General features: G+C 62.5%; 50 protein-coding genes and 1 pseudogene. 37 read left to right on the top strand and 14 right to left on the bottom strand.

The features are described from left to right. Positions 1-222: 222 nt before the first annotated feature. The 5 genes from CSQ95_RS07190 to CSQ95_RS07210 all read right to left on the bottom strand — a co-directional run bounded on the left by CSQ95_RS07190 (position 223) and on the right by CSQ95_RS07210 (position 5,586). A complete protein-coding gene (locus tag CSQ95_RS07190; RefSeq protein ID WP_099409003.1) occupies positions 223-1,164 on the bottom strand; it encodes a sensor domain-containing diguanylate cyclase in 942 nt (313 codons plus the stop codon). 115 nt (positions 1,165-1,279) lie between these two features. After that, positions 1,280-2,422, bottom strand: a complete 1,143-nt coding sequence (locus CSQ95_RS07195) for a UbiH/UbiF/VisC/COQ6 family ubiquinone biosynthesis hydroxylase (protein WP_099409004.1) — start codon at positions 2,420-2,422, stop codon at positions 1,280-1,282. Between the two features lie 9 nt (positions 2,423-2,431). Then, a complete protein-coding gene (locus CSQ95_RS07200; protein ID WP_180278995.1) occupies positions 2,432-3,754 on the bottom strand; it encodes an aminopeptidase P N-terminal domain-containing protein in 1,323 nt (440 codons plus the stop codon). Continuing rightward, on the bottom strand, positions 3,754-4,473 hold the full coding sequence (murU, locus tag CSQ95_RS07205; protein WP_099409006.1) for an N-acetylmuramate alpha-1-phosphate uridylyltransferase MurU: 720 nt from the start codon (positions 4,471-4,473) through the stop codon (positions 3,754-3,756). Before murU ends, CSQ95_RS07200 begins: the two co-directional genes overlap by 1 nt. 45 nt (positions 4,474-4,518) lie before the next feature. Next, entirely contained in the window at positions 4,519-5,586 is a 1,068-nt protein-coding gene (locus CSQ95_RS07210; protein WP_070220587.1) for an aminoglycoside phosphotransferase family protein, read from the bottom strand. Positions 5,587-5,685: 99 nt separating this feature from the next. Here CSQ95_RS07210 and CSQ95_RS07215 point away from each other — a divergent pair, with 99 nt between their 5' ends. The 4 genes from CSQ95_RS07215 to rsmA all read left to right on the top strand — a co-directional run bounded on the left by CSQ95_RS07215 (position 5,686) and on the right by rsmA (position 11,367). Then, the gene (locus tag CSQ95_RS07215; RefSeq protein ID WP_099409007.1) at positions 5,686-7,923 is read left to right on the top strand and encodes an LPS-assembly protein LptD; all 2,238 of its coding nucleotides are present in this window, start codon (positions 5,686-5,688) and stop codon (positions 7,921-7,923) included. A gap of 103 nt (positions 7,924-8,026) precedes the next feature. Further along, a complete protein-coding gene (locus tag CSQ95_RS07220) occupies positions 8,027-9,421 on the top strand; it encodes a peptidylprolyl isomerase (protein ID WP_227742060.1) in 1,395 nt (464 codons plus the stop codon). A gap of 19 nt (positions 9,422-9,440) precedes the next feature. Next, positions 9,441-10,496 carry a 4-hydroxythreonine-4-phosphate dehydrogenase PdxA gene (gene pdxA / locus CSQ95_RS07225; RefSeq protein WP_099409008.1) on the top strand — a complete coding sequence of 352 codons (1,056 nt, stop codon included), beginning with the start codon at positions 9,441-9,443 and terminating at the stop codon, positions 10,494-10,496. Positions 10,497-10,587: 91 nt separating this feature from the next. Next, positions 10,588-11,367 carry a 16S rRNA (adenine(1518)-N(6)/adenine(1519)-N(6))-dimethyltransferase RsmA gene (rsmA, locus tag CSQ95_RS07230; RefSeq protein ID WP_034745667.1) on the top strand — a complete coding sequence of 260 codons (780 nt, stop codon included), beginning with the start codon at positions 10,588-10,590 and terminating at the stop codon, positions 11,365-11,367. 8 nt (positions 11,368-11,375) lie between these two features. Here the strand turns inward: rsmA and CSQ95_RS07235 are convergent, their stop codons facing one another. After that, a complete protein-coding gene (locus CSQ95_RS07235; protein WP_099409009.1) occupies positions 11,376-12,293 on the bottom strand; it encodes a LysR family transcriptional regulator in 918 nt (305 codons plus the stop codon). A gap of 227 nt (positions 12,294-12,520) precedes the next feature. On the opposite strand from CSQ95_RS07235, the gene CSQ95_RS07240 reads away from it, so the two are divergent. The 7 genes from CSQ95_RS07240 to CSQ95_RS07270 are packed head-to-tail and all read left to right on the top strand — an operon-like array spanning position 12,521 to position 19,456. Continuing rightward, positions 12,521-13,636 carry a porin gene (locus CSQ95_RS07240; RefSeq protein ID WP_227742059.1) on the top strand — a complete coding sequence of 372 codons (1,116 nt, stop codon included), beginning with the start codon at positions 12,521-12,523 and terminating at the stop codon, positions 13,634-13,636. 57 nt (positions 13,637-13,693) lie between these two features. Next, the gene (locus CSQ95_RS07245; RefSeq protein WP_230501729.1) at positions 13,694-14,716 is read left to right on the top strand and encodes an ABC transporter substrate-binding protein; all 1,023 of its coding nucleotides are present in this window, start codon (positions 13,694-13,696) and stop codon (positions 14,714-14,716) included. A gap of 21 nt (positions 14,717-14,737) precedes the next feature. Continuing rightward, entirely contained in the window at positions 14,738-15,577 is an 840-nt protein-coding gene (locus tag CSQ95_RS07250; RefSeq protein ID WP_070311744.1) for an ABC transporter permease, read from the top strand. Continuing rightward, positions 15,574-16,353, top strand: a complete 780-nt coding sequence (locus tag CSQ95_RS07255; protein ID WP_070290842.1) for an ABC transporter permease — start codon at positions 15,574-15,576, stop codon at positions 16,351-16,353. The genes CSQ95_RS07250 and CSQ95_RS07255 overlap by 4 nt, the downstream gene beginning before the upstream one ends. Positions 16,354-16,366: 13 nt before the next feature. Beyond that, positions 16,367-17,398 (top strand): ABC transporter ATP-binding protein, encoded by a 1,032-nt coding sequence (locus CSQ95_RS07260; protein WP_099409010.1) that lies wholly within the window; start codon positions 16,367-16,369, stop codon positions 17,396-17,398. Between the two features lie 32 nt (positions 17,399-17,430). Continuing rightward, positions 17,431-18,375, top strand: a complete 945-nt coding sequence (locus tag CSQ95_RS07265; RefSeq protein WP_257217976.1) for a nucleoside hydrolase — start codon at positions 17,431-17,433, stop codon at positions 18,373-18,375. Between the two features lie 25 nt (positions 18,376-18,400). Then, positions 18,401-19,456, top strand: a complete 1,056-nt coding sequence (locus CSQ95_RS07270) for an adenosine deaminase (protein WP_099409011.1) — start codon at positions 18,401-18,403, stop codon at positions 19,454-19,456. A gap of 1 nt (position 19,457) precedes the next feature. Here the strand turns inward: CSQ95_RS07270 and CSQ95_RS07275 are convergent, their stop codons facing one another. Further along, on the bottom strand, positions 19,458-20,840 hold the full coding sequence (locus tag CSQ95_RS07275) for a short-chain fatty acyl-CoA regulator family protein (protein ID WP_099409012.1): 1,383 nt from the start codon (positions 20,838-20,840) through the stop codon (positions 19,458-19,460). Positions 20,841-20,994: 154 nt separating this feature from the next. On the opposite strand from CSQ95_RS07275, the gene CSQ95_RS07280 reads away from it, so the two are divergent. The 5 genes and pseudogenes from CSQ95_RS07280 to mmsB form a co-directional block, all read left to right on the top strand. Then, on the top strand, positions 20,995-22,503 hold the full coding sequence (locus CSQ95_RS07280) for a CoA-acylating methylmalonate-semialdehyde dehydrogenase (RefSeq protein WP_070220552.1): 1,509 nt from the start codon (positions 20,995-20,997) through the stop codon (positions 22,501-22,503). Positions 22,504-22,512: 9 nt separating this feature from the next. Continuing rightward, a complete protein-coding gene (locus CSQ95_RS07285) occupies positions 22,513-23,673 on the top strand; it encodes an acyl-CoA dehydrogenase family protein (protein ID WP_099409013.1) in 1,161 nt (386 codons plus the stop codon). Next, on the top strand, positions 23,670-24,455 hold the full coding sequence (locus CSQ95_RS07290) for an enoyl-CoA hydratase (protein WP_099409014.1): 786 nt from the start codon (positions 23,670-23,672) through the stop codon (positions 24,453-24,455). Before CSQ95_RS07285 ends, CSQ95_RS07290 begins: the two co-directional genes overlap by 4 nt. Beyond that, positions 24,448-25,575 carry an enoyl-CoA hydratase/isomerase family protein gene (locus tag CSQ95_RS07295; protein ID WP_099409015.1) on the top strand — a complete coding sequence of 376 codons (1,128 nt, stop codon included), beginning with the start codon at positions 24,448-24,450 and terminating at the stop codon, positions 25,573-25,575. Before CSQ95_RS07290 ends, CSQ95_RS07295 begins: the two co-directional genes overlap by 8 nt. Before the next feature lie 14 nt (positions 25,576-25,589). Then, positions 25,590-26,498 (top strand): annotated as a pseudogene (gene mmsB / locus CSQ95_RS07300) (3-hydroxyisobutyrate dehydrogenase); the annotation flags it as partial. A 186-nt stretch (positions 26,499-26,684) separates the two neighbouring features. Here the strand turns inward: mmsB and CSQ95_RS07305 are convergent. Both CSQ95_RS07305 and CSQ95_RS07310 read right to left on the bottom strand, forming a co-directional pair. Beyond that, positions 26,685-27,266: a hypothetical protein gene (locus CSQ95_RS07305; RefSeq protein WP_099409017.1), complete on the bottom strand. Its 582-nt coding sequence runs from the start codon at positions 27,264-27,266 to the stop codon at positions 26,685-26,687. Positions 27,267-27,307: 41 nt separating this feature from the next. Beyond that, a complete protein-coding gene (locus CSQ95_RS07310) occupies positions 27,308-27,907 on the bottom strand; it encodes a hypothetical protein (RefSeq protein WP_070220540.1) in 600 nt (199 codons plus the stop codon). Positions 27,908-28,153: 246 nt separating this feature from the next. Between CSQ95_RS07310 and CSQ95_RS07315 the strand changes: the two genes are divergently transcribed. Together CSQ95_RS07315 and hrcA are read left to right on the top strand one after the other, a co-directional pair. After that, complete coding sequence (locus CSQ95_RS07315; protein ID WP_180278987.1) at positions 28,154-28,879, top strand: HAD family hydrolase; 726 nt, start codon at positions 28,154-28,156, stop codon at positions 28,877-28,879. Positions 28,880-28,996: 117 nt separating this feature from the next. Continuing rightward, on the top strand, positions 28,997-30,013 hold the full coding sequence (gene hrcA, locus CSQ95_RS07320) for a heat-inducible transcriptional repressor HrcA (protein ID WP_035822689.1): 1,017 nt from the start codon (positions 28,997-28,999) through the stop codon (positions 30,011-30,013). Between the two features lie 51 nt (positions 30,014-30,064). Here hrcA and fur read toward each other — a convergent pair whose 3' ends face one another. Then, a complete protein-coding gene (fur, locus tag CSQ95_RS07325; protein ID WP_034745717.1) occupies positions 30,065-30,496 on the bottom strand; it encodes a ferric iron uptake transcriptional regulator in 432 nt (143 codons plus the stop codon). A gap of 196 nt (positions 30,497-30,692) precedes the next feature. On the opposite strand from fur, the gene CSQ95_RS07330 reads away from it, so the two are divergent. The 3 genes from CSQ95_RS07330 to CSQ95_RS07340 are packed head-to-tail and all read left to right on the top strand — an operon-like array spanning position 30,693 to position 32,498. Next, positions 30,693-31,334, top strand: coding sequence for an outer membrane protein assembly factor BamE (locus CSQ95_RS07330; RefSeq protein WP_070220536.1), 642 nt, complete (start codon positions 30,693-30,695; stop codon positions 31,332-31,334). A 19-nt stretch (positions 31,335-31,353) separates the two neighbouring features. Continuing rightward, a complete protein-coding gene (dapB, locus tag CSQ95_RS07335) occupies positions 31,354-32,163 on the top strand; it encodes a 4-hydroxy-tetrahydrodipicolinate reductase (protein ID WP_099409019.1) in 810 nt (269 codons plus the stop codon). An 8-nt stretch (positions 32,164-32,171) separates the two neighbouring features. Next, positions 32,172-32,498 carry a barstar family protein gene (locus tag CSQ95_RS07340; RefSeq protein WP_099409020.1) on the top strand — a complete coding sequence of 109 codons (327 nt, stop codon included), beginning with the start codon at positions 32,172-32,174 and terminating at the stop codon, positions 32,496-32,498. 113 nt (positions 32,499-32,611) lie between these two features. On the opposite strand, the gene CSQ95_RS07345 is transcribed toward CSQ95_RS07340, so the two are convergent. Further along, positions 32,612-33,859 (bottom strand): CaiB/BaiF CoA-transferase family protein, encoded by a 1,248-nt coding sequence (locus CSQ95_RS07345; protein ID WP_099409021.1) that lies wholly within the window; start codon positions 33,857-33,859, stop codon positions 32,612-32,614. Beyond that, the gene (locus CSQ95_RS07350) at positions 33,859-35,040 is read right to left on the bottom strand and encodes an acyl-CoA dehydrogenase (RefSeq protein ID WP_070220528.1); all 1,182 of its coding nucleotides are present in this window, start codon (positions 35,038-35,040) and stop codon (positions 33,859-33,861) included. Before CSQ95_RS07350 ends, CSQ95_RS07345 begins: the two co-directional genes overlap by 1 nt. Positions 35,041-35,199: 159 nt before the next feature. On the opposite strand from CSQ95_RS07350, the gene CSQ95_RS07355 reads away from it, so the two are divergent. Beyond that, positions 35,200-36,096 carry a LysR substrate-binding domain-containing protein gene (locus CSQ95_RS07355; protein WP_180278988.1) on the top strand — a complete coding sequence of 299 codons (897 nt, stop codon included), beginning with the start codon at positions 35,200-35,202 and terminating at the stop codon, positions 36,094-36,096. Here the strand turns inward: CSQ95_RS07355 and CSQ95_RS07360 are convergent. Continuing rightward, a complete protein-coding gene (locus CSQ95_RS07360; RefSeq protein ID WP_070220761.1) occupies positions 36,093-36,458 on the bottom strand; it encodes a VOC family protein in 366 nt (121 codons plus the stop codon). The genes CSQ95_RS07355 and CSQ95_RS07360 overlap by 4 nt on opposite strands. Positions 36,459-36,549: 91 nt before the next feature. Further along, positions 36,550-37,338, bottom strand: a complete 789-nt coding sequence (locus CSQ95_RS07365) for a DUF6597 domain-containing transcriptional factor (RefSeq protein WP_257217977.1) — start codon at positions 37,336-37,338, stop codon at positions 36,550-36,552. 132 nt (positions 37,339-37,470) lie between these two features. Between CSQ95_RS07365 and leuS the strand changes: the two genes are divergently transcribed. From leuS to rfbD, 15 genes are all read left to right on the top strand, one after another. After that, entirely contained in the window at positions 37,471-40,110 is a 2,640-nt protein-coding gene (gene leuS / locus CSQ95_RS07370; protein WP_099409022.1) for a leucine--tRNA ligase, read from the top strand. Between the two features lie 2 nt (positions 40,111-40,112). Next, positions 40,113-40,703, top strand: coding sequence for an LPS assembly lipoprotein LptE (gene lptE / locus CSQ95_RS07375; protein WP_070220522.1), 591 nt, complete (start codon positions 40,113-40,115; stop codon positions 40,701-40,703). Between the two features lie 10 nt (positions 40,704-40,713). Then, complete coding sequence (gene holA, locus CSQ95_RS07380; RefSeq protein WP_058048018.1) at positions 40,714-41,730, top strand: DNA polymerase III subunit delta; 1,017 nt, start codon at positions 40,714-40,716, stop codon at positions 41,728-41,730. 23 nt (positions 41,731-41,753) lie between these two features. Next, complete coding sequence (locus tag CSQ95_RS07385) at positions 41,754-43,025, top strand: glutamate-5-semialdehyde dehydrogenase (RefSeq protein WP_099409180.1); 1,272 nt, start codon at positions 41,754-41,756, stop codon at positions 43,023-43,025. 70 nt (positions 43,026-43,095) lie between these two features. Beyond that, positions 43,096-43,533 carry a CopD family protein gene (locus tag CSQ95_RS07390; RefSeq protein WP_099409023.1) on the top strand — a complete coding sequence of 146 codons (438 nt, stop codon included), beginning with the start codon at positions 43,096-43,098 and terminating at the stop codon, positions 43,531-43,533. A 10-nt stretch (positions 43,534-43,543) separates the two neighbouring features. Further along, positions 43,544-44,158 (top strand): 2-hydroxychromene-2-carboxylate isomerase, encoded by a 615-nt coding sequence (locus tag CSQ95_RS07395; protein ID WP_099409024.1) that lies wholly within the window; start codon positions 43,544-43,546, stop codon positions 44,156-44,158. Positions 44,159-44,393: 235 nt separating this feature from the next. Further along, complete coding sequence (locus tag CSQ95_RS07400) at positions 44,394-45,596, top strand: class I SAM-dependent RNA methyltransferase (RefSeq protein WP_373631582.1); 1,203 nt, start codon at positions 44,394-44,396, stop codon at positions 45,594-45,596. Between the two features lie 189 nt (positions 45,597-45,785). Continuing rightward, positions 45,786-47,066 (top strand): multidrug effflux MFS transporter, encoded by a 1,281-nt coding sequence (locus CSQ95_RS07405; RefSeq protein ID WP_200880291.1) that lies wholly within the window; start codon positions 45,786-45,788, stop codon positions 47,064-47,066. A gap of 203 nt (positions 47,067-47,269) precedes the next feature. Further along, positions 47,270-49,423, top strand: coding sequence for an HDOD domain-containing protein (locus CSQ95_RS07410; RefSeq protein ID WP_257217978.1), 2,154 nt, complete (start codon positions 47,270-47,272; stop codon positions 49,421-49,423). A 5-nt stretch (positions 49,424-49,428) separates the two neighbouring features. Further along, positions 49,429-51,633 (top strand): EAL domain-containing protein, encoded by a 2,205-nt coding sequence (locus CSQ95_RS07415; RefSeq protein ID WP_099409026.1) that lies wholly within the window; start codon positions 49,429-49,431, stop codon positions 51,631-51,633. 2 nt (positions 51,634-51,635) lie between these two features. Then, on the top strand, positions 51,636-53,210 hold the full coding sequence (locus CSQ95_RS07420; protein ID WP_257217979.1) for an SEL1-like repeat protein: 1,575 nt from the start codon (positions 51,636-51,638) through the stop codon (positions 53,208-53,210). 269 nt (positions 53,211-53,479) lie between these two features. Then, positions 53,480-54,559 carry a dTDP-glucose 4,6-dehydratase gene (gene rfbB / locus CSQ95_RS07425; RefSeq protein ID WP_099409028.1) on the top strand — a complete coding sequence of 360 codons (1,080 nt, stop codon included), beginning with the start codon at positions 53,480-53,482 and terminating at the stop codon, positions 54,557-54,559. Next, on the top strand, positions 54,559-55,452 hold the full coding sequence (gene rfbA / locus CSQ95_RS07430; protein ID WP_070220506.1) for a glucose-1-phosphate thymidylyltransferase RfbA: 894 nt from the start codon (positions 54,559-54,561) through the stop codon (positions 55,450-55,452). The genes rfbB and rfbA overlap by 1 nt, the downstream gene beginning before the upstream one ends. A gap of 44 nt (positions 55,453-55,496) precedes the next feature. Next, positions 55,497-56,042, top strand: coding sequence for a dTDP-4-dehydrorhamnose 3,5-epimerase (rfbC, locus tag CSQ95_RS07435; RefSeq protein ID WP_070220504.1), 546 nt, complete (start codon positions 55,497-55,499; stop codon positions 56,040-56,042). A gap of 39 nt (positions 56,043-56,081) precedes the next feature. After that, a complete protein-coding gene (gene rfbD / locus CSQ95_RS07440) occupies positions 56,082-56,954 on the top strand; it encodes a dTDP-4-dehydrorhamnose reductase (RefSeq protein ID WP_099409029.1) in 873 nt (290 codons plus the stop codon). Positions 56,955-57,518: the final 564 nt, after the last annotated feature.

A 57,518-nucleotide genomic window follows, 5' to 3' on the forward strand; every position in this document is an offset into this window, starting at 1 on the left:
TAAGGGCGGATACGGCATCCAGTTACCCGGTCTTGATATGCCTACCAAGATTTTGACAGCGGTCGATACCGTTCGCAATACCACGAACGGCATGAGGGGAATAATACAAGGTCGGATTAGCGGGGCAAAGCCCCGCGTAATCCGACGTATTGGGGCCAACAATGTTGTCGGATTACGGCCTTCGGCCTCGGCGGCCCCGCCTAATCCGACCTACGCTTGTCTTCAGGCTGCGACGACTTTATTGCGTCCCTGGTGCTTGGCCGCGTACAGGGCCTTGTCGGCATCCGACATGGCCGCGTCGAGGCTGGCGCCGGCCGTCAGGGAGGCCACGCCGATGCTGATGGTCACCTGCAGTTCGCCGCCATCGGGCAAAGGCGTGATGGCGGCGGCCACGGCGGCGCGGATGCGTTCGGCCACCTTGTGCGCCTGCCGCAGGCTGGCGTCGGGGAACAGCAGGCCGAACTCCTCGCCGCCGAGACGGGCCGCCACGTCGGTGATGCGTCCCGTGTCGCGCAGCGCCTGCGCCACCGTGCGCAGCACGGCGTCGCCCACGGCATGGCCGTAGCGGTCGTTGATCTTCTTGAAATGGTCGAGGTCGGCCACGCCCACGGTCAGGGCGGCGCCGCTGCGTGCCGCGCGCGCCATCGCCTGCTCGGCTTGCGCTTCATAGGCGCGCCGGTTGGGCAGCGACGTCAGCGCATCGTGCAGCGCTTGCTGTTCCAGCTGCGCCAGCAGGCTGGCGTTCTTTGCCGCCAGTTCGCGCCGTTCGCGCACGTCGAGCAAGAAGGCGCCGAAATAGCGGATGCCGTCGACCACGCCCAGGTCCAGCGCCTTCATTTCGATGGGAATCATTTGCGCATCGCGGTGGCGGATGGCGAATTCGCGTATCTTGCCCAGCACGCTGGAGGTGCGCGAGCTGCGGATGTAATTGATCACGTGGTTGTCGTGCTGCGCGCCGACGGCGTCGGGCAGCAGGCCGTTCAGGGTCTGCCCCAGCAATTCCCCGCTGGCATAGCCCGACAGCGCCTGCATGGCGCCGTTGATATAGCGGATGCGGCACTGCTCGTCGATGATGATGACGGCGTCGAGGGCGTCTTCCAGCAGGCGGGAAAAGAGTACTTCGGGAAGAGCGGCAGGCGGTGCTGCGGGCAATGCATCTGTCATGGAACGGTCGCCAAAAACCAGGTGACAGCCATTGTCGCATCCGCGGGCCGTTTACTCCATGCCGGAGATGTTCCCTGTTTCTTTTTCGCCCGTGCCCTTTACTTATTGTTAAGGTTCAGCGGCGGCCGTACATCATCAGGGTGGCCAGGCTTTTGCGCGCGGGGCTGAAAACGTCTAACAAGCCCAGCGACAGGCCCAGCAAGCCTTGCGTGGGGGCGCTGCCCGTGAAGATGCGCGCCATGGTGTCGGTGACGCGCACGGTCAGGCCCCGGTCGGCCTGGCGCAGGCTGGCGTAGCGTTCCAGCCCGGCCGGGCTGCTGTCCTGCGCCAGCACGCGGGCCAGCACGGCAGCGTCGCGCAGGCCCAGGTTCAAGCCCTGTCCCGCCACCGGATGCAGGGTTTGCGCCGCATTGCCGATGGCGACCGTGCGCGCCGTGCCGCTCGCCTGCGCGTTCAGGCCCAACGGATAGGCCAGGCGCGCCGTCGTGTGCGTAAAGCTTCCCAGGCGGCTGCCGAAGGCGGCGCCCAGGCGGGCCAGGAAGGCAGCGTCGTCCAGGGCCAGCAATTGTTCGGCGCGCGTGGGCGGCACGCACCACACCAGCGCGTAGCCGTCGTCCTGCGGCAGCAGCGCCAGCGGACCTTCGTCGGTGAAGCGCTCGTAGGCGCGATGCGCGATGGGAGCGCTTGTACGCACATGGGCAATGATGGCGCTTTGGCCATAATCGCGGCTGACGGCGCGTTCCGGTTGCTGGCCGAACAGGCCGCCCTCGGCCTGCACCAGCAGGCTGGCGCGCAAGCTCGAGGCGGCGCCTTCCTGTTCCAGCTGCACGCTGACGCCATCGGCATCCTCCGCGCTGCCCGTCACCAGCGCCGGACGCAGGCTGGCCACGCCCAGGCGCTCGCACACGTCGGCCAGCGCGCTGACGACGGCGCCGTAACGGGCCACGTAGCCGAGCGCCTCGACGCCATGCTCGCTGCGGTCCATCAGGCTGCGCCCGAACTGGCCGCGGCGCGAGACGTGGATCTGGTGGATAGGCGTCGCCTCGACGGGCCAGGCGCCCGCTTCTTCGAGTATCTGGCGGCTGCCGTGCGACAGGGCGATGGTGCGCGGGTCGCGCCGGGCCTGTTCGATGGATTTGGCGTCGAGCAGGGCGATGCCGGCGGCGCGGCTGCCGCGCTGCACCAGCAGGGCGGCCAGGGCCATGCCGACGGGGCCTGCGCCGCAGATGGCGAAATCGAAAGTGGACGGTGTATGCATGCGGCGGGGTTAATCCTGTGACATCAGTTGTTCGATTTCAGCGACGCTCCTGGGCGCCGAGCTGAAGACTTCATGGCCTTGCGGCGTGACCAGCACATCGTCTTCAATGCGGATGCCCGTGTGCCAGAACTGCTCCGGCACGCCCGTACCCGGACGCACGTAGATGCCCGGTTCGACTGTCAGCACCATGCCCGGTGCCAAAGCGCGCCAAGGCTTGCCGGGCGCATCCGTGTCGCGGTAGGCGCCCACGTCGTGCACGTCCATGCCCAGCCAGTGGCTGGTGCCGTGCATGTAGAAGGGCATATAGGCCTTGTTGGCGATGACGTCCTGCACGCTGCCGCTTTTTTGCCGGTCCAGCAAACCCAGGTCCAGCATACCTTGCGCCAGCACCTGCACGGCCGCTTCGTGGATGGCGCTGTGCGGCAAGCCGGGGCGCACCATGTCCAGCGCCGCCTGTTGCGCCGCCAGCACTAGCTCGTACAGCGCCCGCTGCGGGCCGCTGAAACGGCCGTTGACGGGCCAGGTGCGCGTGATGTCCGAGGCATAGCCATCGAGTTCGCAGCCGGCGTCGATCAAGACCAGCTCGCCGTCTTTTAATACCGCGTCATTGGCGCTGTAGTGCAGGATGCAGGCGTTGCCGCCGCCCGCGACGATGGAGGAATAGGCGGGAAACTGCGCGCCGCTGCGCCGGAATTCGTACAGCAGCTCCGCTTCCAGCGCATATTCGTGCAGGCCGGGCCGCGCGGCGCGCATGGCGCGTACGTGCGCGGCGCTGGAAATGGCGGCGGCGCGGCGCATCAGCTGCTGTTCCTGCGTGTCTTTCAGCAGGCGCATGGCGTCGAGCATGCCATTGATGTCATGCGCCATGGCGGGCGCCGTGACGCCGCTGCGGGCCTTTTGCCGCACGTTGTGCCGCCAGAGCTTCACCTGCGCATCAAGGCTCCCGCCCAGCGCATAGTAGATGGCGGGAGAGTCGGCCAGCAGGCGCGTCATTTCGACGTCGAGTTCCTCGATGGGGAAGGCGGCGTCGAAGCCGAAGCTGATGCGCGCCGCCTCGGGGCCGTGGCGGAAACCGTCCCAGATTTCGCGCTCCGTATTCTTGGCGCGGCAAAACAGGATGGCGCGCGCCGGGGCTGTGGCGCTGGCGGCCACCAGCGCCAGTGCGCTGTCGGGTTCCGTAAAGCCGCTCAGGTAATAGAAATAGCTGTCGTGACGGTACGGATAATCGCAATCGCTGTTGCGCGGCACTTCGGGCGCCGTGGCAAGGATGGCGACGCTGCCCGGCAGCATCTGCGCCAGCAGCGCCGCGCGCCGTGCCGCGTAATTGGCCATCATGTTGCGCTGGCCTTGGCCGTGACGCCGTTGAGTACGTCGAGCTGTGCCGGCGTACCCACATTCGTCCACTCTCCGGTATAGACTTCGCCGCCTACGCGGCCCTGGTCCGCGTACTGGCGCAGCAAATCGCCCAGTCTGGCGTGGCTGCCGGGCGCGATGCCGTCGAACATTTCAGGACGGTACACGCCGATATTGGCGAAGGTCCACTTGGTCTCGTCCGTATTGTTGATCGCGAACAAGGTCAGGCCGAAATCGCCCTTGGGATGGAAGTCGGGATTGGGCACCAGGTAGGTCCAGGCGATGTCGCGCTGGTCGGCCGGATACGGCGTGCCCAGCACATCCTTGTCGGCCAGCACGTCGAGCACTTGCTTGAAATCGAAATACGGGCAATAGATGTCGCCGGAAATGGCGAGGAACGGTTCCTCGCCCAGCAAGTGGCGCGCCTGGGCGATGCCGCCCGCCGTTTCCAGCGGCGTGGTCTCGGGCGAGTACGCGATGCGCGCGCCATACGCGCTGCCGTCGCCCAGGGTTTCCTCGATCAGGTGGCCCAGGTGGGAATGGTTGATGACGATGTCCGTGATGCCGGCGCGCACCAGGTTCAGCACATGCCAGACGATCAGCGGACGGCCGCGCACTTTCAGCAGCGGTTTGGGACAGGTATCGGTAAGCGGACGCATCCGTTCACCGCGGCCTGCGGCAAAGATCATGGCTTTCATGGAATACTCGTTTTCTGATTTATTTTGTAAATTGCTCTGAAGTCATCAGAATGTATAGCCCACTTGTGGGGTCTTGTTTTCCAGGGCGTCCAATAAGCGCACCAGCGGCTTGAGTTCCGTGTAGCGGTTGGCCGTCTTGCGCACGTAGTCGAGCACGGTCGGCAGGTCGCCCATGTACAGATCCTTGCCGTCGCGGTAGTTCAGGCGCGCGAACAGGCCGAGGATTTTCAGGTGGCGCTGCAGGGCCGTGAATTCGAAATCGCGGTAGAAGGCATCGATGTCGGGATTCACCGGCAAGCCCAGCTGCTTGGCGCGCTGCCAGTAGCGGATCACCCAGTCGAGCACCAGTTCCTCGTCCCACTGGATATATGCGTCGCGCAGCAGCGAGGCGATATCGTAGGTGACGGGACCGAAGACGGCATCCTGGAAGTCGAGGATGCCGGGATTGGGGATCGAACCATCGTTGATGTGCATCAAATTGCGCGAATGGTAGTCGCGGTGCATGAATACTTGCTGCTGCGACAAGATATTCGCCGTGATGGCTTCGAAGACCTTGTCCAGCTGGGTTTGTTGCACATCCGTCAAGGTGGCGCCCAGGTGCTTGCCGATAAACCATTCCGGGAACAGATTCATTTCGCGCAGGATGAAGGCGCGGTCGAATTCGGGCAGCACGTCGGGGGCGCTGGCCAGCTGGATTTTCATCAAGGATTCCAGCGCTTCGGCGTACAGCACGCTGGCGTTGTCGTGGTTCAGGGCGTCCAGATACGTGGTCGTGCCCAGGTCGGACAGCAGCAGGAAGCCCTGTTCCAGGTCTTGCGCGATGATTTCGGGCACGGACACGCCGGCGCCTTTCAGCAAGCCGGCCACCTTGACAAAGGCGGGCACGTTTTCGCGCTCGGGCGGCGCATCCATGGCGATCAGTGTCTTTCCTGGCAATGTTGTGTTACCTGGCAGCACATCGAGACGGTAGTAGCGGCGGAAACTGGCATCGCTGGAAGCTGGGCGGGCGGATTCGGGCGCGACGAGGTTAAGCGAGGTCAACCAGGCTTTCAACAGGGTCAGGCGAGCGTCGGCGGAGACCGGCGCGGTGGAGGAATTGGGGGAGAATGACATTAAGCGGCCTGTGGAATCGGGTTGATGGTGCGTATTCCCATATAATAAGGGATTCAAATCAAAAAATCGCCTGTCAATGGTGCTTGCCCCTTCCAATTCATGAGCTGGTTTTCGGCCTCCCCCCCTTCGCAGCGCTGGGCTTTCGCCATCAGCGCGCTCGTCGCCGCCACGACGGTGCCTGTCCACGCCCAGAAAGCACCGCGTCCGGTTCATGTGGAAGATCCCGACGCGCCTACCGTCATGACGGCGAACAGCATGAACGGTCGACCGGAAAGAGAGATCAATCTCGACCAGAATGTCGTGATTGAGCGCGGAAAAACCACAAAAATGACGGCCGATACAGCTTGTTACAAACAAGTTGAAGATCAGTTCGACGCCGAGGGCCATATCAAGATGTGGCGTTTCGGCGATTACTACACGGGTGACGTCCTGAAGCTGAACATGGAGACCGGCAAGGGTTTCCTGCTCAACCCGACTTACCGCTTCGCAGTGGGCGGCGGCCAGGGCAAGGCCGAGCGCGTCGACTTCATCAATCCAGACGAAGCCAATGTTATCGAAGGCACCTACAGTACCTGCGAAGGGCCGAATCCGGACTGGTACCTGAAATCGAGCACCTTGAACCTCGATACGGGCCGCGACGTGGGCACCGGCAGCAAGACCATCATCTATTTCAAGGACGTGCCGATCCTGGGCACGCCGGGCATGTCGTTTTCGTTGTCGGGTGCGCGCCGCTCGGGCTGGCTGGCGCCCACGCCGGGCTTTGCCTCGAAGAACGGTTTCGAGCTGCTGATGCCGTATTACGTGAACATCGCGCCGAACCGCGACCTGACTCTGTATCCGCGCTACATCCAGCGGCGCGGCATCCAGCTCGGTGCGACGGGCCGCTACATGGGCGAGACGGATGCCGGCTTGTACAGCGGTGAAACGTCGTTTGAATTTTTGCCGAACGACAAGCAGACCAAGACCAACCGCTACATGATCAAGTCCAAGCATGAGCAGGCGCTGGCCAAGGGCTGGAGTTACAGCTGGGATCTGCGCGAGGCGTCGGACAATAATTACCCGAACGATTTTTCGAAAACCGTCGCCACCGCCACCGAGCGCCAGTTGCTGCGCGAATTGCGCACCGATTATCGTACCGAGGACTGGAGCCTGACGGCGCGCGTGCAGAATTACCAGGTGCTGCAGGATCCCGATCCCAACGTGGTCGTGCCACGCCCGTATGACCGTTTGCCGGCGGTGAACTTCCATGCTGGCAAATACGATGTCTGGGGCGGTTTCGACTGGACCTTTGACGCGGAAGCGACGCGCTTCGCGCATCCGACACAGGTGCAAGGCTCGCGTCTCGTGGCCGTGCCGCAGGTGAGTTTTCCCATCATGCGCCCTGGCTACTTCATCACGCCCAAGCTGATGCTGAATGCCAGCGCGTATCAGCTCGACAATGACGCCCGGACCAAGGCGCTGTTTAAAACGACCTCGTTTACGCGCGCCGTGCCGACCTTCTCGGTCGACAGCGGCCTGGTGTTTGAACGCGACACGAATCTGTTTGGCACCAAGGGCGGCACGCAAACCCTGGAGCCGCGCCTGTTCTACGTCTACACGCCGTACCGCGACCAGTCGCAGTTTCCGAACTTCGATACGGCCGATGGCACGTTCAACCTGACGCAGATATTCACGGAAAACCGTTTTGTCGGCAGCGACCGCATCGGCGACGCCAACCAGGTCACGGCCGCCGTCGTATCGCGCTTCCTGCAATCGGACGGCACGGAGCGCATGCGCCTGACCTTCGGCCAGCGTTTCTATTTTGCCGACCAGCGCGTGCAGCTCAATTCGACGACGCCCGTCAACCAGTCGCGTTCCGATATCCTGCTGGCCGCAACGGGCCGGGTGTCCGAGACTTGGGCCGTCGACAGCCTGGTGCAGTACAATCCCAGCGATCGCCAGTTGATGAGCTACAACTACACCTTCCAATATCAGCCTGCTGCCAAGAAAGTATTGAATTTCAGTAACCGTTTTCAACGTGGCGTGCTGCGTAATGCGGAAGTGTCGACGCAGTGGCCGTTGACGGACCGCCTGTATGGCGTGGGCCGCATCAGTTACTCCATCAAGGATCGCAGCATACTGGAAAGCCTGGTCGGCCTCGAATACAAGGGCGACTGCTGGGTGTTCCGCATGGGGGCGCAGCGTTTCGTGACGACGACCAAGACTGTCTCGACGCCGATCTTCTTCCAGCTGGAATTGACGGGCTTGTCGAGTGGGCTGGGCCTGGGTGCGAATGGCCTGGAAACTTTTACAAAAACTATCCCTGGTTACCAGACATTGAGCCAGCCACTCCGTTAAGATAGTCACCGTTGCCGCCGCCGGTGTCCCCGGCGCTGGCACAAACCGGTTTTTTTATTCACCTGAACTCATGAGCGCTCTACACATTATGCGTAATGCCAGTATGCACCAACTCAAAATTGCAACGGTTTTGTTGTGCGCCATTTCCGGCGCAACGACCAGTAGTGTCTGGGCGCAACAGGCTGCGCCAGCGCCTGCGGCCAAGCCCGCTGCCGCTGCCCCAGCGCCAGTCAAGGGCTTCACGCCCCCTGCGTCGAGCAGTGGCCAGACCATCGACTCCATCGCCGTTGTCGTCAATGACGATGTGATCACGCGCAATGAAGTGGCGGCCCGCATCAAGAGCGTGGAGCAGCGCATGAAAGCGCAGAATATCCCGCTTCCCGACCCTGCCGACCTGCGCCGCCAGTTGCTCGAACGCATGATTGTCGAGCGCGCGCAAATGCAGCTGGCCAAGGAAATGGGCGTGCGCGTGGATGACCTGACCCTGGACCGCGCGATTGGCCGTATTGCTGAACAGCAAAAGATGACGGTGCAAGAGCTGCGCAACCAGATGGAAAAGGAAGGCACGCCGTTTGCGACCTTCCGCGAAGAAATCCGCGATGAAATCATCATGCAGCGTTTGCGCGAGCACGAAGTCGACGCCAAGATCCAGATTTCCGATTCCGAAGTGGATAACTTCCTGGAAGCGGAAAAAGCGGCAGCCAGCGAACAGGTGGAGCTGAACCTGGCGCAAATTCTCGTGCGCATTCCGGAAAATTCCAGCCCCGAACAAATCGCCGCACGCCGCGCGCGCGCCGAAGAAGTCAGCCGCCAGCTGCGCACGGGCGCCGATTTCGCCAAGATGGCCGCCACCTATTCCGACGCCAGCGATGCGCTGAGCGGCGGCGATATCGGCTGGCGCCAGAGCGACCGCCTGCCGCCCCTGTTCACGGAACAGCTGCTGAAATTGAAGCCGGGCCAGATTACGCCTATCATCAAGAGCAACACGGGCTTCCATATCCTGAAACTGGTGGACCGCCGCAGCGCTGCCGAGGCACAAGCTGTCGCCGCCGTGCAGCAGACGCATGCCCGCCATATCCTGCTGAAAGTGACGCCAACCCTGTCGGCGGCCGAAGCCAAGCGTAAATTGCTGGAATTGAAAGAACGTCTCGACAACAAGGCCGCCAAGTTCGAAGACCTGGCCCGTTTGTTCTCGAACGACGGTTCCGCGGCCAAAGGCGGCGACCTGGGCTGGCTGTATCCGGGCGACACCGTGCCGGAATTTGAAACGGCGATGAATGCGCTGAAACCGGGCGAAGTGAGCCAGCCGATCGAATCGAGCTTTGGCTTCCATCTGATCGAAGTGCTGGAACGTAAGAGCGACGACGTCTCGAAAGAGAAGAAACGTGCTGCCGCACGCAATGCCTTGCGCGAACGCAAGCTGGAAGAAGCGACGGAAAACTGGGCGCGCGAAGTGCGCGACCGTGCTTACGTCGAATTCCGCGCGGACGACCAGTAATGCTGCTGATTCATTGCGCATGAGTAACTTGCCCCTTGCACGCCGTCCGGCCATCGCCATCACCTGTGGCGAACCGGCCGGTGTCGGCCCGGAAATCTCTATACGCGCGGCCTGGGCCATGCGCAATGAAGTCAACTGCATCCTGCTGGGCGACGCCGCCCTCCTGGCGCTGACGGCCAGCCTGATCGATCCGGAGATCCGCCTGGCGGCGCTGTCGCTGCAAGCCGTGCGCAACAGCGGCTTGCCCCAGTTCGGTCCCGGCCGCCTGGCCGTGATCGATATTCCCACTGTGAACAATGTCATTCCTGGCGTGCTGGACAAGGAAAACGGGCGTTCCGTGCTCGCTACCCTGGACGCGGCCGTGGAAGGTGTCCAGGCGGGCTGGTTTGGCGCCATGGTCACGGCCCCCTTGCAAAAGAGCACGATCAACGACGCGGGCGTGGCCTTTTCCGGGCATACGGAATACCTGGCAGAAAAAACCGGCACGCCGCAAGTGGTGATGATGCTGGCCGGCGAACCGGGCCACGGCCAGCCGACCCTGCGCGTGGCGCTGGCCACCACGCATTTGCCATTGAAGGACGTGTCCGCTGCCATCACGATGGACAGCCTGGCCGTCACCCTGGATATTCTCCAGCTTGATTTGCAACAGAAATTCGGCATCGCCGCGCCGCGCATCCTCGTCACCGGCCTGAACCCGCACGCGGGCGAGGGCGGGTATCTGGGACGCGAGGAAATCGATGTCATCACCCCGGCGATTGCCGCGGCGCAAGCGCGCGGCATCGATGCGCGCGGACCGTACCCGGCCGACACCTTGTTCCAGCAAAAATATCTGGCGGACGCCGACTGCGTGCTGGCCATGTACCACGACCAGGGTTTGCCGGTGCTGAAATACGCGACCTTCGGGCGCGGCATCAATATCACCCTGGGCTTGCCGCTGATCCGCACTTCGGTCGACCATGGCACGGCGCTGGACCTGGCCGCGCAAGGACTGGGCCTGGCCGATTGCCACAGCATGGAACAGGCCCTGCGAACGGCGCTCGACATGCTGCGCGCCAGCACCCCGACCAGAGCGTAGGTCGGGTTAGCCGCAAGGCGTAACCCGACGCTGCCTGCTCAACGATCCCGCCGGCCTGTGCCGGCTTTACCGCATTGATAGAAAACACATTATGAAACACGTTGCCCGCAAACGCTTTGGCCAGAACTTCCTGCATGACCGCTTCGTCCTCGACGACATCACGGCCGCCATCGGGCCGCAGCCGGACGATGCCATGGTCGAGATCGGCCCCGGCCTGGGCGCCATGACGGAGCAGCTGCTGCGCCATTTGAAACAGATGCATGTGGTGGAACTGGACCGCGATCTGATCGTGCGTCTGGAAAAAACGTTTAATCCGGCCAAGCTGACGATCCATTCGGGCGACGCGCTGAAATTCGATTTCGCGCAAATCCCCGTGCCAGCCGGTCAGAAGCTGCGCATCGTGGGCAACTTGCCATATAACATTTCCAGCCCCCTGCTGTTCCACCTGGCGGACTTCGCGCCGCTGGTGCAGGACCAGCATTTCATGCTGCAAAAGGAAGTGGTCGAACGCATGGTGGCCGAACCGGGCAGCAAGGCGTATGGCCGCCTGTCCGTGATGCTGCAATGGCGCTACAAGATGTCGCTGCTGTTCATCGTGCCGCCGACGGCCTTCGATCCGCCGCCGAAAGTGGAGTCGGCCATCGTGCGCATGATTCCCGTGGCCGAGCGCCTGGCCTGCGACCAGGCCACTTTGGAAGCGGTAGTCATGAAGGCCTTCTCGCAGCGCCGCAAGGTGATCCGCAACTGCCTAGCCGGCATGTTTACGGAAGAGCAGATCAAGGCGGCCGGCATCGACCCGACCCTGCGTCCGGAAACGGTGGGCCTGGAGCAATACGTGGCGCTGGCGAATCTGCTGAAGGCACCTGCTTGAGTTTTAACTTAAAACCACTGATCGACCTGCTGCAAATCCTGTCGCAGGGCTGAAAAGCAATCATCGACATGGTGGTTGCGGCTGATTTCATTGCGCCGCATCAAGGCGATCTTGCGCTTGCACGTGGGCTGGCGCAGGGGCGCCACATGCAGGTCCTCGTCGTTGAGGAACGTCGTGTACAGGCTGGGCATGATACCCACGGCGATGCCGGCGCGCACCACGCCGTACAGCGATTCGCTGTGGATCATCTGGTACAGGTTTGACGGGCTCAAGCCATGCTGGCGCAGGGCGCTCGAGGCGAACTCCCAGATGCTGCCCTTGGTAAACACGACGATCTCCTGGCCCGCAAGCTGTTCCCAGCGCACTTCCTTGAGCGGCGCCAGCGCATGGCGTCCCGCCGTCACCAAGACCAGCTCGTCTTCGAACAAGCCCACGCTTTCCAGCGAGACGGAACCGGGCACCTCGATGCCCACGCAAAAGTCCAGCTGGCCCGAATGCAGCGCATGCAGCAAGCCGTCGTTGGGCATGTCCGACAGGACGATTTCCACCTCATCGCCATGCTGCTCGCAGTAGCGCGCCACCACGACGGCCGTCATCGCCATGGCAGAGGGAATCGCGCCGATGCGGATGCGGTGCCGGCCGCTGCCGATGGCGCGCTGGATATCGGCAAAGGTATTGCTCGCCGTATTCAATAAATGCGTAGCGTAGTCGAGCGCCAGCTTGCCTTCGCGCGTCAATTCCAACTGGTGGGTTGTGCGGTTAAACAACTTTTTTCCCAATTGATTTTCCAGCAGCTTGATCGACGCGCTGAGGGCCGGCTGGGTCACGCACAATTCCTGTGCAGCCTTGCTGAAGCTGTTTACCCGGGCTAGGGTGGAAAACGCTTGTAAATGTCGTAAGGAAATTTTCTTGCTCAGTTCATGCATGGGCGTTGCTTATTAGAAAAAGTAATGGATTTATAAAAATAAACAAATTTTCTTATCCCGCAATTTACCATATTCTGGACTGGTCCTTACTTGTCTTGAAAGCAACAATATTCAGGAGAAGCGCCTGGAATGCGGTGCCGGCACGTGCGGCGGCGCGCCATGCAAGGGATGCATCAATAAAATAATTCCAAAAAAACTCAGGGTTTATTCTTTTTAGGGTGGCGGCGATGAACAAATGGATGACGGGAACGATGGTAGTGGGTGGCTTGCTGGCGGCGCAGGGCGCGGCGCAGGCGCAAAGCAGCGTGCAAGTGTATGGACTGCTGTCGGCCGGTATCGGCTATGTGTCGGATGAGGGCAAAGGCAGCCGCACGCATGCGCTGAGCGGCACGAATCAGAATCCCCGCATCGGTTTCCGCGGTCAGGAAGACCTGGGCGATGGCACCAAGGCTATCTTCGTGCTGGAAAACGGTTTTAACGTGATGACGGGCACGGCTTCGCAAAGCGGCCGTCTGTTCGGCCGCCAGTCGTATGTGGGTTTGTCCAGCAATGACAAGGGCACATTGACCCTCGGCCGCCAGTACGAAGCCGTCAAGGATCTGCTGGGTCCCGTGGTCATCGCCAGTAACGGCGTGCACATCGGCGACAACGACAATGGCTACAACAACCTGCGCGTGCAAAACGCCGTCAAGTATGTCAGCCCGAATATCAGCAACCTGTCGTTCACGGGCTTGTATGGTTTCAGCGAGAACCCGGAAGATTCGAACCGCAACCGCGTCTACAGCATGGGTGCCGGCTACAAGGTCGATGCCTTCAGCTGGGCCGTCGCCTACACCAAGATGGATCGCCCGAACAGCCCCGATGCGCCGAATGGCGCCATCGGCAATGATTATGCCAGTTCCCTGTTGATCTTCAACAAGAGCGCCGTCAAGGGCGCCGGCGTGGACAGCCAGGCCATCGCCGGCACGGGAGGCTTTTATAATGTGGGCAAGACCAAGTTTGGCGCCTTGTACACCAATGTGCGCTACCACTACCTGGATCAAAGCAATCTGACCCTGCAGAACGTGGACTTGAACGTGAACCACAAGCTGACGGAAGCGTTGAACCTGGGCGCGTCGTATTTCTATACGACTGGTAAATATGACGTGATCAACAAGACGCCGAAATGGCATCAGGTTAACTTCCAGGCCGATTACTTCCTGTCCAAGCGCACCGATGTCGCCATCACCTGGAGCTACCAGAAAGCGGCCGGCGATGCGACGTTCGCCCGCGTGTTCGGCTTCGGCGCCTCGGGCGGCAAGACGCAAAGCGTGCTGATCGTTGGCATGCGACATTATTTCTGATTCTGATTCATCTTTACAGGCGCTGTTCCGCAGCGCCGCCCCCTGAAAGGAAGCATCTTGAAAAAGCACCTCATGTTGGCGTTGAGCCTAGGCTTGCTGGCCAACGCCGCCCACGCGGAAAAACGCGAGCTGGTCATTTCGGCCTATCCGATTGCCCAGCCCTTGTTCATGAAGTATGTGTACGAGCCGTTCAAGGCCAAATGCGGGTGCGATATCAAGGTGGAAACGGGGAATAACGCGGACCGCATCGCCAAGCTGGTGGTGCACGCCAAGAACCCGGTGATCGACCTGGTGCTGCTGTCCGATTCCGGCATGCTGGAAGCGGCGCAGAAGGGCGTGATCCAGCCCATGGATTATTCCAAACTGAGCAATTACAAAGCCCTGTATGACGTGGCGAAAAACCCCATCGGCGGCAACTTCGCCGTCGGCTACACGCTGTACTCGGTCGGCCTGGTGTACCGCAGCGACAAGGTTGCCCCGCTGACGTCCTGGAAGGACCTGTGGCGCCCCGAACTGAAGGGCCGCGTGGCCTTCCCCGACGTGAGCACCACGCAGGGTCCCTTGATGCTGCGCATGGCCGACGCGGCCTGGGGCGGCAAGACGGACGACTACGCCACGGGCTTTGCGAAGATCGTCGGCATGAAGGGCAACGTCGTCACGTTCTCGAAAAACAGCGCGCAGCTGGCCGCCCTGTTTGCGCAGGATGAAATCTGGGCCGCGCCCGTGGCGCGCTTTACCTGGTCGCAAATGCTCAAGACGGGCCTGCCCCTGAAGTGGAGCATCCCGGCCGAAGGCCAGGCGGCCGGCATGAACGTGATGGGCATCGTTGCCGGGTCGAAGAATGCGGACCTGGCCTACCAGCTGATGGATTTCTGGCTGTCCAAGGAAGTGCAGACGCAGCTGGCGACCAATCTGGTCGACTCGCCCGTCAACAAGGACGTGCGCCTGTCGGTGGCGGCCGCGCAATTCAATACCTATGGCGCCGATCAAATCAGCTCGCTGAAGTTCGTCAAGCCGGAAACCATCATCAAACAGCGCAGCAACTGGATGACGCAGTGGAACAAGGCCATGAGCAAATAGTGGTGACGAGGAGAAAACACCATGTTTGCTGATCCAAAAAAGCGCCTGGGACTGCTGCTGGTCCTGCCCGCGCTGATCTTTATCGTCGTCTGCTTCCTGCTGCCCGTGCTGGCCTTGCTGATCGACGCCTTCCGCGTCGGCGACGGCATGCAGTGGGGTGTTGAGCGCTTCGTTGCATTCTTCTCGCAGGAATTCAACCGCACCATCTTCTGGCGCACCCTGCGCATCGCCGCGCTGGTGACGCTCGCTTCCATTATCCTCGGCTATCCGGCCGCGCAAGCCGTGGCGCGCGTGTCGCCGAAGTGGCGCGGTCTGGTGGTCGGCATGATGATTCTGCCGCTGATGGTCTCGCCGATCGCGCGTACCTATGCGTGGATCGTGCTGCTGGGCCGTAACGGCGCCCTCAACGCGGCGCTCGTCAACATGGGTTTCACGGACGAGCCGCTGCGTTTGCTGTTCAGCGAATTCGCCGTCTTTGTCGGCCTGCTGCAATTGCTGCTGCCATTGATGCTGATGTCGCTGGCGGGCGCGCTGGAAAACCTGCCGCGCGACGTGGAACCGGCCGCGGCGACTTTGGGCGCGAATCCATGGCAAGTATTCTGCAAGGTCACCCTGCCGCTGACGCAGGAAGGCCTGGTGGTCGGCGGCACGCTGGTGTTTACGGGCTGCGTGACGGCCTACGTGACGCCGGCCCTCTTGGGCGGCACCAAGGTGCTGATGCTGGAAACGCTGCTGTACCAGAAGGTCAGCGTGGAGAGCGATTTCGGTGCCGCGAATGTGATCGCCGTCATCCTCGTCTGCATGACCCTGCTGGTGAATGCCGGCCTTAAACGTATTTCCTCGAGCCGGAGCTCCGTATGAAAGAAAGCTTATTCTCGCGCGCCGTCCTGTGGCTGGTGTTTTTGTTCCTGCTGGGCCCCTTCGCCATCGTCGTGCTGGCGGGCTTTTCCGGCGGCGAAACCCTGGCGTTCCCGCCCGAATCGTATTCGCTGCGCTGGATCCTCGAAGTGTGGGCTGCGCCCGAGTTCCGCCGCGCCTTCCAGACCAGCCTGGAAATCGGCCTGATCGCCACCGTCATCGCGCTGTTGCTGGGCATCCCCGTCGCGTATGCGTTTTCGCGCATGCCGCCGCCCGGTATCGGCGCCATCCGGCAAATCCTGACATCGCCGCTGATCATTCCCGCCATCCTGGTCGGTTTGGGCTTGCTGCACCACCTGGTGCTGACGATCAATGCGCCCGTGTACGTGGGCCTCTTGATCGGCCATATCGCGCTGCTGATTCCGTACTCGGTGCGCGTCGTGTACGCCAGCCTGGTGAATTTGCGCGTCGATATCGAGGACGCGGCCATCACCCTGGGCGCGTCGCGCCTGCGCGCGTTCTTCATGATCGTGCTGCCGAATATCCGCAACGCCGTGATCGCCGCCTTCTTCCTCGCCTTCGTCACCTCGTTCAACCAGGTGCCCGTCTCGCTGTTCCTCACGGGCCCCGGCATCAGCACCTTGCCGATCGAGATGCTGGGCCATATGGAAAACAGTTTCGATCCGTCGATCGCTGCCCTGTCGACCTTGCTGGTCTTGTTCACCATGGCCTTCGTGATGGTGACCGAGAAGGTGCTGGGCATTTCTAAATACATGTAAGAGGCAACACACGATGAGTTATCTGGAACTGCACAAGCTGAACCTCGGCTACGCCAAGAACACGACGTCCGTGAAAGACCTGGACTTGCACGTCGAGCAGGGCGAGCTGATTTCCCTGCTGGGCCCCAGCGGCTGCGGCAAGACCACCACCATGCGCGCCATTGCCGGCCTGATGCCGCTGCAGTCGGGCCGCATCGTGCTCGACGGCCGCGAAATCGGCAAGCTGGCGCCGAATAAACGCAATATCGGCATGGTCTTCCAGTCGTATGCGCTGTTCCCGCACCTGAACGTGTACGACAACATCGCTTTCGGCCTGCGCCTGCGCAAGGTGGCGCCGGCGCTGCTGAAAACGAAAGTGGAAGCCGTGATCGCCGCCGTGGGACTGACGGGGTTCGAGACGCGTTTGCCGGCGCAGATGTCGGGCGGCCAGCAGCAGCGCGTGGCGCTGGCGCGCGCCATCGTCGTCGAACCGGCCCTGCTGCTGCTCGATGAACCGCTGTCGAACCTGGACGCCAAGCTGCGCGTGCAGATGCGCGCCGAGCTGCGCCGCATCCAGCGCGAACTGGGCATCACCATGCTGTACGTGACGCATGACCAGGAAGAAGCGCTGGCCCTGTCCGACCGCATCGTCGTCATGAACGGCGGGCGCATCGAGCAGCTGGCCGCGCCGGAAGCCGTCTTCAATACGCCGTCCACGCGTTTTGTGGCCAACTTCATGGGCTTCGAGAACCTGTTCGACTACCGCGACGGCGCGCTGCACCACGCCGGTGCCAGCCTGCCGTACACGTCCCCCGTCGCTGCCGGCACCACGGTGCTGGGCTGGCGTCCGGACAAGGTGCGCGTCTGCGCCGCCGACGACGTAGCAGGCCAGTACCCTGGCACCGTGCTGGCGCGCGGCTTCCTGGGTGACACCGTTGAATACCTGCTGCAAACGCCGCTGGGCCAGGTCAAGGGTATTTGCGCGGCCGGCGGCGCCGCCTGGCGCGAAGGCACGGCCGTCTCGTTCGTACTGCCGTCCGACAGCGCCCTGTGTTTGGCTGCCTGATTGGCTGCCTGATTTTTTAACTGGAAACCATCATGACCCAACCCTTGAAAAAGATCTGGCTCGACACCGATCCCGGTTTCGACGACTGGCTGACGATGCTGCTCTTGGGCAGCAATCCCGACATCGAGTGGCTGGGCGTGAGCGTGGTGGCGGGCAATGCACCCGTCGCCATCACTTACGACAACGCCTTGCGCATCAAGGCCCATGACGGCTTGACGGTGCCGATCTACCGCGGCTGCGAAGAACCGCTGGCCGGCGTCATCGAGACGGCGCAGCGCATCCTCGGCGACAGCGGCATGCCGACCACGGGCGACATCCTGCCGCCCGGTGCGGCCAGTGACGCTGCAGGCCACGCCGTCGACGCGCTGATCGCCGCCGTGCGCAAGCATCCCGGCCAGATCACCATCATGGCGATCGCACCGATGACGAACCTGGCCACGGCCTTGTCCCGCGCGCCCGATATCGCGGGCAAGATCGTCGAAATCATCCTGATGGGCGGCTCGACCGACCAGGGCAACCATACGGCGGCGGCCGAATTCAATATCTATGCGGACCCGGAAGCGGCCGCCCAGGTGTTCAAATCCGGTATTCCGCTGCGTATGTTCGGCCTGAACCTGTGCCGCCAGCTCCTGGTGACGAATGCGGAAGTGGAGCGCCTGCGCGCCCTCGGCACGCCGCGCGCCCTGCGTCTGGCCGGCTACCTGGAAGCGTATGTGCGCATCCGCAGCAGCGACGGTTCCGTGCCCATGCCCATGTACGACCCGGTGGTGGCCCTGTATCTGGAAGCGCCGCAGCTGTTCCAGTTCCAGCCGGCTCACGTGGCCATCGAATTGACGGGCGAACTGACGCGCGGCATGACGGTGTGCGAATTCCGCGTGCCGCGCCGCGCCGCCATCAACACGCAAGTGGCGATGCTGGCCGATGGCCCCGCCGCCATCGAGCGCCTGATGCGCCGCCTGGCCGCCATTCTCGTCTGACCCACTTCACTACGAAACGAGCTTCATGTCTAATTCACCCCTGAGCATCGAACAGTTTTTACGCGCCATGCCGAAGGTGGAGCTGCATTGCCACCTGTTCGGCACGGTGCGGCAAGCCACTTTCCGCGCGCTGGCCGCCAAGACGGGCAATGTCGTCACCCCCGAGGAAATCGACGCGTTCTATACACGCGGCGACAAGCCCGTCGGCGTGCTGCGCGTGCTGCGCGCGCTCGACGCGCACCTGATCGTCTCGCCGACGGACCTGTATTGCCTCGCCTACGAATACCTGGAAGACGTGCATGGCCACGGGGTGCGCTACGCGGAGTTCTTCTGGAATCCGACCGGCACCGTGCGCGTGTCGGGCATCCGCTACGAGTCGGCGCAAGACGCCATCGTGGCCGCCATCCGCGACGCGCAAAGGGATTTTGGCGTGATCGGCCGTCTGATCCCCAGCATCGACCGTGAAGCGGCTCCCGCCGAAGCCGTGCAGATGGTGGAGTGGATGAAGGCGTACCGCGCGCCGGAAGTGATCGGCATCGGCATCGACTACCGCGAAAACGACCGTCCGCCCGAACTGTTCATCGAAGCCTATCGCGCCGCGCGCGCCGCCGGCTTCAAGTGCACGGCGCATGCGGGCGAATTCGGCATGCCGTGGATGAATGTGGCGACGGCGATAGACGAATTGCAGGTGGACCGGGTCGACCATGGCTACACGATCGTCGACAACCCCGAGCTGGCGCAGCGCTGCGTGGAACGGGGCCTGGTGTTTACGGTGGTGCCCACCAATTCGTATTATCTGCGCACACTGGCGCCCGAGCGCTGGGCGCTCGATCACCCGATCCGCGCCATGGCCAAGCTGGGCCTGAAACTGCATCCGAACACGGACGATCCGACCCTGCACCACGTGACGCCGACGGGCGCCTGGATGATGATGCGCGAATTCGGCTTCGGCCTCGACGACATGCGCGGCTTCATGTTGAATGGTCTGGACGCGGCCTGGATAGACGAGTCCACGCGGCGGGACTGGCGCGCGGAATTTGCGCGCGCATTCGACGCGTTGCGGGCAAGAGTCGTCGAGTAAATCAGGCCGATGCCGGTGGCGGGGCCAGCAGCGACGGAAACGCCCGCTGCGGGCAGCTCTGGCGCTCGCACACCTTGCAGCCCGTGCCGATGGGTGTGGCGCTGGAAGGGTCGTGCAAATCGAGTCCCTTCGAATAGATCAGCCGGTGCGCCTGCGAGATGTCGCAGCCCAGCGCCACGGCAAACGTCTTGCCCGGCGCGCGGAAGCCCGGTGACGCCGTGCTGACCTGGCGCGCGATCCATAAATAGGTGCAGCCGTCGGGCATGCTGGCCACTTGCGTCAGCACCTGGCCCGGATGGCTGAAGGCGTCGTACACGATCCACAGCGGGCAGGTGCCGCCCACCCGTGAAAAGTGAAAGTCCGTGGCCGACTGGCGCTTCGAGACATTGCCCGCGCGGTCGACGCGCACGAAGAAAAACGGCAGCCCCGCCGCCTGGGGGCGCTGCATGGTGCTCAGGCGGTGGCACACGGCCTCGAAGCCCACGCCGAACTGGTGCGCCAGGCGCTCGATATCGTAGGCGCGCGTTTCCGCCGCCTGTAAAAAACGCTGGTACGGCATCAAGAGGGCGCCGGCGAAATAATTGGAAAACGCCAGGCGCGCGCCCGTCTGCGCGGCCGCGCCCGAGAGTCCTGCCGCCAGCACCAGGGCGTCGATCAGGTCGCTGTGCTCGAGCAGGCTGATTTGCGCCGCCATCTGGAAAGCGCGCTGGCCGCCCGTCAGGGTGTCGGGCAGAAACAAGATATGGTGTTGCGCGTCGTAGCGGTGCTTGCGCACCATGCCCGCGTCGCCATCGGACAAGCGCACCTGGATGCCGTGGCGCTCCAGCAGCCGGCCTTGCAGCGCGTCGAGCGTGCGCAGGGAGGGATCGAGTTCGCCTGCCACCCGTTCGGCCGCCCGGTCCAGCTCATCGATATAGTTTTGCCGCCGGTTCAGGTATTCGCGCACTTCCTCGTCCGTGGAGGGCGCGGCCGAGCTGGCGCCGCGGCTGCCGTCGTCGAGGCGCGCGGCCAGCGTATCGGCCCGTTCCGCCATCACGCGGTAGCGCCGCTGCAAGAGCAAAATCGAGCGCGCCAGTTCCGGCATGTTTTCCACCAGCATTTTCAATTCCGCCATCGAGGTGGGCGGCGCGTCGGGCAATTCGCCGAACACGTCGCGCACGTCGGCCACCAGGCTGGCGCTGTCGTGTTCGGAAAAGATTTGCGGGTCAACGCCCAGCACCGTGCCGATGCGTAACAGAATCGGCACCGTCAGCGGGCGCTGGTTGCGCTCCATCTGGTTCAGGTAGCTGGGCGAGATGCCCAGGGCCTTGGCCAGCGCCACCTGCGTCATGCGCCGTTCCTCGCGCAGCCGCTGCAGGCGCACGCCCATGAAAACCTTTGCCATCGCGTTTCCTCTTCCCCGTTTGTGGAATCTGCAAATTTACAATCTTTGCAGATTAACAGATTCGTCTTTGCATTATCTCGCATTTTCACGCCTTGTTTGCAGGCTGGATTGTGCGAATAATGCAAACAGACCTATACCAACCAGGAGACTCCGAGTGACTACGCAAAACACAATTCCGACCGTTCCCCTCTTGATCAACGGCGAGTGGGTCGAATCCCGCACCACCGTCTGGCGCGATGTCGTGAACCCCGCCACGCAGGAAGTCCTGGCCAAGGTGCCGTTCGCCACGCCGGAGGAAGTCGACGCGGCCATCGCCTCGGCCCAGCGCGCCTTCAAAACCTGGCGCAAGACGCCGATCGGCGCCCGCGCGCGCATTTTCTTGAAATTGCAGCAGCTGATCCGCGAAAACATGGCCGACCTGGCCGCCACCCTGACGATGGAACAGGGCAAGACTTTGCTCGACGCGGAAGGCGACGTGTTCCGCGGCCTGGAAGTGGTGGAACATGCGGCTAATATCGGCACCCTGCAGATGGGCGAATACGCGCAAAACGTGGCCGGCGGCGTCGACACCTACAGCGTGATGCAGCCGCTGGGCGTGTGCGCAGGCATTACCCCGTTCAATTTCCCCGCCATGATCCCCCTGTGGATGTTCCCGATGGCGATTGCCTGCGGCAATACCTTCGTGCTGAAACCATCGGAGCAGGACCCGCTCGTGACGGAAAAACTCGTGCGCCTGGCCTTGCAGGCGGGTATTCCGGCCGGTGTGCTGAACGTCATCCACGGCGGCGAAGATGTGGTCAACGCCCTGTGCGACCATCCGGACATCAAGGCCATTTCCTTCGTCGGCTCGAGCAAGGTGGGCACGCATGTGTACCAGCGCGCCAGCCTGAACGGCAAGCGCGCGCAATGCATGATGGGTGCCAAGAACCACGCCGTCGTCTTGCCGGATGCAAATAAAGAACAAACCCTGAACCAGTTGCTGGGCGCCGGTTTCGGCGCGGCCGGCCAGCGCTGCATGGCGGCGTCCGTCGCCGTGCTGGTGGGCGAGGCGCGCGAGTGGCTGCCGGAACTGGCCGCCAAGGCGCAAACCCTGACGGTGGGCGCGGGCAAGGACAACCCGGACCTGGGTCCCGTCATCTCGTGCGCCGCGAAAGAGCGCGTGTTCGGCCTGATCGCCAAGGGCATCGAGCAGGGTGCCGTGCTGACTCTGGATGGCCGCGACGTGAAAGTTGATGGCTATCCGAACGGCAACTTCGTCGGCCCGACGATTTTGTCCGGCGTGAAACCTGGCATGGCCGTGTATGACCAGGAAATCTTTGGCCCCGTCCTGATCGTCGTCGAAGTCGATACCCTGGACGAAGCGATAGCCCTCGTCAACGCGAATCCGAACGGCAACGGCACGGCCCTGTTCACGCAGAGCGGCGCGGCCGCGCGCTATTTCCAGGAAGAAATCGACGTGGGCCAGGTCGGCATCAACGTGCCGATTCCCGTTCCCGTTCCCCTGTTCAGCTTTACGGGCTCGCGCGGCTCCAAGCTGGGCGACCTGGGCCCGTTCGGCAAGCAGGTCGTGCTGTTCTACACGCAGACGCAGACGATTACCCAGCGCTGGTTCACGGATGCGGCCTCGGTGGGCAAGGTCAACACCACCATCAGCCTCAAGTAAGGAGCTGCCATGGACTTTGAACTGAGCGACGAGCAGCGCGAGTTCCAGCAGGCGGCGCGTGCGTTTGCCGAAGGCGAACTGGCGCCGCACGCGGCGCATTGGGATGCGGAATCGATCTTCCCCGTGGACACCATCGCCAAGGCGGGCGAGATGGGCTTTTGCGGCCTGTACACGCCGCAGCGCTGGGGCGGCCTGGGCCTCTCCCGCCAGGATGCGGCCATCGTGTTTGAAGAGCTGGCCGGCGGCTGCACTTCGACCACGGCCTACATCACGATCCACAATATGGCCACCTGGATGCTGTCGCGCTGGGGCCAGGAAGCCCTGTGCGACGAGTGGGTGCCGGCCCTGGCCGCCGGCCAGAAGCTGGCCAGCTATTGCCTGACGGAACCGCAGTCAGGATCGGATGCGGCGTCCTTGCGCACGAAAGCCGTCAAGGAGGGCGACTTTTATGTGCTGGACGGTACGAAAGCGTTTATCTCGGGCGCGGGCCAGACGGACATGCTGATCGTCATGGCGCGCACGGGCGGCGAGGGCGCGGCCGGTATTTCCGCCTTTGCCGTGCCGGCGAATCTGCCCGGCATCGTGTATGGCAAGAAAGAAGAAAAGATGGGCTGGAACAGCCAACCCACGCGCATCATCAGCTTCGACCAGGTGAAAGTGCCTGTCGGTAACTTGCTGGGCGCGGAAGGTGAAGGCTTTGCCATTGCCATGAAGGGCATCGACGGCGGGCGCATCAATATCGCCGTGTGCTCGGTGGGCACGGCGCAGGCGGCCTTGACGCGGGCGCAAGCGTACATGAAGGAGCGCACGCAGTTCGGCCGCGAGCTGGCCCAGTTCCAGGCCTTGCAATTCAAGCTGGCCGACATGCTGACGGAACTGGTGGCGGCGCGCCAGATGGTGCGCCTGGCTGCCTGGAAGCTGGACCAGGAAAGCCCGGACGCCACGGCGTATTGCGCCATGGCAAAGCGTTTCGCCACGGACGTGGGTTTCAATGTGGCCAACGATGCGCTGCAATTGCATGGCGGCTACGGCTACATCCGCGAGTACCCGCTCGAGCGCCACGTGCGCGACACGCGCGTGCACCAGATCCTGGAAGGGACGAATGAAATCATGCGCCTGATCGTCGCGCGAGCGATTTTGAAAGACGGCGCCACGGAGACCTTACGATGAGCAAAGTGTATACAAATTTACTGCTGGAACGCCGTGGCCACACGGCCCTGGTGACTCTCGACAACCCGCCCGCCCACACGTGGACCCTGGCCAGCCTGAACGCTCTGAAAGAGCTGGTGGCCGACCTGAACGCCGATCCCGACGTGTACGCGCTCGTGATCACGGGCGGCGGCGCCAAGTTCTTCTCGGCCGGCGCCGACCTGAACGTGTTTGCCGACGGTAACAAGGACACGGCATTCGCCATGGCCGCCGCGTTTGGCGAGGCGTTCGAGGCATTGTCCGCGTTTCGCGGCGTCAGCATCGCCGCCATCAATGGCTATGCCATGGGCGGCGGTCTTGAATGCGCGCTCGCGTGCGACATCCGCATCGCCGAGGAACACGCGCAGATGGCCTTGCCGGAAGCCTCGGTCGGCCTGCTGCCATGCGCGGGCGGCACGCAGCACTTGCCGTGGCTGGTGGGCGAAGGCTGGGCCAAGCGCATGATTTTATGCGGCGAGAGAGTCGATGCGGCCAAGGCCCTGGCCATCGGCCTCGTCGAGGAAGTTGTTCCAACCGGCAAGGCTGCCGCCACGGCGTTGGCCCTGGCTGCCAAAGTGGCGCGCCAGAGCCCGAGCAGCGTGACGGCATGCAAGACCCTGATCCAGGGCGCGCGCAGCCATCCGCTCGTCGATTCCCTGCCCGATGAACGCACCCTGTTCCTGGGCCTGTTTGATACGCAAGACCAGAAAGAGGGCGTGCAAGCGTTCCTGGAAAAACGTCCGGCGGAGTGGAAGAATGGTTGAGACTTTGCTTGAAACCGTGAAAATCGAGGAGCGCGACTGTCCCGGCGGCATGAAGCTGGGCGTCATCACCCTCGATGCGCCCAAATCCCTGCACGCGCTGACCCTGGACATGATCCGCGCCATCGACGGCGCCCTCGTGCGCTGGGCCGCTGACGACGCCGTCGCCTGCGTGGTGCTGCACTCGTCGACCGACAAGGCCTTTTGCGCGGGCGGCGACGTGCGCAGCCTGCGTTCGGCCGTGGTGGAACAGCCCGGTGTCGTGCCGAATCCGCAGGCGCTGGCCTTCTTTGCCGAGGAATACCGGCTCGACCACCGCATCCATACCTATGTGAAACCGCTGCTGGTGTGGGGCGGCGGCATCGTCATGGGCGGCGGCCTGGGCCTGATGGCGGGCGCCAGCCACCGCGTCGTGACGGAAAGCACGCGCATCGCCATGCCGGAAATCACGATCGGCCTGTTCCCCGACGTGGGCGGCAGCTGGTTCCTGGGCCGCATGCCGGGGCGCAGCGGCCTGTTCCTGGGTTTGACGGGCGCGCCCTTGAACGCGGCCGACGCCCTGTTTGCGGGCCTGGGCGACTATTTCCTGCGCCAGGAAGAGCGGAACATGGTGCTCGACGCGCTGGCGCTGGCGCAATGGCAAGCCAGTCCGCAGGCGAACAGCGAGCAGTTGGACCGCCTGCTGCGCGGCTTCTCGGCTCCCGCATCCATGCTGCCCGTCTCCGAAGTGCGCGCCAACTTCGACGCCATCGCCGCGCTGACGCAAGCGCCCACCTTGGCCGAAGTGGTGGCCGCCATTGCCGCGTATGACGGCGATTCGGTCTGGCTGCAAAAGGCGGCCCACTCGCTGGACAAGGGCGCGCCCACTTCGGCCGCGCTGGTCTGGGCCATGCGTGTACGCACGCGCCACATGAGCCTGGCGCAAGTGTTTCAGCTAGAACTGATCGTTGCCGTGCAATGTTGCGCCCATGCAGACTTCAGCGAAGGCGTGCGCGCCTTGCTGATCGACAAGGACAACGCGCCGCAGTGGCAGCCGGCCAGCCTGGCCGAGGTCAGCGAGAAGTATCTCAATGAATATTTCACGGCGCCATGGGATAGCCATCCTTTGCGCGACCTGCATTAAAAGAACAACAGGAGACACATATGCAACATATCGCTTTCATCGGCCTGGGCAACATGGGCGCGCCGATGGCCCGCAACCTGGTGGCCGCCGGCTTCCACGTGTCCGTGTTCGACCTGGCGCCGGCGGCTGTGGCGTCGCTGGTCGAGGCGGGCGCCACGGCGGCCGCATCCGCAAGCGCAGCCGTGCAGACGGCGGACGCCGTCATCACCATGCTGCCAGCCAACAAGCACGTGCAGGAACTGTATCTGGCGGCAGGCGGCGTGCTCGATTCGGCCAAGCCCGGTGCCCTGTTCATCGACTGCAGCACCATCGCCGCCGACGTGGCGCGGCAAGTGGCGCAGGCGGCCAGCGAACGCGGTTTTGCCATGATCGATGCGCCCGTCTCGGGCGGCACGGCGGGCGCGGCGGCCGGCACCCTGACCTTCATCGTCGGCGGCAGCGAGGCGGCCTTGCAGCAGGCGCGTCCCCTGCTGGAAAAGATGGGCAAGAACATCTTCCATGCGGGCGAGGCGGGCGCGGGCCAGGTGGCGAAGATTTGCAACAACATGCTGCTGGGCATACTGATGGCGGGGACGGCCGAGGCGCTGAACCTGGGCGTGGCGCATGGCCTCGATCCGAAAGTCTTGTCCGACATCATGGCCAAGAGTTCGGGGCGCAACTGGACCCTGGAAGTGTACAACCCGTGGCCCGGCGTCATGGACGGCACGCCCGCGTCGCGCAATTACACGGGCGGCTTCGGCACGGCGCTGATGCTGAAGGACCTGGGCCTGGCGCAGCAGTCGGCCCTGTCGGCGAACGCGCCCACGCCCTTGGGCGGGCTGGTGCGCCAGCTGTACCAGATGCATGCGCAAGCCGGCTATGCGCAGCAGGATTTCTCCAGCATCGTGCAGATGCTGCAGCCGGGCTTGGATAAACCCGCCTGAGGAATTTTGGACAAAAAAAAGCCCGCTGGTGAAAGCGGGCTAAATCCAATTCTTGGAAGAGTTGGAGGAGACAGATGCATTATGCTGCATCGCCACATATAACTCCAATTTATCTTTCGAATATCAAATATATATTTTCGTGATATCTCTTCCTGGCAGCCGCGTCGCGGCTGCCAGCGCCACGTCTTAGCCTGGATTGCAGGCGATCTGCACGGTGGTCACGTTTGCTTCACCCATCACACCGACGCCCGTGTTGGGTGCCACGGTGCATTTCAAGCCGGTTGGCTGGGTAAATACGCTGATGCCATACTTGTCGCCATCGGCAACAGGCGACGCCAGGGTGAAGGTCGTGCTGCCTTTGGCCACCGTGGTTTGCGCATTGCCGTTGATCAGGATCAGGCCGTCGGCGGTCAGGCCAGTCACCGTGCCGCCTACCGTGTACGCGTTTCGCGCACAGGAAACCGATGCCTGGATACTGACGTAGTGACCGGCCGAGCCGGTTCCGCCACTGACGGTGCAAGTCATGTGGGCTGGCTGGGTCTGCACGGTGATGTTGTAGTCGGTGCCATAGTCGATGCGCTTGGCAAAGGTAAACGAGGTCTGGCCGGCTTTAATCGGGAGCGGATCGCCGCCATTGGCCAGGACCAGGCCTTCGGTGTTCAAGTTGCTGACGGTGCCACTGACATCATACGAGGCCTTGCCGCCGCAAGCAGCCAATCCCAGGGTCAACAGCAGCGCGGCGATAGGGCGCAGGCAGGATAACTTCATGTATTTCTCCAATCCAATATAGTGGTGACGAATCGCGTGGCTTACTGCGCCGTGCAGTTCAGTGCGGCGCCGGTCGTGGCGGCTGAGCCCATGGTGCCGACGACATCGCGGCCGTTGGCGCTGGCAGAACCCACGAAACTGCACGTCTGGCCCGTTGGATACGTCGCGATGGAAATATTGTAGGCAATGCCGTCATTGACATTCGGGAACGTATAGCTGGTGCTGCCTTTCAGCGGGCTGGTGGTGATATTGCCGATGGCCAGGGTCAAACCGTCGGCGGTCAGGCCCGTGATCGTGCCGCTCAGCGGGTAGGTATTGGTCACGCAAATCACCTGGGCCGTGGTCACGGTATAGCTCGATGCCTTGCCGGCGCCATTGGTAATCGTGCACACGGCGCCTTTTGGCTGTTGCGCGATGGTGATATCGTAGCGGTCATCGGTGCTGACCAGCTTGGTGAAAACAAAGGAAGTCTGGCCTGAGGTGACAGGCAGGCGTTCGCCGTCATTCAGCAGAATCAGGCCATCTTTTGCCAGATTGACGACTTGGCCGCTCAGATACAGATTGCCGCCGCTGCCGCCGCAGGCCGCCAATGTGACGGCGCAAGCCGCCGCCAGCATCGAGCGCAGGTACAAATTTTTCATACATTCTCCAAAACGAATTAGGTTGGGTAGCGCAACGCGGACGCTGGCGCCGCATTGGAATGGCGCCTATTTTAGTCTATCTGGCAAGCCGGATGATCTTGCCTTGTATCACCCTGTAACAATTTTTCGCCGGGAAGCGCCGGCCCGGCCCCATTTCATGGGGGCGCCGCCATGCCGGCGGCGGCGATCGGTGCGACAATAGCTGCGGGCTGCGCACAGTGACGCGGCATCTATATAGTGAGTTCCATGTCTCTTGCCCCTGTAAAACCTGCCGTGCCGCCCAAGGCCATCCTGTTCGACCTCGACGATACCTTGTGGCCCATCGCGCCCGTGATTGCCGCCGCCGAAACCCTGCTGCACGACTGGCTGGCCACGCATGCGCCCAAGGTGGCGCAGCAGTTTTCCATCGAGCTGTTGCGCCAGCACCGTCTGGCCATGCTCAATGAACAACCGCATTTCCATGGCAATTTGATCGAGCTGCGCCGCGCGGGCTTGCTGACCGCCTTCGAGGCCGCCGGCGAAGATCCCGCCCTGGTCGACGGCGCCATCGCGCAATTCCTGGCGGCGCGCCATCGCGTGCAGCCGTATGACGATGTCTTGCCCGGCCTGGCCTGGATGGGGCAGCGCATACTGGTCGGCTCGATCTCGAATGGCAATGCGGACCTTGAAATTATCGGCCTGGCGCAGCATTTTAAAGTGTCGATTGCCGCCAGCGATTTCGGCGTCGCCAAGCCTGACGCCAGCATCTTCCTGGCCGGTTGCGCCGCGCTGGGCGTGGCGCCGCATGAGGCCGTGTATGTCGGCGATGACTTGTATTTCGATGTCACGGGGGCGCAAGGGGCGGGCATGCGTGCCGTGTGGATGAACCGCAAGGGCAGCGATGCCCATCTGGCCGCCGGCGTGCAGCCCGACGCCATCTGCGCCAACTTTGATGAATTGCTGCTGTGGCTGCGGGGGCAACTGGAAGATTGATCGCCGCTGGCCAGGCGAACGTGCATAATAGGCGCTGTTGATGCACGTTCGGCCGCTTTCGTTGCCGCTTGCTTAATAATATGCTTGTTTAAAGAATATTTGCTTACCTAAGACACCATGCAACTCGATACACGTGCCCAAACACTGCTGAAAGCCCTGGTCGAGCGATATATCGCCGACGGCCTGCCGGTCGGTTCGCGCGCCTTGTCGAAAATTTCCGGCCTCGACCTGTCGCCGGCCACGATCCGCAACATCATGGCCGACCTGGAAGAGCTCGGTTATGTGTCCAGTCCGCATACCTCGGCCGGACGCATCCCCACGCCGCGTGGCTACCGCATCTTTGTCGACACCTTGCTGACCGTCCGGCACCTGGACGAGCACATGGTGGAGTCGCGCATGCGCCTGCAGACGCCGCAGCCGCAAAAAACCATCGCCAACGCGGCGCAGATGCTGTCGTCGCTGTCGCAGTTCGCCGGCGTCGTGCTCAGCCCGCGCCGCGAATCCGTGTTCCAGCAAATCGAATTCCTGCGCCTGTCCGAAAAACGCATCCTGCTCGTCATCGTCGCTCCCGGCGGCGACGTGCAGAACCGTTTATTGCTGACGGAGGCCGACTATACGCCGGCGCAACTGGTGCAATCGGCCAATTACATCAACCAGAATTATGGCGGCCTGTCGTTCGACGCCGTGCGCGTGCGCCTGCAAGGCGAGCTGCGCCAGTTGCGCGACGACATGGGCAGTTTGATGCAGGCGGCCGTGGAGGCGGGCAGCGAAGCGATGGCCGATCATAGCGATGACATGGTGATTTCCGGCGAGCGCAACCTGCTCAGCGTGAGCGATCTGTCATCGAATATGCATTCGCTGCGCCAGATGTTCGACATGTTCGAGCAAAAGACGGGCTTGATGCAGCTGCTCGACGTGTCGAGCAAGGCGACGGGCGTGCAGATTTTCATCGGCGGCGAATCGAATCTGGTGCCGATGGATGAGATGAGCGTGGTGACGGCGCCGTATGAAGTCAACGGCAAGATCGTGGGAACGTTGGGAGTGATCGGACCGACGCGCATGGCTTACGAGCGCGTCATCCCGATCGTCGATATCACCGCTAAATTACTGTCGAGCGCGCTCAGCCATCATTGATGCGGTTCAATGCTGCGCCGGCCGGCCCCTTGCGGGAACGGCCGGCGTGGGTCAGGCTGTTTTGTGCGGGCAAGCTGTCTTGGTGCAGTTGCCGTAGATGGCCAGAGCGTGTTCGGCGATCTTGAAGCCGCGCTCTTCGGCCACTTTTTGCTGGCGGATTTCGATTTCTTCGTCGAAGAATTCTTCGACCCGGCCGCAATCGAGGCACACCAGATGGTCGTGGTGGGAGCCTTCGTTGAGTTCGAAAATCGCCTTGCCGGTTTCAAAATGGTTGCGGTTAAGCAAGCCGGCTTGTTCGAATTGTGTGAGAACACGGTAGACAGTTGCCAAGCCGACATCCATATTGTCGGCCAGCAGAATCTTGTAGACGTCTTCCGCGGTCAGGTGGCGTACCGGGCTACTCTGGAAGATATCGAGTATCTTCAGCCGTGGCAGGGTGGCTTTCAGGCCGCTTGCCTTGAGATCACTAGGATTGTTACTCATGTTTGTTGCTCGTATGTGGGTCAGGTGCTTTATCATATAGCGTTTTGTCGGGGAGTGCCAAAATATGCATTTTTTTGGCGGGCCGGTCACTCCTGGCGTTTTGTTCATCCAATTGAGGTCATTTATGCGCGTAACCCCGGCTGTATTGCCATCTCTCTGGCACCGTATTTCATTTCGAGCACCAGTCGTGGCAGGCATGGTCTGTGTCGCGCTGGCCGTGTCCGGCTGCGCCAACCGTGGCATTCTTGGCGAAAAGCCGGCAGCTGCTCAAAAAGAAGGCAAGGAACTGGTTCCCGAACAGGGCGCACAAACGACCACCATTACGCCGCTGCAAAAATTCATGTGGTTTTTCTCGCCCTACCGTCCTGACATTCAACAAGGCAACTTTGTCTCCGAAGAGATGCTGGCCCAGTTGAAAGTAGGCATGACGCGTGACCAGGTGCGTTTCGTCCTCGGCACTTCGCTGCTGACCGATATCTTCCATGCCGACCGCTGGGATTATCCATTCCGCCTGGCGCGGGGCAGTGGTGAAACCACCAGCAGCCGCGTGGTCGTGTACTTCGGCAAGGATGGCAAGGTTGAACGTTTCGAAGGCGGCAACTTGCCGACGGAGAAAGAATATATCGACCGCATCGCCGGTCCGTCGCCATTTGCCAAGGTCGCCAAGGCCGACGTGCCTGCCGCCGTCGTGCCATCGCCCGTGGCGCCAAGCGCCGTGCCGGTACCGGCCGATGCCGCTCCTGCCATTCCTGTGAGCAAGCCTGACGTTGCACCAGCACCAGCAACGGCGCCTGCCGCCGAGCCAGCACCGACGCCTGCCGCCGAACCCACCAAATAAGTTGTTGTAAGAGAATAAAATGACTGAACTTAAAATCGCCATCGCTGGCGCCAGCGGCCGCATGGGCCATATCCTGATCGAAGCGGTCAGCAACGCGCCCGACGCCTTGCTGGCCGGCGCCCTCGACCGCGCAGGCTCGCCGTCCGTCGGCCAGGATGCCGCCGCCTTTCTCGGCAAGCCTGCCGGTGTGCTGATCGAGTCGGACCTTGCCACCGGCCTGGCCAATGCCGATTACCTGATCGACTTCACGCGCCCCGAAGGCACTTTGCAGCACCTGGCGTATTGCGCCGAGCATGGCATCAAGATGATCATCGGCACCACCGGTTTTGATGACGCGGGCAAGGCCGCCATTGCCGCCGCCGCCGAAAAGACGGCCATCATGTTCGCGCCGAACATGAGCGTGGGCGTGAATGTCACCATGAAGCTGCTGGAACTGGCCGCGAAAAGCCTGTCCGAAGGCTACGACATCGAAATCATCGAAGCGCATCACCGCTTCAAGGTCGATGCGCCGTCGGGCACGGCCCTGCAAATGGGTGAAGTGGTGGCCGGCGCCCTAGGCCGCGACCTGAAGGAATGCGCCGTGTACGGCCGCGAAGGCGTGACGGGCGAACGCGATCCGTCGACCATCGGCTTTGCCACCATCCGCGGCGGCGATATCGTCGGCGACCATACGGTGCTGTTTGCCGGCATCGGCGAGCGCATCGAGATCAGCCACAAATCGAGCAGCCGCGTCACCTACGCCCACGGCGCCCTGCGCGCCGCGCGTTTCCTGGCCGATAAGCCGACGGGCCTGTTCGACATGCAGGATGTGCTGTCGCTGAAGAACTGAGGAGTACCATGGCCACTGCCCTCCTGAATGGAAAAGACATCACCGATGAAGCGAGTTTTCACGCGCAATGCGTGCAAGCCTTCGGTTTCCCCGAGTTCTACGGCAACAGCATGGATGCCTGGGTCGATTGCCTCAGCTACCTGCGCGACGATGAAAACATGACGCAGTTCCGTTTGAAACCGAACGAAGTGCTGGACATCGTGGTGCAGGACGCTGACGCGATGAAGGCGCAAGTGCCTGATTTGCTGGAAGAAATCACGTTTTGCATCGCCGGCATCAATGAGCGCTATGACGATTACGGTGAAAAACCGGCATTGAAACTGGTACTCAAGTGAATGGAATCGTAGGTCGGATTAGGCCCTGCGGGCCGTAATCCGACAACATTGTTGGCTGTGCAAGTCGGACTGCGCGCAAGCGCTAATCCGACCTACGTCCAGACGACCAACATTTACACCACCTTGCGCTCACGCAAGCCGTCAATCTCCGCACCGTCCAATCCCAGCCACTGCTGCAATACCTCGTCCGTATGCTGCCCCAGCAAGGGCGGCGGCAAGCGGTATTGCACCGGCGAGCCGGACAGGCGCACGGGATTGGCCACCAGCGCCACCGTGCCCGCCGTCGGATGCGGCATCTCCACTTTCAAGCCACGCGCCACCACTTGCGGGTCGGCAAAGACCTGGTCGATGCGGTTGACGGGGCCGCACGGCACGGCTTGCGCCTCGAACGCGCTGATCCACTCTGCCGTCGTGCGCATGACCGTGGTCTGGCGCATCAACGGTATCAACACCGTCCGGTGCGCCACGCGCTGCGGGTTGGTGGCGAAGCGTTCGTCCTGCGCCCATTCCGGGTGGCCGGCGACGGCGCAAAAACGCGAAAACTGTCCATCGTTGCCGATCGCCAGAATCATGTCGCCATCGGCCGTGGGAAAGTCTTGATACGGAACAATGTTCGGATGCGCGTTGCCCATGCGCTGCGGCACCTTGCCCCCGCACAAGTAGTTGGCGGCCTGGTTGCCCAGCGCGGCCACTTGCACGTCGAGCAGGGCCAGGTCGATATGCTGGCCCAGGCCCGAGCGCTCGCGTTCGGCCAATGCGGCCTGCACGGCGATGGTGGCGTACAGGCCCGTCAGGATGTCCGTTTGCGCCACACCCACTTTTTGCGGTCCGGCGCCCGGCTGGCCATCGGGCACGCCCGTGATGCTCATCAAGCCGCCCATGCCCTGGATTAAGAAGTCATAGCCGGCGCGCGCCGCATACGGCCCATCCTGGCCGAAACCCGTGATGGAGCAGTACACGAGGCGCGGGTTGAGCGCCAACAAGCTCGCCGCATCGAGGCCGTATTGCTTCAAACCGTCCAGTTTGAAATTTTCCAGCAGCACGTCCGATTCGGCGGCCAGCTTGCGCACCAGGGCTTGCCCTTCAGGGGCAGCCAGGTCGATGCACAAGGAGCGCTTGTTGCGGTTGGCGCACTGGAAGTAGGCGGCCTCGGCCGTATCGCGGCCGTCCGCGTCCTTCAGATACGGCGGACCCCAGGAGCGCGTGTCGTCGCCGCGTCCCGGCTGCTCGACCTTGACGACGTCGGCGCCGAGGTCGGCCAGCATTTGCCCGGCCCAGGGGCCGGCCAGCACGCGCGACAGGTCGAGCACGCGCAAGCCGCTCAACGGCGCGGGCCGCAGGGTGGAAGCCAGGGCGTCCATCAGTTGCTGAAGGCGGCGATGCCGGTGATGGCGCGGCCGATGATCAGCGCGTGCACATCGTGCGTGCCTTCATAGGTGTTCACCACTTCCAGGTTGACCAGGTGGCGGATCACGCCGAACTCGTCGGAAATGCCGTTGCCGCCCATCATGTCGCGCGCCATACGGGCGATGTCCAGTGCCTTGCCGCAGCTGTTGCGTTTCATGATGGACGTGATTTCCACTGCCGGCGAGCCTTCATCCTTCATGCGGCCCAGGCGCAAGCAGCCTTGCAAGCCCATGGTGATTTCCGTCAGCATGTCGGCCAGTTTCTTTTGCACCAGCTGGTTCGCAGCCAATGGGCGGCCGAATTGCTGGCGGTCCATCGTGTACTGGCGCGCCTTCAGGTAGCAGTCTTCGGCCGCGCCCAGCGCGCCCCAGGCGATGCCGTAGCGGGCACTGTTCAGGCAAGTAAATGGACCTTTCAGGCCGCGCACGTCGGGGAAGGCGTTTTCTTCCGGGCAAAATACTTCATCCATGACGATTTCGCCGGTGATGCTGGTGCGCAAGCCCACCTTGCCGTGGATTTCCGGCGCCGACAGGCCTTTCCAGCCTTTTTCCAGCACGAAGCCGCGGATCGCGCCTTCATCGTCCTTGGCCCAGACGACGAACACGTCGGCGATCGGGCTGTTGGTGATCCACATCTTGGCGCCGGAGATACTGTAGCCGCCCGGTACCTTGCGCGCGCGCGTGACCATGCTGCCCGGGTCGGAACCATGGTTCGGTTCCGTCAGGCCGAAGCAGCCGATGAATTCGCCCGTCGCCAGTTTCGGCAGGTATTTCTGCTTGGTTTCTTCGTTGCCGAAGGCATTGATCGGCACCATCACCAGCGACGATTGCACGCTCATCATCGAGCGGTAGCCCGAATCGACGCGCTCGACTTCGCGCGCGGCCAGGCCGTAGCAGACGTAGTTCAGGCCGGCGCCGCCGTATTCTTCGGGTATCGTCGTGCCCAGCAAGCCCAGCTCGCCCATTTCGCGGAAGATGGCCGCGTCTGTGCGGCCATGGCGGAACGATTCAAGCACGCGCGGCACCAGGCTGCCCTGGCAATAGTCGCGGGCCGCTTCCAGCACGGCGCGTTCGTCGCCCGTCAGTTGTTCTTCCAGCAGCAGGGGGGAATTCCAGTCGAATACGGTTTTGCTCATCACAGGCCTCGCAGGTGAGCGCCGGTGATCGGCGCAAGATTGAATATGGCTCATGGTAGGTTTTTGCCTAGCCTTGCGCAAACGATTTTTTTGCACCCAGACATGCGTGATGCGCATATCTTGCGGCATACTGGAGCCTTTCACCGGCCCGATATCCCCATGTCACGCAAAATTCCCATGCTGCAAGCGCTAAATTGTTTCGAAGCGGCCGCGCGCCACCAGAGCTACACGCATGCGGCGCGCGAACTGTCGCTGACGCAAAGCGCCGTGTCGCGGCAGATATCCTCCCTGGAAAGCTTTCTTGGCGTGCAACTGTTCCAGCGCACGCGCCATGGCGTGCTGCTGACCAGCGCCGGTGCCGCATATGCGCGGCAGATCGCGGCCCGCCTCGATGGCCTGGAGCGCGACACGCTTGACACCATGGCGCGCCAGGGCGGCGGCGGGGCGCTGCAGCTCGCGTCCGTGCCCACGTTTGCCACGCGCTGGCTGATGCCGCGGCTGTCGTCGCTGGCCGGTTTGCACTCCGATATCGTCGTGCATATCGATGCCTATACAAAACCGTTCATGTTTGCCGATACGGAATACGATGGCGCCTTGTACGCGGGCACGCCCGAGCAGCTGGCGCGCTGGCCCGGCACGCGCGCCACCTTGCTCATGCACGAAGAAATCGTGCCCGTCGCCAGCCCGCGCCTGTTGGCGGCGCGCAGCGCCTGGCAGCCGCAGGATTTATTGGAGCTGACCTTGTTGCAGCAAAGTACGCGCCCGGGCGCCTGGCGCCAGTGGTTTGACGCGATGCAGGTCGATGGGGAACTGGCGCGCTACGGCGCCCGCTACGAGTTGTTTTCCATGCTGGCCATGGCGGCCGTGCAGGGGCAGGGCGTGGTCTTGCTGCCCCGTATGCTGGTCGAAGCGGAACTGGCGCGCGGCGAGCTGCGCATCGCATGCGAGCGCCCACTGCGCGGCCAGCGCGCGTATTACCTGATCACGCCTGAGGCGGCACATGAAAAACTGGCCTTGCAGCAGTTCCGCGTATGGCTGCAAGACGAGGCGGCCTAGACGACCTTGGCCGTATCGAAGTGGGGATTGTCGATCAGGCCGATCTGGTTGCCGAAGGGGTCGAGCAATTCCACCGTGCGGATGCCGTCGCCCACGTCCGTGATCGGATGGTGCAGGCTGCCACCCAGCGCCACGATGCGTTCGACTTCCTGCTCGATGCCATCCACGCCCCAGTACGTCACGCTGCCCTGCGTGCCAGGCTGGCCGTCCGGCAGCAGGCCCAGCTCGAAGCCGCCGATGGCAAAGCCGACATAGAACGGCTGGTCGAAATACGGTGCCGTGCCGAATACCTGGCTGTACCAGGCTTTGGCCTTGTCCAGGTCGGGGACGGGATAGGTGACGGTGCGCAAGCCCTTGATCATGTTCTGCTCCTGTTGATTGAAATAGTCGGTGAAATACCTGGCACCATCATGCCACCGGCACCTTCCGCGCGATTGGAAAAATGGAAGGTGCTCACGCGCGCCGGCCCGCCAACCACGCGTCGGGCGAGCTGCGGGCGAATTCCTGGAAGTCGTGGATCAGGTGCGACTGGTCGAAATAACCATATTGCAAGGCCACCTGCGCCCAGTCCTGCTGTCCCGCCACGCTTTGCATGGCCTGGCTGGCGGCGCGGAAACGGCAGATGCGGGCAAACAGCTTCGGGCTGATGCCCACTTGCTGGCGAAATTGCAGCGCCAGGTGCTGGCGCGACACGCCCAGCTGCTGCGCCAGTCCATCCACGCGCACCTGCCCCGATGCCGCCTCAATGGCCGCGATGGCATGTTCGGCCGCGCCGGCCTGGCGCCGTGGCGGCGCGGCGCGCAGGCGCAGCAGCAGATATTCTTGCAAAATAGAAACCCTTTGTGCATTGCTCAAGGGCTCGCACCATAGCGCGTCGCCGAGGCGCGCCGCCAGCTCGCGGCCCCACAGCTGCTGCAGTCCCGTGCGGCCATCGCTCAGTTCGCACAAGGGCAGCTGGAAGAAGCGTGCCGCCGCGCCCGGCTTGAAGCGGGCCGCCACCGTCTGCACCAGACCCTGGCTGACGACGGCAATCGGCGCCGTCATCATGCCGACGGCAAAGCTGGCGTCCTGCTGGTCCTGGCACAGAATATCGATGCAATTGTCGGGCAAGACCTGGTGCGTGAAGGGCGTGGCGCCCGTCTGCACGCGGCAGGTCCAGACGCAGTCCAGCCAGGGCCGCAGGGCGGGGAGGGGCAGATATTCCTGATAGACGATCATGGCCGGCTTTGATGCAAAGAACAAGATTGCGCATATATTACACAGCATAATTGTGCGCTTGCCAAAATTTGCCGGCCCGGGCCGCCAGCGCGCCGCGCTATCGGGCGGCGACAACCAGTATAATGCTCGGTTCATATCCACTATTGGCCGCACATCATGCAAGATAAATATAGTCCCGCCGACGTCGAACAAGCCGCCCAATCGCACTGGAAGGCGATCGACGCCTATAAAGCCGTCGAACACGACCCGCGTTTCCCAAAAGGCAAGTATTTTGCCTGCTCGATGCTGCCTTACCCTTCGGGCAAGCTGCACATGGGTCACGTGCGCAACTATACGATCAATGACGTGATGTACCGCTACCTGCGCATGAATGGCTACAACGTGCTCATGCCGATGGGCTGGGATGCGTTCGGCATGCCGGCGGAAAACGCGGCCATGGCCAACAACGTGCCGCCCGCGCAATGGACGTATTCGAACATCGCTCACATGAAGCAGCAGATGGAATCGATGGGCCTGGCCATCGACTGGTCGCGCGAAATGACCGCCTGCAAGCCCGAATACTATAAATGGAACCAGTGGATGTTCCTCAAGATGCTGGAAAAAGGCATCATCTACAAGAAGACGGGTACCGTGAACTGGGACCCGATCGACCAGACCGTGCTGGCCAACGAACAAGTGGTCGACGGCAAGGGCTGGCGTTCCGGCGCGCTGATCGAAAAACGCGAAATCCCCATGTACTACGCGCGCATCACCGATTACGCGGAAGAGCTGCTGGCCTATGTCGATGACAAGCTGCCGGGCTGGCCCGAGCGCGTGCGCACCATGCAGACCAACTGGATCGGCAAGTCGACGGGCGTGCGCTTCGCCTTCCCGCATGAGATCAAGGACGCGAACGGCGCCCTGATCGGCGACGGCAAGCTGTACGTCTTTACTACCCGTCCGGACACCGTCATGGGCGTGACCTTCTGCGCCGTGGCCGCCGAACACCCGCTGGCCATCCACGCCGCGCAAACGAATCCTGCTCTGGCCGCGTTCAACGCCGAATGCAAGCTCGGTTCCGTGATCGAGGCAGACATGGCAACGATGGAAAAGAAGGGCATGCCGACCGGCCTGTTCGTCACCCATCCGCTGACGGGCGCGCAAGTGGAAGTCTGGGTCGGCAACTACGTGCTGATCACCTACGGCGACGGCGCCGTGATGGGCGTGCCGGCGCACGACGAACGCGATTTCGGCTTTGCCAAGAAATACAATCTGCCGATCAAGCAAGTGATCGAAGTCAAGGGCCAGGAATTTTCGACGGACGCCTGGCAGGAATCGTATGGCAGCAAGGATGGCGTGTGCATCGCCTCCGGCAAATACGACGGCCTGCATTTCGCGTCCGCCGTCGATGCGGTGGCCGCCGACCTGGCGGAGCTGGGCCTGGGCGAAAAGAAAACCACGTTCCGCCTGCGCGACTGGGGCATTTCGCGCCAGCGCTACTGGGGCACGCCGATTCCGATGATCCATTGCGCCGATTGCGGCGTGGTGCCGGTGCCGGAAAAAGACCTGCCGGTGGTGCTGCCGGAAGACTGCGTGCCGGACGGCACGGGCAACCCGCTGAACAAATATGAAGCCTTCCTGCAGTGCGACTGCCCGCAGTGCGGCAAGCCGGCGCGCCGCGAGACGGACACCATGGATACCTTCGTCGATTCGTCGTGGTACTACATGCGCTATACCTCGCCAGGCTCGGACGACGCCATGGTCGATGCGCGCAACGATTACTGGATGCCGATGGATCAGTACATCGGCGGCATCGAACACGCCGTCATGCACTTGCTGTACGCGCGCTTCTGGACCAAGATCATGCGCGACTTCGGCCTGGTCAAGTTCGACGAGCCGTTCGTCAACCTGCTGACGCAAGGCATGGTGCTCAACGAAACGTACTTCCGCAAGGACGCCGCCGGCAAGACCACCTGGTTCAACCCGGACGACGTGCGCTTGTCGCTCGACGACAAGGGCCGTCCGCAGTCCGCCGTCCTGGTGGCCGACGGCCAGCCCGTGGAAATCGGCGGCACGGAAAAAATGTCGAAGTCGAAGAACAACGGCATCGACCCGCAAGCGCAGATCGAGCAGTACGGCGCCGACACGGCCCGTCTGTTCACCATGTTCGCCTCGCCGCCGGAACAGACCCTGGAATGGTCGGGCAGCGGTGTCGAAGGCGCGAACCGCTTCCTGCGCCGCGTGTGGAACTTCGGCTATGCCCAGTCGGCAACGATCCAGGCAGCACTGGCTGGCGGCGCCGCACCGGCCACGGGCGACGCGCAGAAAAACCTGCGCCGCGAATTGCACAAGCTGCTGCAGCAAGCCGATTACGACTTGAAGCGCATCCAGTACAACACCGTGGTGTCGGCCTGCATGAAGATGCTCAACACGCTGGAATCGGCCAAGCTGGACGATAGCGCGCAGTCGAAGGCGCTGATCGCCGAAGGCTTCTCGATCTTCCTGCGCCTGCTCAATCCCGTCGCGCCGCACATCACCCATGTGCTGTGGCAGGAACTCGGCTACGCTGGCGTGCACGGCGATCTGCTGAACGTGGCATGGCCGCAGGTCGACCCGCAAGCGCTGGAGCAGTCCGAGATCGAGATGATGATCCAGGTGAACGGCAAGCTGCGCGGCTCGATCACGGTGGCCAAGGATGCGGACAAGGCCAGCATCGAAGCGGCCGCGCTGGCGTGCGAAAGTGTGCAGAAGTACGTCGAGACCACGCCGAAGAAGATCATCGTCGTGCCAGGCAAGTTAATCAGCATCGTGGTGTAATCATGACGACTTCCTCTCAAGTATCGCTGTTGGGCCGCCGCGCCGTGCTGGCGTTGGGCCTGACCGTCCTGCTGTCGGCCTGCGGCTTTCACTTGCGCGGTTCGAACGGCAGTTTCATGCTGCCGTTCGCGACGATGTACATCGGCTTGCCCGACTCGTCGCCGCTGGCGATCGGCCTGAAGCGCTATATCCGCGCCATTGGCAGCACGGAGGTGGTCAATACCAGGGATGGCGCCGACGCCGTCCTTGAAGTGATCTCCGATCCGGAGATGAATCGTACCAAGACCATTTTGTCCCTGAACACCAGCGGCCGCGTACAAGAGTATCAGCTCGGCTATTCGATCAATTTCCGCGTGGTGGACAAAGCCGGCAACCAGTTGCTGGCGCCGACGACCATCAGCCTGGTGCGCCCCATCACCTTCGACGACAGGCAGGTACTGGCCAAGGAAACCGAGGAAGCGGCGCTGTACCGCGACATGCGCAACGACCTGGTGCAGCAGATCATGCGCCGCCTGGCCGCCATCAAGCCGGTCCTGCCGGCCATGTCGGTGGCGCCAGTGACGCCGGCCGCGCCGGCCGCCCCGCAGCAGTAACGGGGACGCCATGCAATTGCGGATAGATGCGCTCGATGGGCATGTGGCCAAGCCGCTGGCGCAGCTGTATGTGATCACCAGCGACGAACACTTGCTGGCGCTGGAAGCGGCCGACAAGATCCGCCGCGCGGCGCGCGCGCAGGGCTACTCCGAGCGCGACGTGCTGACGGTGGAGCGCAGCTTCAAGTGGGGTGAACTGCTGGCGGCGAACCAGGAGCTGTCGCTGTTCGGCGATAAAAAACTGATCGAACTGCGCATCCCCACGGGCAAGCCGGGCAAGGATGGCGGCGCGGCGCTGCAAAGCTACGCGAAAAACCTCAGTCCCGACAACCTGACCCTGATCACCTTGCCCAAGCTGGATTGGGCCACGCAAAAGGCGGCCTGGGTCGCCAGTCTGCAGCAGGCGGCCGTGTATATCGACATTCCGAATGTGGAACGGGCACAGTTGCCGGCGTGGATATCGCAGCGCCTGGCCGCGCAGGGGCAAAGCGCCGAGCGTGCCAGCATCGACTTCATCGCCGAACGGGTGGAAGGTAACTTGCTCGCGGCGCACCAGGAAATCCAGAAACTGGGCTTGCTGCATGCCGCGGGCAAGCTGACGTACGAACAAGTGCAGGACGCGGTGCTGAACGTGGCCCGCTACGATGTCTTCAAGCTGTCCGAAGCCATGCTGGCCGGCGATCCGGCGCGCCTGGTGCGCATGCTCGAAGGCTTGAAAGGCGAGGGCGAGGCGCTGCCGCTGGTCTTGTGGGCCGTCTCCGAGGAAATCCGCACGCTGTTAAAATTGAAGGCCGGCATGGCGCAAGGGCGTCCATTGGGCGCGCTGCTGAAGGAATACCGCATCTGGGGTCCGCGCGAGCGGATGATGGAACCGGCCCTGCGGCGCATTTCGCTGCCCGTGCTGGAAGCGGCGCTGCAGCAGGCGGCGCAGGTGGACAAGATGATCAAGGGTTTGCGCGCCAAGGGCTACGCGGGCGATGCCTGGGACGCCATGCTGCAACTGGGACTGAAGATCGCCCGAGGCTAGTTTTTTACTATATGGATACGAGCATGGACATCACAGAATATATGCAGGACGTGGGCACGCGCGCGCGCGCCGCTTCGCGCGCCATGGCGCGTGCCGACAGCGCCACGCGCAACCGCGCCTTGAGCCTGATCGCCGCCGCCATCGTGCGCGATGCCGATCTGCTGCGCGCGGCCAACCAGCGCGACCTCGATGCGGCGGCCGCCGCCGGCCTGGCGCCGGCCATGCTCGACCGCCTGACCCTGTCCGACGCCGCCATCGCCACTATGGTCGAAGGCTTGACGCAAATCGTGTCGCTGGCCGACCCGATCGGCGAAATCTCGAACATGAAATTCCGTCCGACGGGCATCCAGGTGGGCCAGATGCGCGTGCCGCTGGGCGTCATCGGCATCATCTATGAAGCGCGTCCGAACGTGACGGTGGACGCGGCCGGCCTGTGCATCAAGAGCGGCAACGCGACGATCTTGCGCGGCGGCTCGGAAGCGATTCACTGCAACCGCGCGCTGGCCAAGCTGGTGGCCGAGGGCTTGCTGGGTGCCGGCCTGCCTGCCGATGCCGTGCAAGTGATCGACACCACCGACCGCGCCGCCGTCGGCGCTTTGATCACCATGCCGCAGTACGTGGACGTCATCGTGCCGCGCGGCGGCAAGGGCCTGATCGCGCGCCTGATGGAAGAGGCCACCGTGCCGATGATCAAGCACCTCGACGGCATCTGCCACGTCTACATCGACGCCAAGGCCGATATCCGGAAGGCGATCGATATCGGCTTCAACGCGAAGTGCCACCGCTACGGCACCTGCAACACCATGGAAACCCTGCTGGTGGCGCGCACCATCGCACCGACCGTGCTGCCGCAGCTGGCCGAACTGTACCTGACCAAACAGGTGGAACTGCGCGCCGATCCGGAAAGCCATGCGATCCTGGCCGCCGCCGCTTATCCGCACCTGGCAGCGGCCACCGAGGAAGACTGGTCCACCGAATACCTGGCCGCCATCCTGTCGGTGAAGGTGGTGGACGGCATCGACGAAGCGATGGACCACATCAACCGGTATTCGTCGAAGCACACGGAGTCCATCATCACGGAAGACTACAGCGATGCGCTGCGCTTCCTGCGCGAAGTCGATTCCGCCTCGGTGATGGTGAACGCCTCGACGCGTTTCGCCGACGGCTTCGAATACGGCCTGGGCGCCGAGATCGGCATCTCGAACGATAAGCTGCACGCGCGCGGTCCGGTGGGCCTGGAAGGCCTGACCTCGCTCAAGTACGTGGTCTTCGGCCACGGCGAAGTACGCAAATAGTCTCATTCGCGGGTGGCCCACAAGGCGGCCCGTGCTCTTGTTTCTCTCCACCTCCGACACTGGGAACCCCATGCTCTTTCTCTGGACCAAAGCCTTCCACATCATCTTCGTCATTTCCTGGTTCGCCGGCCTGTTTTATTTGCCGCGCATCTTCGTGAACCTGGCGATGGAGACGGAAACGGTGGCCACCGAGCGCCTGCTGCTGATGGCGCGCAAGTTGTACCGCTTCATGTCCCTGCTGGCGCTGCCGGCGATGGTGCTGGGGCTGGCGTTGATGTGGATGCTGTATGGCGGGAGCCAAAGCGGCATGAAGATGCCGGGCTGGATGCACGCCAAACTGACCTTCGTGGTGCTGCTGCTCGGCTATCACCACGCCTGCGGTTCCATCCTGCGCAAGTTCGAAAAAGGCCTCAACAAGCGCAGCCATACCTGGTTCCGCTGGTTTAATGAAGTGCCGGTGGTGATGCTGCTGGCCGTCGTCGTGCTGGTCGTGGTCAAGCCTTTCTAAGGGAGTCGAAATGAGTGCAAGCCAGAGCAAAGTCGTGCAGTATTTTTTTGCGCCCCACTCGCCATGGACCTACCTGGGGCATGCGCGCCTGATGGCCATCGCCGCGAAGACGGGCGCACAGATCGACGTGCGTCCCTTTGACCTGGGCAAGGTCTTCAGCGTCTCGGGCGGCCTGCCGCTGGCCAAGCGCGCACCGCAGCGCCAGGCGTACCGCCTGGCGGAACTGGCGCGCTGGTCGGCCTTTTTGCAGGTGCCATTGACCCTGCAGCCGAAGTTCTTCCCCGTGTCGCCGGAAGCGTCGGCCAAGCTGATCATCGCCACGCGCCTGGCGCACGGCGTGGAAGTGTCGCTGAAGCTGGCGCACGCCATCATGCGCGGCCTGTGGGCTGAGGAGCGCAACATCGGCGACGAGGAAACCCTGGTGCAGATCGCGTTTGACGCCGGTTTCGACGGCCGCCAGTTGCTGAAAACGTCGGAGACGGCCAGTGTGCAGGCGGAATATGACGCCAATACGGAAGCGGCCACGGCCGCCAGCGTGTTCGGCTCGCCGTGGTACATCGTCGATGGCGAAGGGTTCTGGGGGCAGGACCGCCTCGATTTTGTCGAGCGCGCGCTGGAGAAGTAGTTTTTTAGAGAGCGGTAGGTCGGATTAGCGTGGCAAAGCCGCGCGTAATCCGACAGGCGCAGTGTGCGGCATGTCGGCTTATGTCGGCTTACGCCCTGGCGGGCTAAGCCGACCTACGCCAACCTGCGCCGACCTGCGCAAGATATTGGATGTAGGTCGGATTGGCGCTGCGCGCGTAATCCGACAAGTTTTGAAATTTTTAGTTAATTGTTTTTCAACGGATAAAAGGTACACCATGGCTTCATATTTTTGCCCATGCCCGCGCGGCATGGAAGCGGCGCTGGCCGAGGAACTGGGCGAGATCGCCCAGGATAGTGCGACCATGAAGGTGCACAACCAGGTGCCGGGCGGCGTCCATTGCTCCGGCGACCTGCTCGATTCCTACCGCATCAACCTGCATTCGCGCATCGCTTCGCGCGTGCTGATGCGCATGGCCCATTCCGGCTACAAGACGGAAAACGATATTTACGACCTGACCCTGGCGCAATCCTGGGAAGACTGGTTCGGCGTGCACCACACGATCCGTGTTGACGTCACGGCCGTGAAATCGCCGCTGCGCAGCCTGGAATTCACGACATTGAAAATCAAGGATGCGATCTGCGACCGCTTCCGCGACCAGTTCAACGAGCGTCCATCGGTCAACACCAAGACGCCGGACATGCGCATCGTCGGCTTCCTCGACGCGCATACCTTCACCGTCTATCTCGACACTTCGGGCGAAGCCTTGTTCAAGCGCGGCTGGCGCGAAGAGACGGGCGACGCGCCGCTGCGCGAAAATCTGGCCGCCGGCCTGCTGCGCGTGTCGGGCTGGAAGCCTGGCATGGTGTTGTTCGACCCGATGTGCGGTTCCGGCACCATCCTGGCCGAAGCGGCGCAGATGCTGCAAGGGATTCCGCCGGGCGCATCGCGCCAGTTCGCGTTTGAAAACTTCCACGACTTCGATCCGGCGCCGTGGAATGCCATGAAAAACGCCATCAAGGTCAATCCGCTGCCGGCCGAACCGACCATTTTCGGCAGCGACATTTCGGGCGACATGGTCGCCATGACGCGCCATAACCTGCGTTGCGCCGGCGTGCGCTTCGACGTGCCCCTGAAACAGATCGAGGCGCAGGAAGTCAAGCCGCCGAGCGACGTGCCGGGCATCATGCTGACCAACCCGCCGTACGGCGAGCGTATCGGCGTGCGCGGCGACAGCACCATCCCGGAAGATGAACTGTCGACGTCGTTCTATTCGGCCATGGGCACGACCCTGAAGCAGCGTTTCGCCGGCTGGACCGTGTTCCTGTTCACGGCCGACCTGGGCCTGCCCAAGCTGCTGCGTCTGAAGGAAGCGCGCAAGACGCCATTCTTCAACGGTGCGCTGGAATGCCGTTTGTTCCGCTTTGATATGGTGGCCGGCTACAATCGCCGCGAAGAAGCCAAGCCAAAAAATAACTGATCAAACCTGCTGCGCGTCGGGATAGGCGGCCTGTGATGCTCGCCGTACTAGTGTACGGCTGCGCTTCTCGGCCACCTCTCCCTTCCGCTCGCGACGGTTTTATCAGCTATTTTGGAGTCTGTAGACGTTTGTAGTAACGCAGTACCTTGCGCGGACCGCAACCGGTCCGCGCGCCACTTTGGATCCGCCATGTTTCCCACCCCTCCGGCCGATGTGCCGCCCGACCCGGTCACGCCCGTTCCGCCTCCAACACCGAGCCACATGGCGCCGCTGAGCCGCGGTGCGCTGGCGATGATGCTGGCGGGGCTGTCGATGCTGGGCCCCCTGTCGATCGACACCTATCTGCCCGCGTTTGGCGCGATCCAGGGTTCGCTGCAGGCGTCGCCGCTGGAAGTGCAGCAGTCGCTGACGTTCTACATGCTGGCCTTTGCCGGCATGGTGCTGTGGCATGGCGCGATCTCGGATACCTTCGGCAGGCGCAACGTCATTCTCGTGTCGCTGCTGATGTTTGCCATCGGTTCGCTCGGCTGCGCCTCGGCGCACACGGTGCACTACCTGTGGTTCTTCCGCATCATGCAGGGCGTCTCGGCCGGCGCCGGCGTGGTGATCAGCCGTGCCATCATCCGCGACCTGTATGCCGATGCGGCGGCGGCGCGGCTGCTGTCGCTGGTGACGATGATCTTTTCCATCGCGCCGGCCGTGGCGCCGATTCTGGGCGGCTGGATCGTCATCTGGTTCGACTGGCGCTCGATCTTCCTGTTCCTCGCCTTCTACACGGTGGTGCTGCTGGCGTTCTGCTACTGGCGCCTGCCCGAAACCCTGCCGATGGAAAAGCGCCAGCCCTTCAATCCCCGCTTCCTGGCGTCGAGCTATGGCCAGATCCTGCGCTCGCCGCTGTTCCACATCAAGGCCGGCATCGTCGCCCTCAATTTCGCGGGCCTGTTCCTGTTCATCACGGCCGCGCCGGAAATGCTGCCCAAGCAGCTGGGCCTGGGGCCATCGCAATTCGCCTGGCTGTTCATTCCCTGCGTGAGCGGCATCTTCATGGGCGCCGCGGCGGCCAACCGCATCGCCGGCAAGGTCACGTTCGCGCGCCAGATCGGCATCGGCTTTGCCTTCCTGCTGTGCGCCGCCAGCGTCAATGTCGTGTATCACCTGTTCCTGCCGCCATCCTTGCCCTGGTCGGTGCTGCCCCTGTTCTTCTATACCTTCGGCATGTCGCTGGTGGGCCCGGGCGCGACCCTGCTGGCGCTCGACCTGTTCCCGCACATCCGCGGCACGGTGGCCTCGTGCCAGTCGTTTGCCAGCACCCTGCTGGGTGCCGTGGTGGCCGGCGTGATCTCGCCGCTGCTGTCCGGTTCCGTGCTGTGGCTGGCGTCGGGCCAGCTGGCGTTTACGGGCCTGGCGCTGGCGCTGTGGCTGATATCGCGGCGCTTCCGCCACCGTTTGCTGGGTTCCTTCAAGGCATAAGTTTCCATGGCAGAACGCTGGATTTATTTCAACTTAATTTTCTATATTGCAAGTAATATCCGGCGCTTATGATAAGATGACTGCTTTTCCCGGCATCCTCTCAGGCGACATTTTTTGGGTTACAGGAGTGGAGGATTCCTCTGAACGTGGCCGCGCTTCGCTGCTGAGCGCTCTTCCTTTTCAAACCGGCAATGCCTGATACGATGCATCAATCTGATCAAGATATTCGCAATCGCCTGCTGATTGCCCGCCTGCCGGCCATGCCGCAGATCCTCCTCAAACTGATCGCCCACCTGCAGGCCGACGATGCCGGCATGCCGGAGCTGGCCGCGCTGATCGCCAAGGATGCGGGCATGACCAGCAAGATCCTCGGCGTGGCCAGCAGCTCGGCCTACCATCGGCAGAGCAAAGTCGTCAGCCTGGAACAGTCGCTCGTGTCGCTGGGCACGGACATGATCAAGACCCTGGTCATCAGCGAATCCGTCTTCCAGACCTTCAACAGCTTTCCCCATTCCGGCAGCACGGATTTGCGCGCCTTCTGGAAAAGTTCGCTGTCGGCCGCCGTCATGGCGCGCGCGCTGGCCAAGGCCATGGCCTATCCGCACGTCGAGGAAGCATATCTGGCGGGCTTGCTGCACAACGTGGGCCGCCTGGCCCTGCTGGCCACGGCGCCGAAGGAATACGCGTTCAATTTCACGGCGCGCGACGATGCCGCCCTGTGCGCGGTGGAGCAGCGTACCTTGCAGATCACGCATGCCGAAGCGGGCGCTTGGCTGATCGAGCGCTGGCATCTCGATTCCTTCCTGGCCGACAGCGTGCTGTATCACCATGAGCCGCTGGCGCGCCTGGAAGCGAGCCATCCCCTGATCCGCATCGTGCGCCTGGCGCACCTGCTGTGCTGCCATGCCGACGATGCGGAGTCGATCACGCAGGCGGCAAGCCTGTGCGCGCTGGACGTCGAGACACTGGACGAGCTGGCCGGCAGCGTCGCGCGCCAGGTGGAGCAGGCCGCGCAGCACCTGGGCATCGACCTGGCCGGCGCGGACGATATCGCCACGCCGCCCGCCTATGCGCCGCCAGCCGTCGATCCGGTGCAGCGGCGCCTGTCCGACGAAGTGCGCAATATGGTGCTGGTGTCCGAAGTGGGCCAGACCTTCGCCCGGCAGCAGGGCGAGAGCAGCCTGCTCGAAGCCATCACGCGCTCGGCGCGCATTCTGTTCGATTTCGACACCGCCGTCATCCTGCTGCAAAACCCCACCGGCCATGCGCTCGTCGGCGTGGCGGCGGGCGAACATCAGCAGCGCCTGGCCGGCTTCTCGATCCCGCTGGCCAAGGGCGGCCTCCTGGCCGCCTCGGCGCTGGAGTGCCAGCTGGCGTTCCTGAAACGCGACATGCCGGCGCTGGGCATCGTCGAGGAGCAGCTGTTCCGCATTCTCGGTACCGACAGCCTGGTCTGCGTGCCCTTGGCGTCGGGCCAGCGCAGCCTGGGCGTGCTCATTGGCGGCGTGGCGGCGTGGCAGATTCCCGCTTGCCAGAAGCGCGAGGGTTTCCTGCGCGCGTATGCCAACCAGGCCGCCACGGCGCTGGAAACGGCCATCAGCGCGCGCGGGCTGGCGCGGCTCCAGCTCGATCACGTGACCGAGGAATACCGCGCCGCGTCGCGCCGCGTCGTGCACGAAGTGAATAACCCGCTGTCCATCATCAAGAACTATCTGAGCGTACTCGATCACAAGCTCGAGAAGCAGGAACCGGTGTCGGGCGAAATGGCGATCCTGAACGAGGAAATCGACCGGGTCGGCCAGCTGATCGGCGGCCTGGCCGATCTGCAGCCGGCGGCGGCCAGCGGCGTGACCGATTGCGCGCGCGTGGTCGACGATGTGCTGCGCCTGTTCCGCGCCACCGACTTCCTGCCGCCGAAGATCGAGGTGGTCACGCGCATGCAGGACGCGCCATGCGAGGTGGAGGCCGATGCCGACATGCTCAAGCAAATCCTGCTCAACCTGCTAAAAAACGCCGTCGAAGCCCTGCCTGATGGCGGGCGCATCGAAGTGGCGAACCGTGGCCACGTGAACCGCGACCGCCGCCTGTACCTGGAGCTGTGCGTCAGCGATAATGGCGCAGGCCTGGCGCCGGACGTGCTGGCCAATCTGTTTTCCCCAGTGCGCAGCAGCAAGGCAGGCGCGCATCACGGCCTGGGCTTGTCCATCGTGCATGACCTGGTCACGCGCCTGCATGGCGTGATTGGCTGCCGCAGCAGCAAGTCCGGCACCTCGTTTGAAATTTTACTGCCCATTCCCTTGCCGGCAAGCGCTGCAGCCGCGCTGCCCTCGCCCGGCAATACCGCCATGTCTTCGTAACGTCCATGAACTCCTCCGCCATTCCGTTTGACCTGGAAAACAGCCCGCGCATTTTGCTGGTCGACGACGAGCCCCGCCTGCTCGCCTCTCTCCACGAATTGCTGAAGGACCGCGGCTACCAGCTGCACACGGCCACCTGCGGCAGCGAGGCGCTGGCGCAGTTGTCGAAACTGCGCTTCGACCTGATCTTGCTCGACTTGCGCCTGCCCGACATGAGCGGCCATGAAATCATGGACCACATCAACCGGCGCGGCATCGAGGGCGACGTGATCGTCATGAGCGGCGACGTCGGCATCGAGGCGGCCATCGGCGCCCTCAAACGCGGGGCCTACGATTATCTGCGCAAGCCCTACAGCCGCGAGGAGCTGCTCAAGACGGTGGAGAACGCGCTGCAAAAGAGCCAGCTGGCGCTGGAGAACGAGCGCATCGCGCTGCAGCTGGAAAACTCGGAAAAGATGTACCGCTACCTGGTCGATAGCTCACCCGACATCATCTATACGCTGAACCACGAAGGCCGCATCACTTTCATCAACGACCGGGTGCACCAGTTGCTGGGCTTTAGCCGCGAAGAGCTGATCGGCAGCCATTACTCGATTCTCGTACACGATGAAGACCAGGAGCGGGCGCGCTATGCCTTCAACGAGCGCCGCCTCGACGAGCGCGCCTCGCGCAATGTGGAACTGCGCCTGAAGTGCCATAGCGGCAGCGGCAGCGACCGGACCTTCAACAACACCCTGATGACGATTCCGCTCAACTCGATCGGCATGCACGGCCACGACCAGGAAGCGAAAAAGCAGGAGTACTTCGGCACCTACGGCGTGGCGCGCGACATCACCGACCGCAAGCGCGCCGAGGAAGTCATCTCTTACCAGGCCTATCACGACATCCTGACGGACCTGCCGAACCGCATGCTGTTCAAGGACCGCCTGGGGCTGGCCGTGATCCAGGCGCGGCGCAAGTTGACGGAACTGGCCGTGATGTTCATCGACCTCGATCGTTTCAAGCTGGTCAACGACACCCTGGGGCACGTGAAGGGCGACGAGCTGCTGCAGCAGGTGGCGTTGCGCCTGAAGGATTGCCTGCGCCGCGGCGATACCCTGGCGCGCCAGGGCGGTGATGAATTCACCATCGTGCTGCCGGAACTGCGCGACCGCCAGGATGCGCGCCTGATCGCCGACAAATTCCTCGAATGCCTGCACCAGCCGTTCGACCTCGATGGCAACCAGGTGCATATTTCAGCGTCCATCGGCATCGCCATCTATCCGGGCGACGGCGAGACCATCGACGAGCTGCTGCGCCACGCCGACATCGCCATGTACCAGGTCAAGGCGCTGGGCAAGAACGGCCACAGTTTCTATCACGAGTCCATGCTCGATGTGTCGCACCAGAAGATCGCGCTCGAACAGAGCCTGCGCAAGGCGCTGGAGCTGAATCAGCTGGAGATGTATTACCAGCCGCAGGTGGACGTGATGACGGGCCGCATCGTTGGCGCCGAAGGCCTGATGCGCTGGAACCACCCGCAGCGGGGTTTGCTGACGGCCGGCGAATTCCTGCCGTTCGCCGAGGAAAACGGCTTGATGCTGCCGATCTCGGACTGGATGCTGGGTGCCCTGTGCCGCGACCTGGTGCAGTGGAACGCGGCTGGCGGCGAAGCCATGCGCCTGTCGCTCAATTTGTCGCCGCAATACCTGGACCGGGGCGACTTTTTCGAGAAGATGCGCGGCGCGCTGACGCGCTACGGCATCGCGCCGGAAAAGATCGAAGTCGAGATCACGGAAAACATCTGCATCCGCAACCCGCAGTATGCGATCGAGCAGTTGAACAAGCTGTGCCAGTTGGGCGTGTCGGTGGCCATCGACGATTTCGGCACCGGCTATTCCTCGCTGTCGTACCTGCACCGCTTCCCCATCCACACCATCAAGATCGACCAGTCGTTTGTGAAGGAAATCCACGACGAGCACGGACACTATCCCGTCATCCTGGCCATCATCTCGATTGCGCGCGGCCTGGGCCTGCACCTGATCGCCGAGGGTGTGGAGACGGAAGGGCAGGCGCGCTACCTGCAGGACAAGGGCTGCACCACGATGCAGGGCTATCTGTACCACCGGCCCATTTCGCTGGGCAGTTTTATCGGCGTGCTGGAGGAGCAGAACCGCCTGATCGCCGATGCCGCTCCCGCGCCGTCCCCGACGCTGACCATCGAGGCTTGACCGTGTCGCTTGCCGATCCCCGCTACACGGCTGCTCATTACACGGCTGATTACCTGCGCCTGAAAGGACTGGCCGAGAAAGGCAATGCGAACGCCCAGCACAGCCTGGGATTCATGTATTTCAATGGCCAGGGTATCGAACAAAGCTATGCGCTGGCGCTGTACTGGTACGGCCTGGCTGCCGCGCAGGGACTCGAGCATGCGCAATACAACCTGGGCGTGATGTGCCAGAAGGGCCAGGGCGTGTCGCAGGATTTTGCGCAGGCGGCGCACTGGTACCAGCAGGCGGCCGAACAGGGCTACGCGGCGGCCCAGTACAACCTGGGCTGGCTGTATGCCAAGGGCCAGGGACTCGCGCAAGATAGCGGGCAAGCCATGCTGTGGTTCAGCCGCGCGGCGGAGCAGGGCGACGCGGGCGCGCAAAACAACCTGGGCATGATGTATGACAATGGCAAGGGCGTGCCGCAAGACTTCGTGCAAGCCATCGCCTGGTACCGCAAGGCGGCCGAACAGGGCTATGCGCGTGCGCAGTTCAACCTGGGTCTGCGCTACGACAATGGCCAGGGCGTGCGCCAGGATCGCCAGCAGGCGACGGCCTGGATGCGCAAGGCCGCCGAGCAGGGCTATGCGCCGGCCCAGTTCAACCTGGCGCTGCGCTATGAAAATGGCGACGTGCTGCCGCAGGACAGCCGGCAGGCGATCGCCTGGTACCGGCGCGCGGCCGAGCAGGGCCACGCCAGTTCGCAGTTCAACCTGGGCCTGATCTACGACAATGGCCAGGGCGTGCCTTGCGATAAACAGGCGGCGCTGGAATGGTATGTCAAGGCGGCGGGACTGGGTCATGCGGCGGCCCAGCACAATCTGGGCCTGCATCATGAACATGGCGCCCACGATTACGCGCAGGCGCAAGCGTTTTACCGCCAGGCCGCCGAGCAGGGCTTCCCCGCCGCGCAGTATCAGCTGGGACTGCTGCATGAGCATGGACAGGGCGTGCCTGCCGATGCGCAGGAAGCCATCTTCTGGTACCGCAAGGCAGCCGACCAGGGACATGTGCGCGCGCAGTTCGACCTGGGCCTGCGCTATGAACATGGCCAGGGTGTGCCGCAGGATCTGTCGCTGGCGCTGGAATGGTACCGCCGCGCCGCCGAGCAGGATTACGCGCCGGCGCAATACATGCAGGGCGTCTTGCACGACCGCGACGATGGTCCTGCACCCGACAGCCAGCAAGCCTGCGCCTGTTACTGCCGCGCCGCCGCCCAGGGCCACAGCCTGGCCCAGTTCGCGCTGGGCCTGCGGCACGACAATGGCCAGGACGTGCCGCAGGACTATGCCGCCGCCTGGGACTGGTATGCGCTGGCCGCGCGCCAGGGCCATGCGCGGGCGCAGATGAATCTGGGCTTGATGGCGGCCAGCGGCCAGGGCGCTCCGCTCGATTTGCAGCAAGCGTATATCTGGCTGTCGATGGCCGCGGCGGCCGGCGTGGCCGGCGCGGAAAAATCCCTGCGCCAGACGGCGGCGCGCATGCGCGAGACGGATCTGAACCAGGTGCGCGAGCGCCTGGAAGCGCTGGCCGATTAATTCACGCTCTCATTAAAATCGTCGCGCGCCACGCTGGCATTGAGGATGCCAGGTATGTCAAGAATGGGTCTTTATTTTACTGAAAACGGTTAACGCCATCTTCAAGAAAGATTGCGCATATTAATCCCGAATGAGAGTATCATAATATTCAAAAAAAATATCAAACACATAATATTCTGTCGCAGTAGTACGTTCGGTCAGGTCGTCCATCGACGATTGCACACTCGGGAACGCCTGTGAATTCGTTCAAGTGAGCAAAGGAAAGTAATATGATTTTAGTGACTGGTGGCGCCGGCTTCATCGGTTCCAACTTTGTAAGAGACTGGCTGGCGCTCAACGATGAGCCTGTAATCAATTTTGACAAACTGACCTACGCTGGCAATCTCAGCAATCTGGTCAGTCTGGAGCAAGACCCGCGGCATATCTTCGTACGCGGCGATATTTGCGATACTGCCCACGTCTCCCGCCTGCTGGCCGAACACCAGCCCCGTGCCATCGTGCATTTTGCCGCAGAGAGCCATGTCGATCGCTCGATCCATAGCCCCGGCGAATTCATTACCACCAACGTCAACGGCACTTTCAGCCTGCTCGAGGCCGCACGTGCTTACTGGTCTGGCCTGACAGGCGACGCCAGGGACGGCTTCCGTTTCCTGCACGTCTCGACCGACGAGGTGTACGGCACCCTGGGACCGAACGACCCGCCATTTACGGAAACGACGCCGTATGCGCCCAACAGTCCCTATTCGGCATCGAAAGCGGCGTCCGATCATCTGGTGCGCGCGTATTTCCATACCTATGGCATGCCGGTGCTTACCACCAACTGCTCTAACAACTATGGTTCCTTCCATTTCCCGGAAAAACTGATTCCGCTCATCATCAGCAATGCCCGTGCCGGCAAGGCCTTGCCTATCTATGGCGATGGTATGCAAGTGCGCGACTGGCTGTACGTGGGCGACCATTGCGCGGCGATCCGCCGCGTCCTGGAAGCGGGACGCCTGGGCGAGGTCTACAACGTGGGCGGCTGGAATGAAATGGCCAATCTGGAAGTCGTGCATATCTTGTGCGACATCCTCGATACGCTCGATCCCAAGGCGTCCGGCAGCTATCGCGAACAAATCACCTACGTACTGGATCGCCCAGGCCACGACCGTCGCTATGCCATCGACGCGCGCAAGATCGAGCGCGAACTGGGCTGGAAGCCGGCCGAAACCTTCGCCACTGGCATCCGCAAGACCGTCCAGTGGTATATGGACAACCAGGTCTGGGTACGTGATGTGCAGTCGGGCGATTACCTGAAGTGGGTAGAGAAAAATTACGCGGCACGCGACACAGCCGAGGAGCAGCAATAATGGGAAACGCCATCGAACGCAAGGGCATCATCCTCGCAGGCGGTTCCGGCACGCGCCTGTACCCTGTCACCATGGCCGTGTCGAAGCAGCTGCTGCCCGTGTATGACAAGCCGATGATCTACTATCCGCTGACCACGCTGATGCTGGCTGGCATACGCGACATCCTGATCATTTCCACACCACAAGATACGCCGCGCTTCCAGGAGTTGCTGGGTGACGGCAGCCAGTGGGGCATCAAACTCAGCTACGCCGTGCAACCCACGCCGGATGGCCTGGCACAGGCGTTCATCATTGGCAAAGAATTTGTCGGCAATGCGCCATCGGCCCTGATTCTGGGCGACAACATCTATTATGGCCATGACTTTGAAACGCAGTTGCGCGTAGCCTCGGCACGCACCAGCGGCTCGACCGTGTTCGCTTACCATGTCACCGATCCGCAACGCTATGGCGTGATCGATTTCGACGCGCAACGTCACGCCGTCAGCATCGAGGAAAAGCCGCTCAAGCCAAAATCGAACTACGCCGTCACTGGCCTGTATTTCTACGACAGCCAGGTCTGCGACATCGCCGCCAGTATCGTGCCTTCTGCGCGTGGCGAGCTGGAAATCACGGATGTCAACCGCGCCTACCTGGAACGCGGCCAATTGAACGTCGAATTGATGGGCCGCGGCATGGCCTGGCTTGATACGGGCACCCATGAGTCCTTGTTGGAAGCGGGCCAATTCATCGCTACCATTGAAAACCGCCAGGGCTTGAAAGTTGCCTGCCCCGAGGAAATCGCTTACCGCAAGGGATATATCGATGCCGCCAAACTGGAGCAGCTAGCCCGGCCGTTGAAGAAAAACGCCTACGGTCAATATCTGTTGCGTTTGCTCGACGACAAAATATTCTGAGGTGCGCCGCGCTTTCCACCTAGTTCATACGATACCGATATACCATGCAAATCCAGACCACAGCCATACCTGACATATTGATACTCGAACCGACGGTATTCGGTGACGACCGCGGCTTTTTCTATGAAAGCTTTAACCAGAAGCGCTTTGCCGAACTGACCGGCGTTACGCGCTCTTTCGTGCAAGACAATCATTCCAAGTCGGCCAAGGGGGTGTTGCGCGGCCTGCATTATCAGATCCAGCAGCCGCAAGGCAAACTGGTGCGCGTCACCGCCGGCGCAGTATTCGACGTCACCGTCGACCTGCGTAAAAATTCGCCAAGCTTCGGTCGCTGGGTCGGCGTGGTGCTGTCGGCTGCCAACAAACGCCAGCTATGGATTCCCGAAGGCTTCGCCCACGGCTTCCTGGTAACCAGCGACAACGCTGAATTTTTGTACAAAACCACCGATTACTGGGCGCCGGAATTTGAGCGTAGTATCTTGTGGAATGATCCGGCAATCGGCATCGACTGGCCGCTGGACGGCGAACCGCTCTTGTCGGGCAAGGACAAAGCCGCGACGTTGCTGGCCCATGCCGACGTCTTTGCCTGAGCACGGCAAGACAGCCGTGCCGCATTCACTGGAACAATTATGAGCCGTATCTTAATTACAGGAAAAACCGGCCAGGTTGGCTACGAACTGGAACGCAGCCTGCAAGGCCTGGGAGAAATCATAGCGCTCGACCGCAGGCAGATGGATCTGGCCGATTTGACCCAGGTACGCGAGATGATCCGCCGCGTCAAGCCGACGCTGATCGTCAACCCGGCCGCCTACACTGCCGTCGACAAGGCGGAAAGCGAGCCAGAGTTGGCCATGCGCATCAATGGCGAGGCGCCGGCTGTCATGGCCGAGGAAGCCAAAAAATTAGGTGCTGCAATGATTCATTACAGCACTGATTATGTCTTTGATGGATCGAAAAACTGTCCCTATGTCGAGACCGATCCGACGTGCCCTGTCAATGTGTACGGCAGTAGCAAGCTGGCCGGCGAACAGGCGATCCAGGCAGCCGGCATCCCGCATCTGATCCTGCGCACCAGCTGGGTCTACAGCATGCATGGAAAGAACTTTCTGCTGACCATGCTCCGCCTGGCGCAGGAGCGCGACGAGCTCAGTATCGTTTCCGACCAGGTCGGTGCACCGACCTGGAGCCGCACCATCGCCGACACCACCGCGCATATCGTGGCGCAAAGCGTCGTTGCCACGAACCGCCAAGCGTGGTGGGACAAACGCTCTGGTTTATATCACTTGACGGCACAAGGACAAACCAGCTGGTTCGGCTTCACTGAGGCGATCATGGCACATGCCTCGATTGCCAAGAAGCCGCGTCTCAGACCAATACTCGCGCAAGCCTACCCGGTACCCGCACGGCGGCCTGCCAATTCGGTGCTGTCTTCAGAACGGTTGAAGAAGACCTTCTGCGGATTGCCGCAGTGGCAGGATGCGTTGAAGCTATGCCAGGACTGAGGATATAAAACATGTAAGAGAAACAATTGCCCTTGTAAAGCTGAACTAGCGGGGCAAGCCAGGTCCCGAGCTGCTCAGGCGGAGCCGACAGAATGCTGGCCAACTACCGGAAGCCCGAAGACCTGATCGTTGAAAACGATATCCATGTTTGCCATATGGTCCAGGTCCTGAAGAGGACGTCGCAGCCATGCGCGGCACTCCACAAATTTGCCAAGTACTCGCCATCCCGCGTAAAATGCAGGCTTCGCGGGTGTAGCTCAATGGTAGAGCAGAAGCTTCCCAAGCCCCTCCACCTCGTCAAGAGCCACTGTTCATGCGGTTCTGAAGCGCATGAGTCTGCGATCACAACAAAACGCCACCTTAATCAACAAGTTACTTGCCATCACATTTTCGACCCCACATCTAGTCGAAAAAGCTGCTGATGTGTGCTTGTGACAGCTGATCGAACATCTTGCTGTTGTTCCTGCTATCGCTCGATGCGAATACGCCTCCTACCTTTTCGTCATACTCCCTGAACTCAACATCATCTGGGGCCAGATAGCTATAGTTTTTCAAATAGTACGC

The organism is Janthinobacterium sp. BJB304 (assembly GCF_002735765.1).
Lineage (GTDB): Bacteria > Pseudomonadota > Gammaproteobacteria > Burkholderiales > Burkholderiaceae_D > Janthinobacterium.

Bases quoted from the DNA above. Each gene is read 5' to 3' on its own strand.
- leuS (WP_099409022.1), top strand. From the start codon at position 37,471: ATGCAAGATAAATATAGTCCCGCCGACGTCGAACAAGCCGCCCAATCG.
- CSQ95_RS07340 (WP_099409020.1), top strand. From the start codon at position 32,172: ATGGCCACTGCCCTCCTGAATGGAAAAGACATCACCGATGAAGCGAGT.
- CSQ95_RS07385 (WP_099409180.1), top strand. From the start codon at position 41,754: ATGGACATCACAGAATATATGCAGGACGTGGGCACGCGCGCGCGCGCC.
- rfbB (WP_099409028.1), top strand. From the start codon at position 53,480: ATGATTTTAGTGACTGGTGGCGCCGGCTTCATCGGTTCCAACTTTGTA.
- CSQ95_RS07265 (WP_257217976.1), top strand. From the start codon at position 17,431: ATGACCCAACCCTTGAAAAAGATCTGGCTCGACACCGATCCCGGTTTC.
- CSQ95_RS07355 (WP_180278988.1), top strand. From the start codon at position 35,200: ATGTCACGCAAAATTCCCATGCTGCAAGCGCTAAATTGTTTCGAAGCG.
- CSQ95_RS07215 (WP_099409007.1), top strand. From the start codon at position 5,686: ATGAGCTGGTTTTCGGCCTCCCCCCCTTCGCAGCGCTGGGCTTTCGCC.
- CSQ95_RS07190 (WP_099409003.1), bottom strand. From the start codon at position 1,164: ATGACAGATGCATTGCCCGCAGCACCGCCTGCCGCTCTTCCCGAAGTA.
- rsmA (WP_034745667.1), top strand. From the start codon at position 10,588: ATGAAACACGTTGCCCGCAAACGCTTTGGCCAGAACTTCCTGCATGAC.
- rfbA (WP_070220506.1), top strand. From the start codon at position 54,559: ATGGGAAACGCCATCGAACGCAAGGGCATCATCCTCGCAGGCGGTTCC.
- CSQ95_RS07255 (WP_070290842.1), top strand. From the start codon at position 15,574: ATGAAAGAAAGCTTATTCTCGCGCGCCGTCCTGTGGCTGGTGTTTTTG.
- CSQ95_RS07390 (WP_099409023.1), top strand. From the start codon at position 43,096: ATGCTCTTTCTCTGGACCAAAGCCTTCCACATCATCTTCGTCATTTCC.
- murU (WP_099409006.1), bottom strand. From the start codon at position 4,473: ATGAAAGCCATGATCTTTGCCGCAGGCCGCGGTGAACGGATGCGTCCG.
- CSQ95_RS07275 (WP_099409012.1), bottom strand. From the start codon at position 20,840: ATGGCAAAGGTTTTCATGGGCGTGCGCCTGCAGCGGCTGCGCGAGGAA.
- pdxA (WP_099409008.1), top strand. From the start codon at position 9,441: ATGAGTAACTTGCCCCTTGCACGCCGTCCGGCCATCGCCATCACCTGT.
- CSQ95_RS07250 (WP_070311744.1), top strand. From the start codon at position 14,738: ATGTTTGCTGATCCAAAAAAGCGCCTGGGACTGCTGCTGGTCCTGCCC.
- CSQ95_RS07310 (WP_070220540.1), bottom strand. From the start codon at position 27,907: ATGAAAAATTTGTACCTGCGCTCGATGCTGGCGGCGGCTTGCGCCGTC.
- holA (WP_058048018.1), top strand. From the start codon at position 40,714: ATGCAATTGCGGATAGATGCGCTCGATGGGCATGTGGCCAAGCCGCTG.
- rfbD (WP_099409029.1), top strand. From the start codon at position 56,082: ATGAGCCGTATCTTAATTACAGGAAAAACCGGCCAGGTTGGCTACGAA.
- rfbC (WP_070220504.1), top strand. From the start codon at position 55,497: ATGCAAATCCAGACCACAGCCATACCTGACATATTGATACTCGAACCG.
- hrcA (WP_035822689.1), top strand. From the start codon at position 28,997: ATGCAACTCGATACACGTGCCCAAACACTGCTGAAAGCCCTGGTCGAG.
- CSQ95_RS07200 (WP_180278995.1), bottom strand. From the start codon at position 3,754: ATGGCCAATTACGCGGCACGGCGCGCGGCGCTGCTGGCGCAGATGCTG.
- CSQ95_RS07350 (WP_070220528.1), bottom strand. From the start codon at position 35,040: ATGAGCAAAACCGTATTCGACTGGAATTCCCCCCTGCTGCTGGAAGAA.
- CSQ95_RS07220 (WP_227742060.1), top strand. From the start codon at position 8,027: ATGCACCAACTCAAAATTGCAACGGTTTTGTTGTGCGCCATTTCCGGC.
- CSQ95_RS07305 (WP_099409017.1), bottom strand. From the start codon at position 27,266: ATGAAGTTATCCTGCCTGCGCCCTATCGCCGCGCTGCTGTTGACCCTG.
- CSQ95_RS07285 (WP_099409013.1), top strand. From the start codon at position 22,513: ATGGACTTTGAACTGAGCGACGAGCAGCGCGAGTTCCAGCAGGCGGCG.
- CSQ95_RS07260 (WP_099409010.1), top strand. From the start codon at position 16,367: ATGAGTTATCTGGAACTGCACAAGCTGAACCTCGGCTACGCCAAGAAC.
- CSQ95_RS07395 (WP_099409024.1), top strand. From the start codon at position 43,544: ATGAGTGCAAGCCAGAGCAAAGTCGTGCAGTATTTTTTTGCGCCCCAC.
- CSQ95_RS07210 (WP_070220587.1), bottom strand. From the start codon at position 5,586: ATGTCATTCTCCCCCAATTCCTCCACCGCGCCGGTCTCCGCCGACGCT.
- CSQ95_RS07330 (WP_070220536.1), top strand. From the start codon at position 30,693: ATGGTCTGTGTCGCGCTGGCCGTGTCCGGCTGCGCCAACCGTGGCATT.
- fur (WP_034745717.1), bottom strand. From the start codon at position 30,496: ATGAGTAACAATCCTAGTGATCTCAAGGCAAGCGGCCTGAAAGCCACC.
- CSQ95_RS07235 (WP_099409009.1), bottom strand. From the start codon at position 12,293: ATGCATGAACTGAGCAAGAAAATTTCCTTACGACATTTACAAGCGTTT.
- dapB (WP_099409019.1), top strand. From the start codon at position 31,354: ATGACTGAACTTAAAATCGCCATCGCTGGCGCCAGCGGCCGCATGGGC.
- CSQ95_RS07240 (WP_227742059.1), top strand. From the start codon at position 12,521: ATGAACAAATGGATGACGGGAACGATGGTAGTGGGTGGCTTGCTGGCG.
- CSQ95_RS07315 (WP_180278987.1), top strand. From the start codon at position 28,154: ATGTCTCTTGCCCCTGTAAAACCTGCCGTGCCGCCCAAGGCCATCCTG.
- CSQ95_RS07290 (WP_099409014.1), top strand. From the start codon at position 23,670: ATGAGCAAAGTGTATACAAATTTACTGCTGGAACGCCGTGGCCACACG.
- CSQ95_RS07415 (WP_099409026.1), top strand. From the start codon at position 49,429: ATGAACTCCTCCGCCATTCCGTTTGACCTGGAAAACAGCCCGCGCATT.
- CSQ95_RS07345 (WP_099409021.1), bottom strand. From the start codon at position 33,859: ATGGACGCCCTGGCTTCCACCCTGCGGCCCGCGCCGTTGAGCGGCTTG.
- CSQ95_RS07195 (WP_099409004.1), bottom strand. From the start codon at position 2,422: ATGCATACACCGTCCACTTTCGATTTCGCCATCTGCGGCGCAGGCCCC.
- CSQ95_RS07400 (WP_373631582.1), top strand. From the start codon at position 44,394: ATGGCTTCATATTTTTGCCCATGCCCGCGCGGCATGGAAGCGGCGCTG.
- CSQ95_RS07360 (WP_070220761.1), bottom strand. From the start codon at position 36,458: ATGATCAAGGGCTTGCGCACCGTCACCTATCCCGTCCCCGACCTGGAC.
- CSQ95_RS07405 (WP_200880291.1), top strand. From the start codon at position 45,786: ATGTTTCCCACCCCTCCGGCCGATGTGCCGCCCGACCCGGTCACGCCC.
- lptE (WP_070220522.1), top strand. From the start codon at position 40,113: ATGACGACTTCCTCTCAAGTATCGCTGTTGGGCCGCCGCGCCGTGCTG.
- CSQ95_RS07410 (WP_257217978.1), top strand. From the start codon at position 47,270: ATGCATCAATCTGATCAAGATATTCGCAATCGCCTGCTGATTGCCCGC.
- CSQ95_RS07270 (WP_099409011.1), top strand. From the start codon at position 18,401: ATGTCTAATTCACCCCTGAGCATCGAACAGTTTTTACGCGCCATGCCG.
- CSQ95_RS07295 (WP_099409015.1), top strand. From the start codon at position 24,448: ATGGTTGAGACTTTGCTTGAAACCGTGAAAATCGAGGAGCGCGACTGT.